We start from the raw sequence: 57,671 nt of genomic DNA on the forward strand, positions 1-57,671 counted from the left end.
GAAAATCAGCGAGCTGGAGCGGGTGACCGGTAAAACCCTCGTCCATCGCACCACCCGCAGCGTGAGCCTCAGCGACGACGGACTGCGGCTGGTGGCGGAGCTCAACGAGCCGTTTGGTCAGCTGCGGGATATTTTCACCGGCGCCTGCGATGAGGGCGGGCCGCTGAGGGGAACGCTGCGCCTGACCGCGCCGGTGGCCTTTTCCCGCCAGCAGCTGGTCCCGGTAATCGCGCCGTTTTTGCATCAGCATCCCCAGCTGCATCTGCAGCTTGAGGTCACCGACCGGCTGGTCTCTCTGGCCAGCGAAGGGTTCGATCTCGCCATCCGCCACTGTCGACGCGAGGCGCTTCCGGATACCCACGTCGCCTGGCCGCTGTGTCACACCGCGACGCTTACCGTCGCGTCCGCCGACTATATTCGCCGCCATGGCCGCCCGGAGACCCCCGAAGATCTGCGCCACCACCAATGCCTGACCTATCCCCGTGGGCCACAGCGCCCGCAGTGGACGTTCGCCTCCCGTCAGTCGCCCGATGCTCGGGTGACCATCAACGTGCAGGGGCCATTCGCCACCAATAACAGCGAGTCGCTACGTGATGCGGTGCTGGCGGGGCTTGGGGTGGCGCTGTTGCCGGATTTCAGCGCCCGGGAGGCCATTGGCCGCGGGCTGGTGCAGGAGCTGCTGCCGGCGTGGCAGCCAGTAGAGGTGTTTGCCGATCGGCTGTACGTCATCCGGCCCTATACCCCGCGCGTGTCGCGCGCGGTGGAAACCTTCAGCCGCTACCTGAAAGCGACCTTCAGCGAGACGCGTCCAGCTCCTGCGCCAGCGCCTCGCTAAAGCGGGGCAGCAGATGGCGCTCGCCGGGAAGCAGCTGCGCGAGAGTAACGGTCTTGTCAGCGCAATAGACCCGCTCGCTGCCGAGCTGCGCTTCGAAGGCGTTCGCCGCCTGATGCGCCGCGCTCAGATCGGCGTCAATAAGGATCACCGCATGGGCCAGCACCACGTGGCCGCCGCCCGCCGCCAGCGGCCGCCAGTACTGGGCGGTACCGACAATCTTGCGCGCCTCCGCGCATTCTCCGCAGGCAAGATTATACCGTCCATCGCAAAAGGAACCGCTCACCGCCCGGGGGTGGCTGGCAACGCCGAAGCGCGCGAGGGTGCGCTGCAGCACAGCGCACAGCGAATGATAGATCGGTTCGGCGGCTTCGCCGAGCGGCTGCTGCACCGGCCAGGCGAGGCTAAGGTTGATAATGCCCGGCCCCTGGGGCACCAGACCGCCGCCGGAGCGGCGAAGCCATACCGGCCAGCCGCGCGCGGCAAAATGCGCGCTGACCGCCGGCAGATCCGTAAACTGACGATAGCTCCCCGGCACCACCAATCCCTGCGGCGCCTGCCAGAGCTGGGCGACGGCCTCGCCGGCGCTGGCTTTAGCAAACAGCGGCTGTTCGGCCTGGGTGGGATCCTCGCAAAACTGCAGCGCCAGCGAGGAGGGGGAAAAACGGCGAGGCCAGCAGTCGGCCAGGGTTAACTGAGACATGCATTCTCCTTACCGGAGGGCGCGGGTTACGCCCTCCGCTGGTGGGTCAGTCGACGGGGGGCTTTTTCATCAGCAGCGCGGTGAGCGCTGACAGCAGGCATCCTGCGGTCAGATAGAGGGCCACGCTGTGCCACGATCCGCCGGAGAAGGTGACCAGCGCCGCGGCAATAAACGGGGTAAAGCCGCCGCCGACCACGCTCGCCACCTGGTAGCCGACGCCGGCGCCGCTATAGCGATAGCTGGCGCCGAACAGCTCGGTAAACATCGGCTGCTGGACGCAGACCACCATATCATGGGCGATATTGGCCAGCATCAGGGCGAAGAACAGGATCCAGAAAACGGACTGACTCTCCAGCGCCATAAAGAACGGGAAACCGCTCAAAGTGCCGATCAGCGCCCCGGTGATATAGATCCGCCGACGGCCAAAGCGGTCTGCCAGCCAGGCGAAACAGGGGATAGTCAGGCAGCTAAGACCGCCCACCAGCAGGCCAATGTTGAGAAACAGCTCGCGCGGCAGGCCGAGGTTTTGCGTGGAGTAGTTGAGGGCGAAGGCGGTGACGATATACATCGTCAGCAGTTCACACAGCCGCAGGGCGATAATCAGTAAAAACGCTCCCGGATGGCGAAGCAGCGCTTCCACTACCGGTAGCCGCTTTTTCATCTGCGGCGCGTTGTCCAGGCTCTGCTGCGCTTCAAACTCCTGCGATTCCGCCATGCCGTTGCGGATCCACAGCGCAATAAGGACCAACACCACGCTGAACAGGAACGGTAAGCGCCAGCCCCAGCTGAGGAACTGCTGGTCGCTGGTCAGGCTGCTAATCAGCGATACCAGCCCGGTAGAGAGCAGGAGGCCGACGCCGTAGCCCACCTGCACCCCGCTGCTGTAAAAGGCTTTTTTCCCCTGTGGGGCATTCTCCACCGAGAGCAGCGCCGCGCCGCCCCATTCGCCGCCGACGGCGAATCCCTGAACCGCTCGCAGGAACACCAGCAGCACCGGCGCCCACCAGCCGATCTGGTTGAACGAGGGGAGCAGGCCGATGCAGGCAGTGGCGATACCCATCATCCAGACGGTCATCATCAGCATCCGTTTCCGCCCGAGGCGATCGCCGAAGTGGCCAAAAATAATTCCGCCGAGCGGGCGAAAAAGAAACCCAACGCCGAAGGTGGCAAAGGCGGCAAGCGTTCCCATCGCCGGGCCGATTTGCGGGAAAAATTCGCGGTTGAACACCAGCGCGGCGGTAATGCCATAGAGAAGAAAATCGTACCAGTCGACCACCGCGCCGGCAAAACTACCCCAGGCCGCCCGCCGGGCCCGATGTAGTGAATCTGGCGCCTCGCCGGGCTGCACGCTTATTGTTGAATCCATACCCTGTCCTGTCAGTCACGTACTTCATTGTTATTGGAATGAGACGCTTTTACCGTTGCGTCTGCTCTGAGACTACCGCGCAGCGGCCGTGGAGGAAAGTAGTTTGCCTGCTAAGCGGGGGAGATGGCGCAAAAAAGAATCGATGGGAAAGGCGGTCGAAATCACACCCTGGACTTAACATTCTGGCAATTTGCCATCCAGCTTATACTTTTTATTAAATCAACGGATAACAAAGATGGACACCTTTTAAGAATCGATGTAAATGGTTTACACTTAACGTGTCTCCCTCTCTGGAATGGTGAGTAAAATGCGTCTACTTCTTGCAGTTTTATTTTGTTCTGTCATGTTGCCTTCTGCTTATGCTGAAAAACTGCCTGCGCCGACAGGAAAACCTGTACTGACCATTTCCGGAAAAATCGGAAATATGAATGTCGGCGACAAGGCCGTTTTTGATCTCGCAATGCTGGAAAAACTGGGGATGAAGACGGTAGAAACCACCACCCCCTGGTACACCGGCAAGGTTCGTTTTGACGGCATTCCCCTTAATAAACTCATGGATTTAGTCGGCGCGAAAGGTACATCGGCCCGTGTGCTGGCGCTGAACGACTACACCACCATTATCCCGATTGATGATTTTTATAAATTCCCGGTCATTATGGCGTTAAAAATGAACGGTCAATATATGCGCATTCGTGATAAAGGCCCGTTATTTATTGTCTACCCTTACGACAGCAGTGCTGAATTACAGAACCAGATCTATTATTCCCGATCGGCCTGGCAAGTTTCAAAGATGATTATAGAATAAGGGTTGGATCTTGAATCGAATACTCACGGCTATTATTTTGTCGTTATTTGTTGTCACCGGATATATTACTTATCTGGTGCATGAGCGACAAAGTGAGTTGCAAAAATTTACCCGCTATACGGACTCGTGGTCAATGTCGCAAATGGTGTCGGAATATATGCGGCTGGAGTCTCGTCTGGCGGGAATGGCGATTGGGGCCGAAGGGGCGGACCACGATGAGGTGCGCCTGCGTCTTGAGATCATGATGAGCCAGATCGAGCTTCTGCAAGAGGGCGATCTGGGTAAATTTATCAATAAAAGCGAGCAGCGGAAGACGGTGGTTGCGACGCTGATTCGTAATCTTCATCTGCTCGATAAACAAGTTGATACCATGACGCCGGAGCAGGTCAGACAGATCCTGCCGGTGTTAAGCGAGCTTGATGGTCCGCTGACCTCAATGGCCGCCGCCACCCTGACGCAAGATATCAATATCGTTAATATCACCCATGATAAAATCCAGCATCTCTATTATATCTACTCGGTGATCTCCATTCTGCTGATCGCCATGTGTATAACTCTCGGTCTGCTGATGCTCCGACAGAATAATAATCTGCGTCGCGCCCATGTTCGTATGAAAACGCTGGCCAACGATCTGCAGGCCTCGAAAGAGAAGCTGCAGGTGCAGAACCGCCGGCTGCAGTACGATGCCTACCATGATTCGCTGACCGGTATGCCCAACCGTCTCTCTTTCTGGCAGCGGCTGCAGGAGATCGTCAACCAGGTGCGTCCGTATAAGGGATGCGCCGTGGTGATGCTTTTCGACCTCGACAGCTTTAAGGATGTGAACGATACCCTTGGCCATGATGCTGGCGATAAGCTGCTGCAGGATCTGGCCAGTCGCCTCTCTTTTTTCCGCAAAACCTCCGAGACGCTGTATCGCCTTGGCGGTGATGAGTTTGCGATGCTCTCCTACGATCTCACTGAGGAGATGGCCCTTGAGCGGGCCAATGTTATCCGGGAGAAGATCAGCCAGCCCTATCAGATCTACGATGCGCAGATTAATATCGACGCCTGCATTGGGATCGTGATCTCTGACGGTGAAAGTCGTACCGATTATCTGTACAAGTGCGCCGACCTCGCGCTGTATGAGGCGAAAAAAGAGGGTAGCGGCCATGTGCAAATCTTCCGGCCGGGGATGCTGCAGCGCCTGCAGGAGAACAAATCGTTTGAAGACGATCTGCTGCAGGCCCTAAGTCTACTATCAGCCGATCGCCGATACCGTCACGCGCGAAATCTACGGCTATGAAGCGCTGGTTCGTTGGTTCCATCCGGTGCGCGGCGCCGTGCCGCCGACGGTGTTTATTCCGGTGGCAGAGAAAATCGGTCTTATTAATGCCCTTGGCGAATGGGTGCTGAAAACCGCCTGTGCCGAAGCGGCCAGCTGGGCGACGCCGCTGAAGGTCTCGGTCAACGTTTCACCAATTCAGTTGATGAATACATCGCTGACCGACACCATTATCGAGGTGCTGCATCAGACCGGCCTCGATCCGCGACGTCTTGATCTGGAGATCACCGAGTCGGACGTATTCAATGAGAACACCCGTTCGCTGGAAATTCTCAGCCAGCTGCGCGAGCAGGGCATTCAGATCTCCATCGATGACTTTGGTACCGGCTATTCTTCCCTGTCCCGTTTAAGCTACTTCCCGTTCGATAAAATTAAAATCGACCGCTCGTTTGTCATCAATATTCCGGAACAAAAAGACGATCTGGATATCGTCCGCCTGATTATCAGCATGGGAAAGAGCCTGCATATGCGCATTGTGGCGGAAGGTGTAGAGACCGAAGAGCAGTTGGCTTCGCTGCAGGCGCTGGGCTGTGACCTGGTTCAGGGATATTTAATCGGCAAACCGAGTCCGCTGCGCTAACAAATTTTTAACGTGTCTACTTTTATTCTCCCGGGCGATTTCAGGATCCTGAAATCGCCTTTTTTATTTTCTCTTAGCGCTAATCCCTGCGAGGTATAAAAAGGAGTAGGCGTAAAATTCCACAACAAAATAATATCCTTAACGTTTAAAAGGGGTATATGATATGCATCATATAGGCTATTTCTGAACGTCGCGTTTGAGACGGTAAAGTGAGGCACAATTATGCAGCGAATCATTATTCCCACCCATTACGTTCACACCCGCAGCACGCCGCTGTGGACCAAAGAGACCGCCCCGGCCTCTATCTGGCGCCGCCATCTGGATGCCGGCACCCGGCAGGGCGTCTACCCTCGTCTCTCGGTGATGCAGGGGGCGATCCGCTATCTCGGCTATGCCGATGAAACCAGCCCCGAGCCCGTTGAAACCCTGACTATTGAAGCCGGCCAGTTTGGCGTCTTTCCGCCGGAGAAGTGGCACTGTATTGAGGCCCTCTCAGAGGACACGGTTTTTAATGTCGACTTTTATGTTGATCCAAAAATTCTCATCGAGGGATAACAAGAGATGACCAGTGAAAATAAAGGTTATACCTTAGCGCTAGAGAATGGCCGACTTCACCAGAAGCAGGAAAAAATATTTCTCAAACCAATGGTGTTGTATATTCCACAGCAGGCGGTGGAGGCCGTTAATGACCTGCTGAGCAAGTTGCCGGACGACAGGGAAGAGGGGGAGTTTCTGTTGACGGTCACCAATAACAATAACGGCGTCTCGGTTGATAAAACCTTTTCCTCGCTGGCGGCGCTGCGCGACCCGCTCACCGCCGCTGATACGGTGAAGGATCTGATCAATATCGTTCGCGGCTACGAGTCCGATGAAGAGACCAACGTTTGCGGCTGGTAAGCCCGCTACTCTTCCGCCGGATGGCGACCGTCACCTAATGCCATCTGGCCGACCAGCCACTCCCGCAGATTGATAATATCCGCCCGCTGCGCCGCAGCCTCGGTGGTGACCAGGTAGTAGCGGGCGCCAGGCAATGCGTTGCTGAACGGCGCGGATAATACGCCGCGCTGCAGCAGATCCCGCGCCAGCAGTTCGCTGGCGATCACCACTCCCTGACCGGCCACCGCCGCCTGCAGGGCATGGGTCTCATCGCTAAAGGTTAACCCCGCATCAATATTCAGCTTCGGCGGTCCATAGCGCCGACGCCAGTTCTCCCAGCTCGGCGAATCAGCTGGCACGCGCCGGTTGGCAACGTGAAACAGCGTCACCCGCTGCAGATCTTCAGGCCGGCTGAGGCCCAGAGTCGGGCTGGCGACCACGATAAAGCGATCCTCATACAGCAGCGTGCAGTACAGGTCCGGCTCCGGCGTTTCACGATAGCGAATCGCGGCGTCTACCGTGCCCAGATGCAGATCCACTCGTTCGACGCTGGTGTGTAGCCGCAGGTCGATAGCCGGAAAGCGGGCGGTGAAATCCGCCAGCCGCGGCACCAGCCAGTGGGTGAGAAAATTGGAGGTGGTGGTGACGGTTAAGGATGGCGGCTGACGGGCATGAGCGATCTGGACGACGGCCTGTTCCAGGGCGCTAAAGGCGCGTTGGGTGGCGGCGTAAAGGATCTCGCCATCAGCGGTCAGACTGACGCCCTGCGCGCTGCGTTCGCAGACCCGGCACTCCAGCACCGACTCCAGCAGTTTAATCTGATGGCTGACCGCCGTCGCGCTGACGCCGAGCGCCTCGGCGGCCTGTTTAAAACTGCGGTGGCGGGCGACGGCATGAAAAGCGCGTAGCGCCCCCAGCGGCGGCAGACGGGGTGGTCTCATGGCTGAGTTTTTCTCATCTATGGCTGAAAACTATGCGTTTGTGTAAGGCAATATAGTGGCGATAGGCTACGGGCATGTAAAGACAATGACATGAATTAAATTCATGCAGCTTCGCCTGTCAGGAGTCAACTATGCACGTTGTAAGCCGCTACACCGCCGCGGAAGCCGCGGCAACGATCGACCCCCGCGGCCGCGCTATCGCCCTTAGCGTGGTCATCGCCGCCGGGGCCTTGCTGTTAATCATGCCCCCGGTTATCGGGGTGACCGGCACGCTGAGTCTGCTGACGGCGCTGATTGCGGCCTTTGGCGTCGGGTGGGGATTCACTCGCGGACAATCCTGGCTTTATCGCTCACCCCTGGCGGCGACGCGCTGGGCCTTTCTGCTGTCAGCGGCCGGCTGGCTGCTGGCGCTGGTGGCCTGGTATGGCGGGCAGGACTGGCCGGCACTGCTGCCGGGCGTGGCGTGCGGTGGGGCGGGAGCGGCTGTCGCCTGGCGCATTGCGGCGGGTAGGACGGCGCTGCCGGGGATGCGGGTCAGCGGCGCCACGGTGCTGAGCGTAGCTATCGCCATCGCGGCGACGCTGCTGACCTGGCATACTGCGGGAGGAGGACGCCATGGCGTCTGCTTTGCCTTCGCCGTGCTGCTTGACTGGGCGCTGCTCGGCGCGCTGATGGTGCGGATCCGCCAGCAGGAGAGTGCGGCCTGATACCAGACGCGGTCTGGTCCAGGATCGGCGAATCAAGCGAGACAGGGTAAGTTGTCCCGCCCGGCGTTAAATATCTTCTACACTGTTACAGGCATCACATTCCTGTGCGGTCGGCACTCCTGCCGGCCGCCGTCGGCGTTCAGCCCAGGCACGGGCCTGCGGGCTGGTTATCCTGAAAGAGGAGTCTGTAATATGGCATTTGTCACCACCCAAGACGGCGTCAACATTTACTTTAAAGACTGGGGACCAAAGGAAGCTCAGCCGATTGTCTTTCATCACGGCTGGCCGTTAAGCGCTGACGACTGGGATAACCAGATGTTATTTTTCCTTGCCGAAGGGTTCCGGGACATCGCTATCGATCGTCGGGGTCATGGCCGCTCCGATCAGGTTAGCGAGGGGCACGATATGGACCATTACGCGGCGGACGTTTCGGCGGTGGTGGAACATCTGGATCTGCACAATGCGGTCCACGTCGGGCACTCCACCGGCGGCGGCCAGGTCGCACGCTACGTCGCCCGCTATGGTCAGCCGCAGGGGCGGGTGGCGAAGGCGGTGTTAATTAGCGCCGTCCCGCCGCTAATGGTGAAAACCGAGCAGAATCCGGGCGGGACGCCGATCGAGGTGTTTGACGGTTTCCGCAAAGCGCTGGCGGCGAACCGCGCCCAGTTCTATCTCGACGTCGCCTCTGGCCCGTTCTATGGCTTCAATCGTGATGGAGCAGAGATATCCCAGGGGACGATCCAGAACTGGTGGCGACAGGGGATGATCGGCAGCGCCAAAGCCCATTATGAAGGCATTAAGGCGTTTTCAGAGACCGACCAGACGGAAGACCTTAAGTCGATCACTTTGCCGGTGCTGGTGATGCAGGGAGATGACGACCAGGTGGTCCCCTATAAAAATGCGGCCATCCTGCAGGACAAGCTTCTGCCGAACAGCCAGCTGAAAATTTATCCTGGCTTCCCGCACGGGATGCATACCTCCCACGCCGATACTATCAACGCCGATCTGCTGGCGTTTATCCGCGCCTGATCTGCCCTCTTTGCCGGGCAGAGTGCCGTTAATGGCATTCCGCCAGCGCCCTGGGCGCCAGTCGCCTGGGGCGCGCCGGTTGACGTGCAGAGGAAATCTGCTTAACTCATGGGGTACCTGACGACTATTTTCCCCTCGCAGGATAAAACGCCGGGTTTCTCTGCGGAAACCCGGCGGAATTCTGCGCAAGAGACAAGTGAGAGACAATGAAATTAGCCGGACTTCATCCCGACGAGCAGCGTCGCCTGCAATCGCTACGCTCTTCCGGGCTGTTGAATAGCGGAAAAGAAGAACGCTTCGATCGCCTGACCAGGCTTGCCCGTTCGCTGTATAACCTGCCGGTGGCGTCCATCAGTCTGGTGGGGGAAGATCTCCTGCATATCAAGTCCTGTGCCGGTCTCGATGTGGACACGGTGCCGAGAGATATTTCATTTTGCGCCCATACCATTCTGCAAACCGACCCGCTTATCGTCAACGACATGCAGCAGGACGAGCGCTTTCACGATAACCCGCTGGTCATTGAGGCGCCGTTTATCCGCTTTTACGCCGGGTATCCGGTGCAACTGCCGGATGGCGCGACCGTCGGGTCGTTCTGCCTGATGGATCACCAGCCGCGATCGTTTTCCGCCCATGAAATGCAGATCTTAAGCGATCTGGCGGCGATCGTGGAGGATGAGTTCAAGGTGCTGGATGCGGCAACCTCGGATGAGCTGACGGGACTGTTTAATCGCCGGGGATTCCTCACCCTGGCAGAGTATGCCCTGCTGACGGCCCAGCGCCGCCATGAGCCGGTGAGCCTGGCGTTTGTCGACCTCGATCGCTTCAAGCACATCAATGATACCTGGGGGCATGAAGAGGGCGATCGCGCGCTGATCGCCATCGCCGACTTGATGAAAGCGGCCTTCCGCGAGTCCGATATCCTCGCGAGGCAGGGTGGGGACGAATTTATCATTCTGTTCGCCAATACCAGCCGCCACGATGCCGCGACGGCGATGGAGACGCTCAGCCACAACGTGGCGCGTTTCAACCAGCAGGCGGCCAATCCCTGGCAGCTGGCGTTCTCCTGGGGCTGCGTCGAATACGATCCCGCCAGCCATCCCAGTCTCAACGCGCTGGTGGCCACCGCTGACCGCCTGATGTACCAGGCGAAGCAGAAGCAGGGACGCGAGCGCCGTTAATCCTTTGCGGCGGTGGCACTCAACAGGTACTGCTGCGCCTGCTGCCGCTTCTGCGCATAGCTGCTGAGCAGCGCCTGCTGCGATTTCCCTTCGTTATCGTAAAACAGGCCGCCTTCGTCGGCGATAAAGCGATAATGCTGTTCCAGCTGGTTTATCACCCAGTCAATGCGTTGCAGGGTGAGTAAGGTACAGGACTGACCATGCAGGTCGTCTTCAATATCCAGCACATGTGAGCGAAAGGCCTCTACGGCAAACAGCCGGCTCAGCGCGGCAGGGTCCGCCAGCGCCGACTCCCAGCGCGCCGTCAACTGCTGAAAGTGAGCCAGCACCAGCGGGTCAGCGCGCCGGGCGCGAAGCCAGACGAGCTTCCGGCGGTAGCTTTCGACCGCCAGCCGCTTCATCTCGCGATATTGCGCCAGCTGCTGTTCGGCGTCAGGGATCCTGGTCATCAGCCAGCTAAAAAAGAAGCGAGTCTCAAAACGTTCGACAAAGTGGAACAGCGGGTCGGCCAGACCATTGCTGTTGAATTCTCTCAGCGGGTCGAAGGGATACATATAGCCAAAATCGAACAGCCATAACTGCTCCTGCCGGTCCACCAGCAGATTCCCGCTACAGAGATCCCACTCCATCAGCCCCTGTTCTTCGCAGGCTTCCAGAGTAGTAAATAGCTGGGCGATCAGCGGCGGGGTCAACTGATGTATCGGCTCGCCATCGATCCAGGGGGAGAGCAGGATGCCGAGGCGATAATCGGCATACAGCGTTGGGACGATGTGGGTGAAGCGCGGCGCGGTGACCGGGTCATCCTTCAGCTGTTGCAATGCCTGCCGACGCTGTACCTCATTTAAAAACGACAGCTGGCCGTTGAGGTTGGCAACGCCGGCGACGGCGCGACGTTTCTTTAAATTGTACTCCTTGCCGGCGATGCGCAGACGATAAACCTCGCCGGTCAGGCCTGAGCCGTATACCTGCACCACATAGGGGGAATCGGGGCCCAGTGCGGCGAGGGTCTCCGGCGGCAGCGGGCAGTGGCTGACGTTGCCGACGATAAGAGGTTCCCCGCTGCGATCGAACGCCTGCTGTTGCTGTTGTCTGAGGTTCATGATGCCTCCGGGTAAAACGTTAGACAGAGTGGATAATCCACGCTATCTCACCCGCAAACGGTAGTGAATTCATCCTACTGGCAGGCGCTTTTTCAGGCTGAGCTGGGGTGCGTTCACGGAGGACACGCGGGGCGTAGGGCGGCGGTAGGGAACGGCGCAGTAAGTCTCGGCGGGTTCTGGCTGTTGTAGGCATCGTTTAACAAGCTGACCCGGCTACCTGTCGTGGTTCCCGTCATCTGTGGCGGACACTTTGCGCGTACAGCAGTTTCACGGTTTCACTGGAGGAGGCGGGGACCAAAACAACAGGCGTTATTCGTTGCGACCAGCCCAGCACTATCGATATGGCGGCCCGGAACGGCAAACGTCTGGAGCGCATACCTGACGCCGTTGTCAATGAGGTGCTTGCCTGGCTGGATGCGATTCTGCGTTAAGGCCAGAGACGCAGAAAAGCAAAAAGCCTGCTCGAAAGCAGGCTTTTTAAATATGGCTCCTCTGACTGGACTCGAACCAGTGACATACGGATTAACAGTCCGCCGTTCTACCGACTGAACTACAGAGGAATCGTGTGGAGTCGTATCTTAGCGGCGAAAAAACTTTTGTCAAACATCAATTCGCCTGTTCAGGTGCAACTGCCGCTTCCATCGACAATTTGTTGTCATTTCCGACAATTATTACGGAAAATACTTTGCAGGATATCCATTTCTCAATCATCATTTGAAATGTTGTTTCAACATCTCTCACTAAGGTCTCTCTTGAACGTCACCTCCGCCGTACGCCAGGCTGTCGAACGGACATCCTGGTTTAAAAAACGTCAGCGTTATCGTGTGCTGTACTGGCGCGAAATCAGCCCTCTCGCTGTGCCCATTCTGCTGGAAAATGCCTGTGTGCTGCTGATGGGGGTGTTGAGCACCTTCCTTGTCAGCTGGCTGGGAAAAGAGGCCATGGCCGGTGTGGGGCTGGCCGATAGCTTTAACATGGTCATCATGTCCTTCTTTGCCGCCATCGACCTGGGCACCACGGTGGTGGTGGCCTTTAGCCTCGGCAAGCGCGATCGGCGGCGGGCGAGGGCGGCCGCGCGCCAGTCGCTGGCCATTATGACCCTGTTTTCCATTTTGCTGGCGGGGGTGATCCATGCCTTTGGCCAGGAGATTATTGATTTTGTCGCCGGCGATGCCACCGCCCAGGTCAAGGACCTGGCGCTGACCTATCTGGAACTGACGGCGCTGAGCTACCCGGCGGCGGCGATTGCGCTGATCGGCAGCGGGGCGCTGCGCGGCGCCGGCACCACCAAAATCCCGCTGCTGATCAACGGCGGGATGAATATCCTCAATATCTTAATCAGCAGCGTGCTCATCTACGGCATCTTCTCCTGGCCGGGGCTGGGGTTTGTCGGCGCCGGGCTTGGGCTGACCATTGCCCGCTATATTGGCGCGATAGCCACGATCTGGGTGCTGATGGTGGGCCTCAATCCGGCGCTGCGGCTGTCGCTGAAGGGTTACTTCAAACCCTTTAACTTCGCCATTATCTGGGAGGTGATGGGGATCGGCATCCCGGCCAGTATCGAATCGGTCCTGTTCAATGGCGGCAAGCTGCTGACCCAGATGTTTGTCGCCGGGATGGGCACCAACGTTATCGCCGGCAACTTTATCGCCTTTTCGGTGGCCTCGCTAATTAACCTGCCGGGCAACGCCCTCGGCTCGGCCTCGACGATCATTACCGGCAAGCGGCTGGGAAAAGGGCAGATTGGTCAGGCTGAATTCCAGGCCTGGCACGTATTTTGGCTGTCGACGATCATTCTGACGCTGATCGCCTGGGGCAGCGCCCCCTTCGCCGGCTTTATCGCCTCGTTCTACACCCATGAAGAAGATGTAAAAGAAGTGGTTAAACAGCTGCTGTGGCTCAACGCCCTGTTTATGCCGATCTGGTCGCTGTCGTGGACTTTACCCTGCGCTTTTAAAGGCGCCCGTGACGTACGCTACACCATGTGGGTGTCGATGCTCGGCATGTGGGGCTGCCGGGTGGTGGCGGGCTATACCCTGGGCATCGTGCTGGGGATGGGGGTGATTGGCGTCTGGTTAGGGATGGTGCTCGACTGGGCGGTGCGCGGCGTGCTGTTTTATTTCCGAATGGTGAGCGGCCGCTGGCTGTGGAAATATCCGCGCGTGAAGGCTTCATCGGAGGAAAGCTGAGCCGTTTGCGAGGCTAAACGCCATTTTTTGCGCAAAGTGAAGAATAATTCGGCAAACGATTCATTTTATTGAAAACAGGCTTTGACAGCGCCGGGCGTCATCGATAATATGCGCCCCGTTCACACGATTCCTCTGTAGTTCAGTCGGTAGAACGGCGGACTGTTAATCCGTATGTCACTGGTTCGAGTCCAGTCAGAGGAGCCAAATTTAAGAAGCCTGCTTTCGAGCAGGCTTTTTGCTTTTCTGTCTACCACCTTTCTTCCGTGGACAAACACCGCCGGGTCGTTTGTTTCGCTTATCCGGACGCTGACGCTCCCTGGCGGGTAACGTCAGCGTTTATCTCACGATTCCCACGTCATCGACGATTAACGGAACGGCGGCTCGTTGAAGGTGCGCAGCTTACGCGAGTGCATGTGATCTCCCTCGGCGCGCAGCAGGTCAATCGCCCGGATGCCTATCTGCAGATGCTCGGAGATAGCGCCCTCGTAAAAGCGGTTAGCCTGGCCGGGGAGCTTGATTTCACCGTGCAGCGGCTTGTCCGAGACGCAGAGCAGCGTGCCGTAGGGGACGCGGAAGCGATAGCCCTGGGCGGCGATGGTCGCGCTCTCCATATCGATAGCTACCGCGCGGCTGAGATTAAAGCGCAGCGCCGAAGCGGAATAGCGCAGCTCCCAGTTACGGTCGTCGGTGGTGACCACCGTCCCGGTACGCAGCCGCTGCTTAACCTCTTCGCCGGGCATCCCGCTCACCTGCTTGGTGGCGTCGTAGAGGGCGCGCTGCACTTCGGCAATGCTGGGGATCGGAATATCTGGCGGCAGCACCGCATCCAGTACATGATCGTCACGCAGATAGGCGTGGGCCAGCACATAGTCGCCGATGGCCTGGCTTTCGCGCAGGCCGCCGCAGTGGCCGATCATTAACCAGACGTCCGGCCGCAGTACCGCGAGATGATCGCAGATGGTTTTGGCGTTAGCCGGGCCGACGCCAATGTTAATCAGGGTGATCCCTTTGCCGTCGTGGGTGATCAGATGCCAGGCCGGCATCTGGTGCTTCTTCCACGCCAGATCGGAAATGGCCTGTTCCGGCGCTTCGGTCTCGGCGGTGATCCAGATCCCGCCGGCGCAGGAGAGAGCGATATAGGGGCTGTCGGGATCGAGGATCTGGCTGCAGCCCCAGCTGACGAACTCATCCACGTAGCGGGTATAGTTGGTGAACAGCACGTAGGGCTGGAAGTGTTCCGCCGGCGTGCCGGTGTAGTGACGCAGACGCGCCAGCGAAAAATCGACGCGGCGGGCGTCAAAGTGCGACAGCGGATAGAACTCGGTGGGATGGAACAGGCCATCCGCGGTCTCATCGCCAATTTGTGACAGCTCGGTGGTAGGGAAATAGCGCGTCAGACCGGCGCTCATCGAGCGGTCGAGTGTCAGGGTGGAACCATCGATCACGTAAGGATAGGGGATCTCATGCTGCGACAGCTCGACGCTGATATGCGCGCCATAGTCCTGGTACAGCAGGGTCAGCTGTTCCAGCAAATAGTTGCGGAACAGTTTCGGATTCGTAATGGTGGTGGTATAGCAACCGGCATGGGTGAAACGTCCCCAGGCGCGCGTTTTGAGGGCTTTATGATCGGCGCCGTCCCAGGAGACCGACAGCTGCGGATAGACAAAAAGACCTTCCGCGCGGGCTTCGGTATCGGGGAGCGTATTATGGTCGATATAGTCGCCGATGGCTTTGCGTAACGCCGTGACCGAGGCTTCATAGCGCGCTTCCAGCTCGGCAAGCGCTTGTTCCGGGGTCAGACTGGCGGCCTTGATATTCATGATTCGCTCCTTGTTTCAGGTCTGCTGACATTCCCGATAGTATGTCACAGCGGGAAAAGGGCGAAGGAGAATTTATCTGTCAAATGCGACGATACTCAGACCATAACCAGTAAAGGGAGCGGGCTCGTGTTATTTGCCGGCGTTTGTCCAACGCTCGCTGCTATAATGAGTGGCGTTGCGGATCTTCAAAGTTTGCGTCGGATTATTATTCAGACAATAGCGCGCATCGGCCAGCGGAGTGAGTTTATCCTCTTCCCGCAGGCGGAGGCGACAGGCTTCAATCTCTGCGATCATCTCCAGCGCACCGCTCTGAAGCACGACGCGGCAGAGGCTGGCCGAAGCCGCGTCCTGTACTTTTTTTACCCACCACTCCATCTGTTTTTTATCCTCTCATAGCGACATGTGCGTCGATAATTCATGTTTCTTAAAAATCTGACAATAAGATTATCCCCTTGGTTTATGCAGTGTTTAAAAATACGCAACCGATTGTTGATCTGTGCGCTAGGTTTTTTTATGCCGGGGGGCAATGATCTGCCGGGTTTAATTTGCAGGAAGCGATGACTATGCTGAAAAGCAGTCCGTGAGAATAGCCTGTCAGGAAGAGGGCTGATAAGTCCGGCTACGCAATAAATATAAGAGAGAGCGTCATGAAGCATCTATTTCGACACTGGCGAACGTCCGGCGCCGTTATCGGCTCACTGCTGAAAAAAGGGAGCATTGCGGTACTGGCGCTGCTGGTGGTCTTTCTCGCCGGGCGGATCTATGAGTCCCAGCGCGGCCCGGCCCTGCATCGCTGGCATACCTGGAGTGGCAACGAGATGTCGGCCGAAGAGATCGACCAGGCGACCTTTGCCCAGTATCTGGCGCGGGAGAAGACGATTTTCGCCGATCTCCAGCGTGAGGTGACAGAGGCTTTGCCGGAGGAAGATAAAACCCCGGTCAACCGCTTTTATCGTCACAGCCGGGTCTGGCCGGGGCAGTTTAAGCAGGACTGGAACCGTTCTTTTGTGCTGATGCCGCTGGGCAAGCCGCGCGGCGGCGTGGTGCTCCTCCATGGCCTGACCGATTCGCCCTACAGCGTTCGCTATCTGGCGCAACTCTGGCAGCAGCGGGGTTATGTGGCGGTGGTGCCGCGTTTGCCGGGACATGGCACCGCGCCGGGGGCGTTAACGGCGGTTGACTGGGAGACCTGGCTGGCGGCGACGCGTCTGGCGGTACGCGAAGCGACCCGCCTTGCCGGGGCGGACGTGCCGCTGGATCTGGTCGGCTACTCTAACGGCGGCGCGCTGGCGCTCAAGTATGCCCTCGATAGCCTGGAGGATAGCCACCTGCGTCAGCCGCAGCAGATTATTCTGCTGTCGCCGATGATCGGCGTGACCGCATTTGCCCGTTTCGCCGGCCTCGCCGGGCTACCGTCCGTCTTCCCGGCGTTCGCCCGTGCGGCCTGGCTGAACGTGGCGCCTGAGTTTAATCCGTTCAAGTACAACTCCTTTCCGGTCAAGGCGGCGAGACAATCGTGGTTATTGAGCCAGGCGCTGCAGCAGCAGATTATCCGCGCGGCCCGGCAGGGCGAGCTGAAAGCGCTGCCGCCGATCCTCACCTTTCAGTCGGTGATGGATTCCACGGTCAGCACCCGCGCGGTGGTGGAGTCCCTGTATCGCTATCTGCCGGATAACGGCAGCGAGCTGGTGGTGTTCGATATTAACCAGGCGGCGGATCTCCGGGTCCTGTTTCGCCCTGCGCTCTATGCGGCGGTGAATACGCTGCTGCCCCCGGCGCCGCGGACCTATACCACCACGGTGGTGACCAACGCGACGGCGCACACGCTGCAGACCGTCGCCCGGACCACGCTGGCCCAGGAACGGGAAGAGCATCGTTATCCTTTACACCTGGCCTGGCCGGCGGATATGTACTCTTTGTCGCATGTGGCGGTGCCGTTTCCCCTGAGCGACTCGCTGTATGGTCGCGAGCCGGACGAGAAGAACCGCTACGGCATTAGCCTGGGCACCATTTCACTGCGCGGAGAGACCGGGACGCTGAGCGTGGGGCTGGAGACGTTAATGCGCGTCACCTCCAATCCATTCTTTCCATGGATGATGACGCGCGTCGATGAGCGCATCGCCTGCGGCGAACAGGCGGCGGTGGCGGCCTGCCTGAAAGCGCAGGCCAGAGCAGAGGCGTTAAAACAGGATCAGGTGCAGAACGGTACGCAGCAGGATACCGACGATCGCCGCGGGAGCCACGAAGCGGAACAGGCGGACAAACCGTGAGCTGATGCCAAGAAAAATGCCGATACCGGGAAGATCAAAGGTCTGGATCAGTAGACCTGCCGAGGCGTTGACCTGGTCCACGGTGACTTTGCCCTGCTGGATCAGCTCGGAAATGACGCCAAAGTAGGCGGTGCCCCCGGCAACGCACTTCACCAGCGCCGGCAGCACAAAGTTCTGGGGGATGTGCAGCCAGCTGAGAAGCGGCTTCAGCAGCTGCTGCAGCAGGTCGATAGCCCCGGCGCCCTGCAGCAGCCCGACGATGGTTAACGACAGGATCAGCATTGGCACCGCGCCGAGCGCCAGGCGGATGGCGTCGGAGCCGGCGCTATTAATCACGGCCAGAATTCCCTGGCTGTTCTGCTCGGCATTCGGCAGCGCTTCCGCGCGGGGGTTCTCGGCGACCGATAAGCGCCGTCCGGTGACGTGCCAGGCGACGGCGGCCGCGCACAGGCCGCCGACCACCGAGATAACGATCGAGGCCAGCCAGTGCAGACCAAAAGGGGTAAGAGGATAGAAGACGTTGCCTTGCCCCATGGCGAACACCATGGCCAGCGTGGCGGCCATTTGTCGGTCCGAGACGCCGCGTTTATCCATAATCGACAGCGTGGCGAGCGGGGCGGCAAAGCTGACAAAGTTAATCTGGATCAGGGCGAAGGCGCTCATCCCGGTTAAGCCGAAGGGCTTCAGCAGCGGGGCCACCCAGCGAACAATCACATCGAGGATACCGCGGACCTCAAGGTATTTCATGATGATCAGCATGATCACCATGATCGGCAACAGCGTATACAGCGCGACGTCAACGGACGACTTGCCCGCCGCCATAATGATGCTTATGACATCCATTTACTTTTTTTACCACTCGCAGAGCTATTCGTTCGCGTCATCATAATCCCGTGGGGAAGGAAATGATATGCCTTGATCCCTCTCGGGATCCGGCGCCGCACGGGCGCCGGGAGAAGAGGATTACTGACCGATATTGACCAGCGTCCGACCATGAATATTATTGCTGAGGAAATCTGCGGCATACGCTGGCGCCTGCTCCAGCGTGATTTCAGTGGCCGCCTGCTGGTAGTAGCTCTCCGGCAGAAGCTGGGCCAGACGCTGCCAGACGGCGTCGCGTTCAGCGGTCGGCACCATCACCGAATCCACCCCCTGCAGACGCACATTGCGCAGAATAAACGGCATCACGGTGGTCGGCAGATCGAAGCCCCCGGCCAGACCGCAGGCGGCGACGCAGCCGCGATATTGCGTTTGCGCCAGCACTTTGGCCAACACCGGGCCGCCAACGGTATCCACCGCGCCCGCCCACAGTTGTTTCTCCAGCGGACGGGTCTCCGCGAAGTCGCTGCGCGGCAGGATCGTATCGGCGCCCAGCTGGCGAAGGTAATCGTGTGTCGATTCCCGGCCCGATACGGCCGTCACCCGGTAGCCAAGGGCTTTCAGCAACACCACGGCGGTGCTGCCGACCCCGCCGCTGGCGCCGGTGACCAGGATATCCCCGCTGTCAGGGGTGACGCCCGCACTAACGAGAGCATCAACGCATAGCATCGCGGTAAAGCCGGCGGTGCCGATGATCATTGCCTGGCGCGCGCTGAGCGTCTCCGGCAGAGCAACCAGCCAGTCGCCTTTAACGCAGGCTTCGGTGGCCAGGCCACCCCAGTGGTTTTCGCCCACGTCCCAGCCGGTGAGGATCACGGCCTGGCCGGGAACAAAGCGCGGATCGCGGCTTTCTTTCACCTGACCGGCAAAATCAATGCCCGGCACCATCGGAAATTGACGGATAATTTTTCCTTTGCCGGTGATCGCCAGGGCGTCTTTATAATTGAGACTCGACCAGTCGATGGCGACCCGGACGTCGCCTTCGGCAAGAGCGGGCAGGTCGATATCTTTGACGGTGGCGACGGTGCGGTTGTCGATCTGGTCCAGAACTAATGCTTTCATGACAGAGTATTCCTCGTCGGAAGGGGGTTATCGGCGCTAGCGCCGTCCTGTGCAGGTGTTTTTGTTGTCATACTGTGCGCAAAAAAATCCCAGTACTGGTTAAGCGGTGCGGCAGACTGGACCAGCCTGGCGCGCATCACCGCGCCTTCCCAGCCGATCCAGAACACCTGGGCCAGCGCCTGCGGTGAGGCGTCGCTGGCGATGGCCCCGGCTGCCTGCGCTTCGCGCAGGCAGCGCGCCACGCGCGACTCCCATGCCGCCAGGATAGCCATCAACCGTTGGGGAAACGTCTCGGGTAACAACGGGGCTTCCTGCAGCAGGTTGCCCACCAGGCAGCCGCGGCGAAACTGGAATTTCTCCATTCCCTGACCGGCATGACGCACAAAGGCCGCCATTCGTTCCAGCGGCGGCACGGCGTCGTCCAGCAGGAATTTATCTAATTTATGCGCAAAGAAGTCGCCATAGGCGGCAAGCACGGCGAGGCCAAAAGCCTCTTTGCTTTTAAAGCAATGATAAAACGACCCCTTTGGCACGGCGATATTCTTGATCACCGCATCAATACCCGCCGCGAGATAGCCCGTTTCGGTCAGCACTTCAAGGCCTGAGCGAATCAGCGCCTGACGCGTATCGTCAAACTGGCGATCGACCTTGGGTGGACGGCCGCGGCGGGGCTTCAGGACGGTGGAGGTATTGGGATTCATGATTTAGACCGTGTGGTTTAATTGTTTGTCAGGGTACGCCCAATTCAGGGGGAGGGCAAGCATTGCGCGTAGCGTAAGGCTGGCTGTCCAATCATCCTGAAATGGGGGGGCGTTAAGAATTATTTATCGCAAATACGTGGTTCGCACTGCCGGCGGGGGCACGAAATATAACTCTGCCGGGTATATTAGACTGGTCATTAATATCCATATTCACAATGCATAATACGAATTAATAATATTGGGAATATATAAACAGCGGAGGGCTGGAGCGGTTGAGTGGTTTTGTCCATGTGAAGAGGCTAATTTGCGAAGTCCCCGGTCGACAGTCCTGTGAGGACTTCTCCCCGGAATGCCGGCCGGCGATGATTTGCAGACGATAGCGGATTGACAAACGCGGCTTGATAAAAGACATTGTCACCCCTGATCCGGCACCGGTTGCCACCTCAGTTTAAATATTATCGCCGGCAGACAATGACGTCTGTCTTAAATTATCGGTGACTGGGTAAATAATCTGTTACCGAAACAACACCTGCGAAAAAGGATTAACAGCCTGATGTACAGAATGAATATTGCCGTCAGAGGAGGGGATGAATGTCGCTAATTGCTATCGTGCTGGTCTTTATCATGGCCATCGTGGTGACCGTGTTCCTGTCCCATCTTCTGCCCGTTAAAGTGCCGCTACCGCTGATCCAAATCGCCGCGGGCGCCGCGCTGGCCGCCAGTGGCTTTCAGGTCGATTTTGACCCGCATATTTTTTTACTGCTGTTTATCCCGCCGCTGCTGTTCCTCGATGGCTGGCGCATCCCCAAAGACGCTTTTTTCCGCGATATGAAGCCGATTTTATCGCTGGCGATAGGCCTGGTGATGGTGACTATTCTCGGTATTGGCCTGTTTATTCACTGGCTGATCCCGGCTATCACCGTGGCGGCAGGGTTCGCTCTCGCGGCTATTCTGTCGCCTACCGATCCGGTGGCGGTATCGGCAATGACCGCCAGCTCGCCGCTTCCCTCAAGGATGGCGCATATTCTCGAAGGGGAGTCGCTGTTAAATGATGCTTCAGGGCTCGTCGCCTTTAATTTCGCCATCGCCGCGGTGCTGACCGGCAGCTTCTCCCCGGGAGACGCGGTGGTGAAATTTTTCCTGATGGCCTTCGGGGGCATCCTCAGTGGCCTCGTGGTGGTGTGGGTCACCGGCAAATGTAATAACTTTCTGGTTCGGCGCACCCGCGAGGAGCCAGCCATCCAGATCCTGATCAGCCTGCTTATCCCTTTCGCCGCCTACCTGCTGGCCGAGGCGTTCCATGTCTCGGGCATTCTTGCCGCCGTCGCCGCCGGCATTGCGATGCATTATGAGCAGCTGTCGGGGCCCCGGCTTCCGGCGACGCGCATGAAAAGCAGCGCGGTATGGTCCATGCTGCAGACCACCCTCAACGGGATGATCTTTCTGATGCTGGGCGAGCAGCTGCCGCGCATGCTCAGGACGCTGCCGGCGGTAGCCAGCCAGGCCGGCGTCTCTTCGCCCTGGTATCTGCTGCTGTACGCCGTGGCCATCACCCTGGCGCTCGGTCTGATGCGCTTCGCCTGGGTATGGCTGTCGATGAAGCTGACAATTTTTCGCCGTAAACGTCGGGGCAAGGCCATCACCGTCCGTCCACGATTCAGTATCCTCGCCGTCATGGCGCTGGCGGGAGTGAAGGGCTCTGTGACCCTCGCCGGTATTCTGACGCTGCCGGTGGTGCTGGCCGATGGTTCGCCGTTCCCGGGCCGTGAACTACTGATCTTTCTTTCGATGGCGGTGATCCTGATGTCGCTGGTGGTGGCGGCTATCGGTCTGCCGTTTATGACCCGTTATCTTGCCGATGATCTACCGCATGACACCGGTAAGGACGACATTGGCGCCGTGATGACCGAGGTGGCCATTAACCGTCTTAACGCGCTACTGGACGAGCCGGTGGAGGATCCCAGTGAGCAGGCCCTGCGGGCCGATGCCGGCAATATGCTGCTCGAAACCTATCAGCGGCGGCTTCACTATAACGACAATGACGAGGGGCAGGATGTCGGGCTGGAGCTGGCTAAGCGCGCCAGGCTGGAGAAATATATGCAACGAGAGGTCATTATCGCCCAGCGTCAGGAGCTGTTCCGGCTGCGCCGCGCCCATAACATCAGCGATATCACTTTTTATGAGGTGCTGCGGGAGATAGATCTGAAGGAAGAGAGTTTACGCTAAAGCCGCAATCGCCGGAGGGTGGCCATTCGCCTTCCGGCAGAAGTACCGGCGCTGAAAAGCAAAAAGCCTGCTCGAAAGCAGGCTTTTTTAAATTTGGCTCCTCTGACTGGACTCGAACCAGTGACATACGGATTAACAGTCCGCCGTTCTACCGACTGAACTACAGAGGAATCGTGTGAACGGGGCGCATATTAACGATGCCATCCGGCCTTGTCAAAGCCTGATTCAAAGAATTGCGTTCGACTGCTGACAATTTCAGCAATCGCCACCCATGCGCTGTTTTTTTCACCATGTTGCACCGTTGTAGTGCGAATGTACCCCTAATGGGGCATACCACAATCTGCTTACCGGGCAAATAAAAACCGAATTGCTATCACTATCCCTTATAACACTGCCTGTGGCGGGCGACAGCCGAGGAAATGCAAAGCTGGCAAGCAAATTGCAAAAGCCAGTGCATCATACTCCCAGCGTTGACGCTGGCGTTCCTTACAGGAGGCAAAATGAACTTAAGACGACTGAAATATTTTGTGAAAATCGTCGATATCGGCAGTCTGACCCAGGCCGCTGAAGTCTTGCATATCGCCCAACCGGCCCTCAGCCAACAGGTCGCGACCCTGGAAGGTGAAATGGACCAGCAGTTGCTGATACGCACCAAGCGAGGGGTCACGCCAACGGAAGCCGGTAAAATTCTCTACACCCATGCGCGCACTATCCTGCGCCAGTGCGAGCAGGCGCAGCTGGCGGTCAATAATGTCGGCCAGACGCTGCGTGGTCAGGTGTCGATCGGCCTGGCGCCGGGCACCGCGGCCTCCGCCATTACCATGCCGTTGCTGCAAACGGTGCGCAATGAGTTGCCCGAGGTGATGGTCTATCTGCAGGAGAGCAGCGGCACAGCGCTGAATGACAAGCTGCTGGCGGGCCAGCTGGATATGGCGGTGCTCTATGAGCGTTCGCCGGTGGCAGGCATCGTCAGCCAGCCGCTGCTGAAAGAAGACCTTTACCTGGTCGGCACCCGCGACTGCCCGGGGCAGAGCGTGGATCTCACGGCGGTGGCGGAGATGAACCTGTTCCTGCCCCGCGATTACAGCGCAGTGCGGGCGCGGGTCACCGAGGCATTCACCCTGCGTCGTCTATCGGCGAAAATTATCGGCGAGATCGAATCCATTACCACCCTGACCGCGGCCATCGCCAGCGGCATGGGGGCGACGGTGTTACCGGAATCCGCTGCCCGTTCCCTGTGCGGGGCGGCGAACGGCTGGATGGCGCGGATCAGCACGCCTTCAATGAGCCTGTCGCTGTCGCTGAACATGTCGGCTCGCGGCAGTCTGTCGCCGCAGGCGCAGGCGGTGAAAGAGATCCTGCTGTCTCTGGTGAGCCGCCCATCGCTGGAAAACCGTGAACTGCAGCTGGTCAGTTAGGGTATATTCTCTTAAGGAATAAGTTGCTGGTTTTTATTATTTGTTACCTGGGACAACAGACTTTAACAATAGCAGATACGTTAAGTCCATTGGCCCGGAGGAAAGGGTGAACTTCCAGCAGCTGAAAATTATCCGTGAGGCGGCCCGTCAGGATTACAACCTGACGGAAGTCGCGAATATGCTCTATACCTCGCAGTCAGGCGTCAGTCGCCATATCCGGGAACTGGAAGAGGAGCTGGGGATTGAGATCTTTATCCGCCGCGGCAAACGCCTGTTAGGCATGACCGAGCCGGGTAAAGCGCTGTTATCGATTGCCGAGCGGATCCTCAATGAAGCCAGTAACGTTCGGCGGCTGGCGGATCTCTTCACTAACGATGCGTCAGGCGTCTTAACTATCGCCACCACCCATACTCAGGCGCGCTACAGCCTGCCGCCGGTCATTAAAGCTTTCCGCGAGCTGTTCTCAGATGTTCGCGTCGAGCTGGTGCAGGGTACCCCGCAGGAAATCGAAGCGCTGCTGCATAACGGCGGAGCGGATATCGGCATCGCCAGCGAGCGCCTGAGCAACGATCCGACGCTGGCGGCTTTCCCCTGGTTCCGCTGGCATCACAGCCTGCTGGTGCCGAAGGAGCATCCTTTGACGCAGGTTTCTCCCCTGACGCTGGAGGCGATCGCCCGCTGGCCGTTAATCACCTACCGCCAGGGGATCACTGGCCGTTCGCGCATTGATGAGGCGTTCAACCGCAAGGGGTTGATGCCGGATATCGTGCTGAGCGCGCAGGATTCCGATGTGATCAAGACCTATGTGGAGCTGGGGCTGGGCGTCGGGCTGGTCGCCGAGCAGTCCGGTGATGCCCGGGAAGCGGACACCTTTACGCGTCTTGATACCCGCCATCTGTTCGATGCCAATACCGTGTGGTTGGGACTGAAGCGGGGCCAGCTGCAGCGGAATTACGTTTGGCGCTTTATCGAATTGTGCAATGCCGGACTGTCGCTGGATGAGATTAAGCGTCAGGCGATGGAGCCGGAAGAGGCCGCAATCGACTATCAGATTTAAGTCATTGTGGGTCAGCGGATCGAGGCGAGGAAATAACGCTATAATTCACACACGAGAGTCGCGACTGAGGAAGGGAAAATGACGATGCGGCGTGTGAAATTACTCTGTACGGCGCTGATGCTGCTTGCCAGCCACGGCGCGCTGGCCGTCAGCTATCCGCTGCCGCCGGAGGGGAGCCGTTTGGTGGGCAGCGCATTTACCATTGCCGTTCCGGAGAATAACACCCAGCCGCTGGAAAGTTTTGCCGCCCAGTACGGCCAGGGGTTAAGCAATATGCTGGAAGCCAACCCCGGGGTCGATGTCTATTTGCCGCACTCCGGTTCGACGCTGACTATTCCGCAACAGCTGATCCTGCCTGACACCGTGCGGGAGGGGATCGTCATCAACGTCGCCGAGATGCGTCTCTATTATTACCCGCCGCTGGGCAATAGCGTGGAAGTCCTGCCAATCGGCATTGGTCAGGCCGGACGCGAAACGCCGCGTAACTGGGTGACGGCAGTAGAGCGTAAGCAGGAAGGCCCCACCTGGGTGCCAACCGCCAATACCCGCCGCGAGTATGCGAAAGAGGGCAAAACGCTGCCGGCGATGGTGCCCCCCGGGCCCGATAATCCGATGGGGCTGTATGCGATCTACATCGGCAGGCTCTACGCCATCCACGGTACCAATGCCAACTTTGGTATCGGGCTGCGCGTCAGCCAGGGATGCATCCGCCTGCGCAATGACGATATTAAATTCCTGTTTGATAACGTGCCGGTTGGGACGCGGGTTCAGCTGATCGATCAGCCGGTGAAGTACAGCGTGGAGCCGGACGGCAGTCACTGGCTGGAGGTGCACGAGCCGCTGTCGCGCAACCGCGCGGAGTTTGAATCCGACAGAAAAGTCCCCTTGCCGATGACCTCGGCGCTGCGCGACTTTACCCAGGGGCCGGGAGTGAGCCCTGCCCAGGTCGAGCAGACCCTGCAGCGCCGCTCCGGCATGCCGGTGAATATCAGCGCCACAGCGGCGCAGGGAAGTTTGTAGCGGGTCGTTTAGTCTGATTAACGGCTATTGTAAGAAGGCTCTTTTGCTGACGATGCATTCAACGTTGTTGGGAATAAGGATCGGGAAACCGATCCTTAACTTATCAACAGTGGCTGTGATGGCGTTTTAATGAGGGCGCCAGGAGATGCTCAGGAGGGGATGATAAAGTCTGCAAATATATCTATGGACTTAATATTGTTACTGAGGATTTTTTTTGGGCTGCCATTGTCCATGAAAGCGAAGATCCCCTTTATAATAGCCATTATCCAGAATATAAGACGGATGAGTTCTGCTGAATCCCTATTGTCAAAACACGCCTGACCACAGTCACTACCGCTGAACCCCATCGCCGCTGATAAGCGAATCAGGGGATGGCGTCACTGATTGTTGGCAATGGGGACATGCTGCAGCATCACTTCAACGATCCAGTCAATAAAAACGCGCAGCTTGGCGTTGACATGGCGGTTCGGTGGAAACGCCAGGTACAGAGGCATTGGGCTAATCCGCCATTGTGTAAATAATGGAATCAAAGCGCCAACGGCCTGATGCGCTGCCGCCATATAGTTGGGCAGCGCAATCACGCCTAAGCCAACTAACCCAGCTTCGAGGTAAGCATTGCCATCATCCACGGCAAGTACGTAGTTGCCCGTGATTTCAATACGTTCATTCTCACTGCACAGTACCAAAGGATCAATCTTACTGGTGCGTGAGGACAAGAATCCCACTATGCAATGGTCAGTATTTTGCAGCTCGCGCGGGTGTGCGGGAGCGCCAAGGCGTTCCACATAGCTGGGGGCGACGTAGACGCCGATTTGCAAATCGCCGACATGGCGTGCGATTAGGGACTGGTCGGTGATTTGACCTCCGCGCAGAACGCAATCCACGTTGTCGCCGATCAGATCCACTACCCGGTCGCTCACACCCATGTCGATCTGGATATCAGGGTAGCGGGCGTGGAAAGCCGGTAGCGCCGGCACCAGAATAAGGCGGGCCAGCGGACTCGGTACATCCACCCGTAGCCGTCCCCTGGGCGTCATCGCCGCACTGGACAGGCTGTTTTCAGCATCCTCCATGTCTGCTACGCAGCGGCAGACCCAGCGGTTACCGCCGGATCGAAAGTCTGTAGCCATAAGGTTGGAAGCAGCATCGCTGATTTTCACCTGCGGGGATCACATACGGAACGTTGGACGATACCTACGGTACGATGCTGCTTATACCCGCTGGCGGAGAGATGTCAGAAGCGACGGTGTTGCCGATCTTTTTTGGAACCGCGCATTATTGCCTTACACCCAGGTATGGTCCGGCACGGTTAAACCGCCTTTATTTAAGCCTTTGCGGGAGCGTGGGCTCACGGCCGTTCAGCTTGCCTCATAGCAAGAAAATAGCACCTACACCAGGATAAGATTGCATGTTTGGGGAGCGGAGAGGATCACGAAAAGCAAAAATCCCGCTCAGGTTTCCCTGAGCGGGATTTTTAAATTTGGCTCCTCTGACTGGGATCGCCTTTGCCAGTAAGTGGCTAATAAGTAAGCTAAACCAGAGTTATCTTCCTGTCAAGACCACCAGAATGACCACCAATAGGAGCTGGCTACATAAATTTGGTTTGAGCTTCCCTACTGCATGTGGTGATAGTTACTATAGTGTCCCTACGTGGGAAGCGCTGATCCTCCCCCCTAGTGGAACTGTGTCTAAAGAGCGATAACAGTCCGCTCAGGGCGTGAAGCGGAAGTTGCTAAATCAGTCTATGTTAATCAACGAGGAGCTGGTAGATAAGATTGACACTAAAAATTATGGTGATGGTTCCATCAATAACGTGTTTGTTATCTGGACTTTATCATTAAAATCCTCTACAAAATCCGAGTGTTTTAAATTTCTAGGCTTCGTACATCTACAATCTGTACTCGTTGAAATTCCTTCATCTCCAGAGAAGTACTACAAGTTACGTATCCATCAAGAACGTGTTATGGAAGGTATGATGCCTGAAGAACCAAAAGCCATAGTTATAGAAGATACTGAGTGGGGGTGTATCCACTCGCAGTATCACTACCAAGATAAAGATCCTGCGATAATAACATGTATCGTAAACGTAAATAATACTGACTTAATAGCTACAGAGCTTGTGAACTCAGTGTTGAATACATCCTGGATTTCTTCTCTCGATGCTGGTACACAGCGATCATATAAAGTTACCGCGAAAGAAACGACTGATCCTACCCTCGTAATATGGACACTGCTCTAAGCGAGGTTCTGGTTTTCAAATTGTTCCGGAGTGAGACCGCCACACCAACTGTGCCGTCGCCAGCGACTGTAATCACATTCGATATAATTAAACACCGTTGCCCGCATTATTTCCCGGCTGATAAAGTGTTCTCCATGGAGACATTCCACTTTCAGTGAATGAAAGAAGCTTTCCACGCAGGCATTATCGTAGCAGCAGTGTAAATAGACCCATTTTAGTTCCATACACTTTTTGAGATCCCGGCCAAATAATGGCGCTGTCGGTATTCCTCCGGTGTCATATTATTCAGCGATTCATGCGGGCGTTCACAGTTATATTCTGATAACCATTTTTCCGTGATTTCCCGTACTTCATTCAGCGTTCTGAACAGATAAAAATCGAGTATTTCTGTTCGGTATGTCCGGTTAAAGCGCTCAATGAAAGCGTTCTGCGTCGGCTTACCCGGCTGGATAAACTCCAGTTTTATTGCATGTTTCTCTGCCCATTCAGCCAGTGCCAAGGAGATAAATTCCGGGCCGTTATCCAGACGAAGCATGGCCGGATAGCCACGGTTTGCCGCGATCCTGTCGAGTACACGGACCACTCGCTGAGCTGGCAGATTCAGATCGATTTCAATCGACAATGCCTCACGGTTAAAATCATCAACGACATTGAACGTGCGAAAACGACGGCCACAGACTAGGGCATCATGCATAAAATCGACAGACCAGCTCTGGTTCAGCGCTTCCGGCGTGGCCAGTGGCAAGGGATTACGCACCGGCAACCGTTGTTTGCCCTTACGACGAAAATTCAGCTTCAGCAGACAGTAAATGCGATGGATCCTTTTGTGATTTCACAGGTGTCCCTGCCGCCTCAGAACCTGAAAAAGTTTCGGAAAACCATATCGAGGATACCGCTCTGCCACCGCCTGCAACGCAACAATAACGGGTTCGTCACGTGTGGTATCCGGACGATAATGATAAACCGTTCTGCTCAGGTTCAGACTCCGGCAGGCCTGACGGATACTGAGTCCGAACGTCGTTATCAGATGAGTAACCAGCTCACGCTTAAAGGCTGGTTTTAAAGCTTTTTTTCGATAACGTCTTTCAGCGCCCGGTTCTCCAGACTCAGGTCGGCAAACATTTGTTTTAGACGGCGGTTCTCGTCCTCAAGATCCTTGATTTTCTTAATATCAGAAGCCTCCATGCCGCCGTATTTGGACTTCCAGTTGTAATAGGTGGCTTCAGAGATTCCGGCCTCGCGACAGACATCTTTAACAGTTCGTCCGGCTTCAACCGACTTAATCACGGCGATGATCTGATGCTCAGTAAAACGGGCTTTACGCATAGCGCTCTCCTTCGTTGGCAGATTGATTATGCCGGATGATCTCTAAATGTGAATGGCACGATTATGCGGGATACTTACACCACCGACGGAATATGAAAATCAATATTATCGACGGCTCAGAAGTGTCTAGATTATCCGTGGCGATTCAATTCTGCCCATTTGACGAATGAATTAGCTGATAGTCGTGGTGATAAAGTTGGGACTGCATAGGAAATAGTTCAATAGTTATTTTAGGGGTGATGAGTGGAGAGGCTAATGCGAGAAATGAGTTACATATTTTCCATTGAGAGAAATAAACAGGTGAACCTCTATATTTTGAAGTTAGTTTTTTATTTGTTAAATGAAATTCAATACAATCCAGTCCTAAAGATAGGCCTTTACCTCGATATTTGATGTAAGCTTCTTTGAGCGTCCACATTTTCCAAAAAAGTAATTGACCTTCATAACGAGGAAGTGAATCTATGTTAGTAGCTTCCTGTGGAGTAAAAAAATGCTGACTGATATTCAGATAAGAGTTGTCTAAATCTCTTATTTGTTCAATATCGACACCAAGCTCGCAGTGAGAACTAATAGCAACGGCTACTGTATCTATAGTATGGGAAAGGTTAAAAAAAATCTTTTTTGCCAACTGAGGAAAAACTATAAATGGTTTGCCATATTTGCACGTACTAAATTGCCATGATTGTAATGAGACATCAGGTTGAAATCTTTTTAGTGCTGTTTTGAGCAGGATACGGCTTAAAATATAGAGTTCTTTATCACTCACAAAATGAAACTGATCATAGCGTTTTATTTCTTCCTCATTGAGATAGTGAAGGAAGTTATCTCTACTGGTTTGATGAAAAAAACTAGTGTGTCCAATTAATATATCAATCCTCATTTAGATAATCTCATTTCTGTTAGCAATGTGTATAGCGTGATTCGTATTCCGAGCTTGTATTTTATGTTTGATGTTTTTCACATGAAACTTTACTGTGTTTATTGATATGTTAAGATTATGTGATATTTGAGAGTACTCATCACCTTGTGCCAGCATGCGCAATACTTGTCTTTCACGCAGAGATAACGGGTTTTTTTCTTTGAACTTATCCATGTTTCCCCCCATCCTGAATGGTATCTGTGTATCTGTGTATCTGTGTATCTGTGTATCTGTGTATCTGTGTATCTGTGTATCTGTGTATCTGTGTATCTGTGTATCTGTTGTTTTGGCAGTATTTAAGAGGAATTTACGATACAACGGTTTTTATGTAAATGGGAATTACGCATTATTTTCTATGTGGTGGCTGTATCAATTCATACCCGCTACATCATGTATGTACTGCATGACTTACATGTTTTTGCTTACAGACAGAATCTAATTCATTGAAGAAAAACATGTAATCAGAATATAAGGATTTTTTTGGGGTATTCCTGTAAGTGATAAAATGCAATATGATTATATGAATACGCAATAAAAAACTATACTTGCGGATAGGTGTGCCATTTAGAATAATCATGTTAAATAATCTATAAATCCGATAATAAGGTGATGGTTATGGATAATACCTCTGGAGATTTTCCATGTAATAAGATGGACACACGTAAGCAGTTACCGCTAACACCAAGTCAACAGGGGTTTTTATTCCATTCCTTAAAGGATAAGAAAAGGAGTAACTACCATGAGCATTTTACATGCATTTTTTCTCAGCATGTAGATAGCGCCCACTTCAAGTGGGCGCTGGAAACGTTATTTCGAAAGCATGAGTGTTTTCGCACTGATTATAACTGGGAGATTGATGAGCGCCCTTGTCAGGTGGTGAAGACCGATGTGTTGCCGGATATATATGTGTTAGACTGTGAGCAAGAGGAAATACGTTTTCTACTAGCTAATGATGACATTATCATTCCTGTCCCGCAGGATGACGGTATTGATGCTATAATTCCTCAACTGCTACAGGCTGATTTAAAATACCCATTTTCCTTGAAAACGATCCCAGTCCGGGCCTACCTTATTCAGTCAACGAAAGAAAGTGCTTTTATACTATCATACCATCATATTGTGATGGATGGCTGGAGCTTATCCCTTTTCATTAAACAGTTGCTCCAACTCTATGGAGCGGCTGTGGTCAGTGGTGTGAGGGATGATAGCGCCATTATCCCCTCATCTCTGAAACCCCTTGTAGACACACTGTCGGCCCGACGTCACACCTTTCAGCACGAATATTGGGCTGCATATCTTCGGGAGGGAACACCAACTTGTATCGTGCCGCTGTCACAATATCACACAGATACTGAAGCCGAGAACAATTCTTACGTTAATCAAACAAATCATGTGGAGATCAATTTTTCTCCGGATGTGTGTCAGAAAATACAGACGCTATGCAGCGATTATCGTATCACCCCCGCAGTAATCTTCTATGTGGCTTGGGGCATCCTGCTACAACGTTGGTGCTATGCTGACGATGTGTTATTCGGCGCGACAATATCAGGGCGAAATATACCAATTGATGGTATAGAAGAAACACTAGGGCTATTTATTAACACGTTGCCGCTGCGTCTGCGTGATGATGGGGCGACACTGTTGCAACACTTACAACGTATGCACCAAACACTAATAGCTCACTACAGCAATGAACATGATGCCTTAGCCAGCATACAACGGTTGGTACATAAAGAAGGTCATGCTGGTGATCTTTTTAATACCTTAGTGGTGTTGGAGAATTATCCCGTTGATATGACATTATTGTCATGCGCGTCGCCCGTGGCAATTCGCCATCTCAGTGTACATGAACAAACGCACTATCCGCTGACCTTGACCATCACTCAACAGAAGGGATTCCGTTTCAGTATTGCATATGCCCTTAACTACCTGACCAACAACATGGCGCAAGCGTTGCTGATGCACCTGAGTTATCTGCTTGAACAACTGGTGGACAATCCGCAGCGCCCCATTGCTGCGTTGGTAAACTTGTCCCCATGCCAGCAGGCGCAGGTACTTCAACCCTATCTGGAACGCATGGCATGCCGGGATTGGGATAGTCAATCCAACGTCATCGAACAATTTCATCAAGTTGCTGCGACTTCGCCAGCACAGGTCGCAGTGGTTGATGAATTGTGCGCGTTGACCTATTCGGAGTTGGCAGCACAAGCTGAGCAGCTCGCGGCTTATTTGGTACAGCAGGGTGTTATGGTTGGCGATACTGTAGGCATAATTAGCGAACGCCGGGTAAACACCGTGGTTGCCATCATCGCCATCATGTTGATCGGGGCTGCTTATGTGCCCATCAGCCCCGACTACCCAGTGGGTAGGATGCAGGAAATTATTGATGACAGCGGCTTGGCGCTGTTGCTGGTACATGGCAAACCGCTAGATGCATTAAACGTTGCGCAGAGTGACCTCTGTGCATTTCCCGTCGCGCCCTCGGTGGTATTTCCGGTTATCACACCAGATTCTCGCGCTTATGTGATTTATTCATCGGGGTCGACGGGTAAGCCAAAAGGTATCGCGGTGGCGCACCGCGGTTTATTGCGCCTGATACAAGGCGACAGCCCGCTGAAGGTGGAGAGCGGTGAGACAACGCTGCTGACCTGCCCATTTGAGTTTGATGTTTCGGTGTTTGAGATGTGGTCTACCTTGCTCAACCACGGCAAACTAGTATTACTCAGCAAACAGGCATTACTTGATATCGATCACATTCGCCGCACGATCGCTGATGAACAGGTGGCGCGCGCCTGGTTTACCTCATCCTTGTTTAACTCCTATGTGGCAGAAGGTGCCGATTTCTTCGGTATGTTACAACACATTACGGTGGGCGGCGAAGCAGTATCTGCGTGGCATGTCAACGACGTGATGCAAAAATACCCGCATCTGGTGGTGACAAACGGTTATGGGCCGACGGAAAACACTATTTTTACCACCGCATACCGTTTCAACGGGTTGCAACCCGCCCGAGTCCCGATAGGATACGCGGTACCGGGCACCTCGCTCTACATTACCGATCTCCATGGGCATTTGTTGCCTATCGGTGCCACCGGTGAACTAGCAGCGGGTGGAGTGGGGGTCGCCATCGGCTATCAGAACAACCCGGCGCTAAGTGCGACGGTTTTTGTCCCTGATCCTTTTATTCCCGGCGGTATGATGTACAAAACTGGCGATTATGCCCGGTTGCTGGATGATGGCTGTGTTGACTGTTTTGGGCGTAAAGACGGTCAAATTAAGATCAATGGACAACGAATTGAAACCGGAGAGATCGAGCAGCGCCTGCTGGAGTGCTCCGGCATTATCGAGGCGGTAGTGGTTCCTTACCGCGTACGTGAAACGCTGCATATTGCGGCAGTGGTCTGCGTCAATGATAGCTATGATGAGGTGGAAGTTCGAGGGCAATTGGCTGACAGATTGCCGCCATTCGCTATTCCGGAATCCTTGGTGGTGGTGACGGAGATTGCAAAAAGCCATAGTGGCAAGGCCGACTTGACGCAGTTGCGGTATCTCCTGCCCGCAACTCAGTGCAACGCCGTGTCCACCACGATATCAGAGGTGCATAGTGACATGGAACATGCGCTGCATGCTATCTGGCAACGCGTACTTGATAGACAAGACATTGATAGCAATGCCTCCTTTTTCGCCCTCGGTGGCACCTCATTGGGTACCATCAGGGTTAAAGGGGATATTAAGCGGCAACTTGGCTTGGAGATTGATATTACCGATCTCTTTAAGTACCCAACGCTCACGGCGTTAGCACATTTTCTCGATACTGCCGTATCGCCGGAGGATGCAATTCCAACGCGTGCTGTTGTCTACAGCGACATGCCGGTGGCGATTGTCGGTATGGCGGGACGTTTCCCCGGTGCGGCGAATATTGCAGCGTTGTGGACGCTGGTTGTAGGAGGGGAATCGGGATTAACACTGTTCAGTGATGAAGAGTTGCGCGCGCATGGTGTGACACCTGACACGCTTAAACAAGCGAATTATATAAAAACCAAAGGGATTGTTGATGATCACGAATGGTTTGATGCGGATTTCTTTGGTTATACTCCCAACGAGGCGGAATGTATGGATCCGCAAATTCGCTTATTGCATCAGTGCTGCTGGCAAACTCTGGAACACGCTGGGTGCGATCCTGCCACCTTTACTGGTGCGATTGGCATTTATGCCGGACTGCTGACATCCCCCCACTGGCTTAATGCGGTAATGCAAGACACTACCGACTCTACCGCCCTGTACAAGGCCAGTATCCTGAATATCCATTCCGTCACAGCATTGATTGCCCATGCGCTTAACCTCACCGGCCCTGCCGTGACGCTTGACACCGCCTGCTCCACTTCGGCAGTGGCTATCCACCAGGCCTGCATCGCACTACGTAACCGGGATTGCGATGCGGCATTGGCGGGCGGCGTTTCTATCGAGATGCCTGCGTACCGGGGCTATGAATATCATGAAGGCATGATCAATGCGCGAGATGGTGTCTGTCGTCCTTTCGATAGCCAAGCCTCTGGCACAGTCACCGGTGATGGCTTAGGAATGCTGCTGCTAAAACGTCTGGACGACGCGCTGGCGGATCGGGACTGCATCTATGGTGTGATCAAAGGTTCGGCGGTCAATAATGATGGCAATAACAAAATCGGCTATACCGCGCCGAGTGTGATCGGGCAATCAACGGTAATCCGCACCAGTTTGCGCCGTGCCGGTTTTGATAGCGACAGTATCGGATTGGTGGAAGCGCACGGCACCGGTACGGTGCTGGGTGATCCTATTGAGTTACGTGCGCTTAATGAGGTGTTTGGCCCAACACCTGTTCCGTTTTGTGTGGTTTCAGCGCTGAAAAGTAATATTGGCCACCTCAACTCCGCTGCGGGAGTGGCGGGCGTCATCAAAACAACGCTCGCCCTGCATCATCAAGTGTTGCCACCAACAGCGCACTTTCGCCAACTCAATCCTGCTATAGATCTATCGCGTTCTGCATTGTACGTTAACCAGCAAGTCCAACCGTGGCCGTCGACGCGTCCTCGTCGTGCACTGGTGAGCTCCTTCGGCATCGGCGGCACCAATGCCAGCATCGCACTAGAAGCACATCAACATGAGGACGATCCTTCAGCGACGGGGGTACGCGACAGCTATCTGTTGTTGTTCTCCGCTAAAACACCCGCTGCGTTAGAGTTGCGCGTGGCCTCCACACTGGAATATGTCAAGCATGGAGTAGGGGTGCGCCTGCCGGATGTGGCTTATACATTGCAAACTGGACGCACAGCCTTTGACCATCGGCGGGCTTATTTGGTGAGTCGTGGGTCGAAAATCGATCTCTCCTGTGCCACGATATTGCAAGCGGAAATCTTCAATGGTCAGCGCACGACAGCGGAGATCTGCTTCATGTTTCCTGGTCAAGGTAGCCAATATCACGGCATGGCCAGCGCGCTCTATGCTCATCAACCCATGTTTCGCCAGCACATGGATCGCTGCTTTGCTGCATTCCAACGCTATTCGACGGTCGATCTCAAGGCGTTGTTGTTTGACGATGAGGATACGCGGGATATTGATCAAACGCAGTTCACACAACCGGCGTTGTTCTGTGTCGAATACAGCCTAGCGCGCACCTTGATTGATCTGGGGATTACGCCGGACAGTATGATCGGGCACAGTCTGGGCGAGTATGTTGCGGCCTGTATTGCTGGCGTATTTACTCTTGAGGATGCGCTGCACGTCATTGAGGCGCGCGGACGTTTGATGCAGTCCATGCGTCCCGGTAGCATGATGGCGGTCTACCTTAGTCGCGAACAGTTGACCCCATGGCTAGCTGCAGAACGGGGTATTGAACTGGCGGCTAATAATAGCGCGCATTTTTGCGTAGTCGCGGGCGAGCAGGCGGCCATTTCCCGTTTGAGCACACGCTTAGTCGAGGGCGGGATACAGCACAGGCGCCTGAAAACCTCTCACGCATTCCACTCGGCCATGATGACGCCGATGCTGCACGATTTTGCACAGTTGCTGGGGCAAATCCCGATGCACGCGCCGCACAAGCGCTTTATATCTAATGTAAGCGGTACATGGATTACTGAGGAGCAAGCTACCTCGCCGGATTACTGGGTGCAGCAAGTGCGCAACGCGGTGCTGTTTAGCGAAGGTGCGGCGCAACTGTTGGTACAACCCACGCTGTTTATCGAATGTGGGCCGGGTAATACGCTCTCTACCTTTATTCAAGGACATAACCAATACAGCGATCAGCCGACCCTGTTGACGCTACGCAAAGCCAACGCGGCGATCGATGATGAGCACATGTTGCATCGTACGCTGGCGGCGCTGTGGGTCAGGGGGGAGAATATTGATTGGAGACGCTTTAACCAGACGGCACTCGGCAAGCACATTCCATTGCCGGATTACCCCTTCGAACAGACTTATTACTATCGCTATGGTGCTGCACTTTCCGGTTATCGCCAGTATCCAAATCCTCTGCGCCGTCCGCAAGATGAGTGGCTCCAGCGTGTGCTGTGGCGGATGCACGACACATCCTTGCGGGAGGCGTTCTATGCGCCGGGCGAATTGATCATCATTATTAGTGCTGACGGCGACAAGTTACAGCAGACGCTGATGAGTAGTGGTGTCGACAGCATCACAATGCCGCTGCCGATATCGTCAGAGGACGACGTGTGGGATAATGACCGTATTCTGATGCATTTCCACGACATCTGCGCACTTTTAGCACACAAAACCTACCGACAGTTACATTGCTTGTATGCTCCCGGTGCGGAGGCAGGATCATCGTTGACACAGTCGCTCTCGGGACTTTATCGTGTTGCTCGCTGGTGTATGCACAGCACCACGCCGCTGGCGTCCTTAACAGTATTGACCCATGGTGCGTTTCGCGTACAGGAAGAGGATAATCCCGAACCGACGCTGGCAGCGTTGTCGGGCGCAGTAAACGTGTTTGCCCAAGAGCTGCACCCGACCGAAGTACGATTGATCGATATCGATGCGCAGAGCAGTGATGAGAATCTGAACTTGCTAACCCAGCGTCTGGCCCCGAAACAAGAAACGGTAATGGCGCTCAGGCAGGGGATGCTCTACCTGCGACGCTTTATCCCGACACGGCTGTTGGCGCACTTACCCCCTCAAACAGGGTGTATACCGGGCAACGTACTGTGGATTATCGGCGGTGAAAAGGGGATTGGCCGCATGATCGGCGAAGCGCTTGCTCAGCGTGAGGGAGTCCGTGTGGTACTGAGCAGCCGCACAGGTTATCACCATGAAGCGGTGCAGCAGGACGCATTAGACGTTATCCACTGCGACGTGACGCAGGCGGAGGCGGTTAGAGCTTGTCTGGCAACTCTGCTCGAACGCTATGGACGGTTGGATGGCGTGATTTTTGCTGCCGACGCTACCACCACATTGACACTGCATCAATTGAGCGAATCTGCGCTACGCGACACGCTAACGGTGAAAGAACGGGGTACTGCTAATGTGCTGCATGCGTTAGCGCAACGGAATCTGCTGGATGAGCGTCTGCTACTGCTGTTCTGTAACTCGTTGGCTGCCGTGAATGCGGAGATTGGCCAGACAGGCTATGCTACCGCCAGCGCCTATTTGGATGCACTGGCACAGCAACTGCGTACCCGCTACAAGGTGAATGCGCTCAGTATCGGGTTGGATGCATTGCGTGAGCAGGGCATGTTGTTGGATGCTATAAACGGCAGTGAATACGATGTCTTGCGTGGACTGCGCCCTTTGATGACGGGAACGTTGCTACAGGCTTATAAACAACAAGGGGCTGACGCCAGCTACTACGCGCGATTATCCCCCGAGTCCGATTGGCTGCTGGATGAGCACCGGATATCCGGTATCGCCACGCTGCCGGGAACCGGCTATCTGGCGCTGGCGTATGAAGCTCTGCGCCATTACTTTGTGCAAGACCAAATCTGCATTGATGAATTGGTCTTTTTGGCACCGTTGACTGTGATGGACAACTGCAGTGTTGACGTTTTTGTTGACATTTCACCTAACGGGCAAGGAGTTAGTGTCGAGGTGAAATCAATGACGGAGCGCTTTAGTGGCACGTTAACAACCCATGCCAGAGGCAGGGCGACGCGTCTGATGGTAGACGATAATGTTGTGTGCGATCTCACGGGGCTGATGCGCGAGATGCACACTATCACTCCTCCAACAAAGGAATTATCGAGCACGCATTTCCACTATGGGCCGCGCTGGCACAGCGTACAACAACTGTATGGCAATACCGCCCAGACTCAGGTTTTCGCAACGCTGGCCCTGCCCACCGTTGCCGCTAATGATACGATCGCACTGCACCCTGCGCTGTTGGACATCGCCAGCAGTGTTGTCGAACAACTGCCTGGTTTTCATACTGATTCGGTACCTTTCCTTTATCAGGATTTACGCCTGTACCGCCCGTTGCCGAACACCTTACATGTGGCGCTGACTGTCAATCGGCACGATGAGGAGGGTGACAGCTACGCTTTCACCCTCTACGACATGGCAGGCGAGATGGTTGCCCGCTGTGCGGCAATGGTGAAGCACAAGGTACAGCTCCACATACAAGATGTCGATGACGACACGCGACTGCGCGTGCCCAGTGCCGATAACTACCAACTGCGGCTGGCCGCTGAGGGGGAGGGGGCAGGAAAGCTAGCGTTGTGCCCTACGCCGCGCTTAGCGCTGGGGGATTCACAAGTAGAGATTGAGGTACTGGCCACCGGACTGAACTTTAAGGATGTGCTGTTCACCACGGGATTGCTCCGGCAGCAGCCGGGTGAGGCTCCGCTGCAATTGGGACTGGAGTGCGCCGGACGCATTACTCGCGTGGGTAAAAATGTCACTGAATTTGCCCCGGGAGAGGATGTTATGGCGGTGCTAAACGGTGGTTTTGTCCAGTACGCACGGGTAGAAAGCGATTGCGTAGTGAGAAAACCAGCCCATTGTCGCATCGAACAGGCGGCTGCGCTGCCTATCGCATACCTCACCGCCTATTACGCACTGGTGGTGCGCGCTAATTTGCAACCCGGAGAACGAGTATTGATCCATAGTGCGGCGGGGGGCGTTGGCTTGGCTGCGCTACATATTGCCAAACGCTGCGGAGCACAGATCTTCGCCACAGCAGGTAGCGAGCAGAAACGCGATTACTTGCTTTCGCTAGGCGTACATGCCGTAGCTGATTCACACGACGAACAGTTCGCTGCCACTCTGCTGACCGCATCGGACGGACAGGGGATGGATGTGATCCTTAACTCCCTCACAGGCCGTCTGCTTGACGCTAGCCTCGCGCTGCTGGCACCGCTGGGCCGTTTTCTTGAGCTGGGCAGCAAGGACATTGTGGAAGACAAAGCGCTACCGATGCGTTTCTTCGCCCAAGGCGGCACCTTTATTCCGATTAATTTTCACGCGGCGCATGGTGCGTTTAGTCGCTACCTGCAACAGATTGTCGCTTGGATAGATGATAACACGCTACCGCTCCTTCCATGCAAATCCGTACCATTGCCCGAGGTTGCACGCGCCTTCGCCTCCCTGACCACGCCGCAGCATATTGGCAAGGTGGTGGTAACGCATCGCACTGCGGCAGGCATGGACCGGCTGAACGCCATGATAGCAGAAAGGCGCCTCGGCGGCTATGCGCTCAGCATGAGCAATGCCGAGGTGATGCGCCAATTGTGGCCGATACTGAACACTCGCAGTCCGTGGGCGCAACTGCTGCTCTCACCTCGGGCGATCGATAGATTAGCGCGGGGCAACCGGGTGGATCGCGGTGTACCGTCTGCCGCTAACGATACGATTACTCAGCAGACAGTGAAAAAGCGGCCCCGTCCGGAAATTGGCGTGCCTTACAGCCCCGCGACACGTGAAGTGGAACGCGTGCTCTGCCAAATCCTGGAAGAGTATCTGGGTCTGGATAGAGTAGGCATTGACGACAACTATGCCGAATTAGGGGCAACCTCACTCGATATGGTGCAACTGAGTGGGCAAATGGCGTGTCACTATCCGCAAGTGAGCGTGGTGTCGCTGTACAACCACGCCACCGTGCGCCAGCTGGCGACGTTTTGCCAGCCCCCGGAGGGCGAGTCAAATGCGCCATCACCACAGCCTGCAGTACAGACGAATACGCGCGCGAATCAGATAGCAAAACGTGCTTTGCAAATTGCGAAAAATACTGCGCGCAGTCACACGTCTTTGCATTAATCCGGGCGCCTCCTCGCCCTGAAGAAAGGTAATGAAGTTTATGGAATACGCAAGCGAAATGAACGGCATGGAAATCGCCATTATTGGTATGGCGGTCCGTTTCCCGCAGTCCCGGACGTTACACGAATTCTGGCATAACATCGTTCAGGGTAAAGAGTGCGTCACCTTCTTTAGCGAGGAGGAGTTGCTGGCCGAAGGCGTCGAACAGAGTACTCTGGACAACCCGGCCTATGTACGGGCCAAGCCCTATATCGAGGGCATATGCGACTTTGATGCTGCATTTTTCGGTTACAGTCACAAAGAGGCGCAGACTCTGGATCCGAAATCCCGCGTATTACATGAAGTTGCCTACCATGCGCTGGAAGATGCAGGCTATGCCCAACGTACCAGCGATCTGATCACCGGGGTATTCGTGGGGGCGTCAGAAGATGTGGATTGGCTACGGCGTTCGCTGTCACAGATTGGCGGCGATGCGCTGAATCGTTTTGAGTCTGGCATCTATGGTCATAAGGATCTGCTCGCACATCTCATTGCCTACAGTCTCAATCTCAACGGTCCGGTGTATAGTCTCTACACCAGTTGTTCGACTTCTCTGAGTGCAACGCATATCGCTTGCCGCAGCTTGTTGTTTGGCGAATGTGATCTGGCGTTGGCGGGTGGAATTACTATCGATTTACCGCAGAAGTCAGGCTACTTCTGTCAACAGGGCATGATCCACTCCACCGATGGCCACTGCCGTCCTTTTGACAGTCAGGCTTCTGGCACCCTGTTTGGCGATGGCGCGGGTGTGGTTGTGCTTCGGCGTTTGGAAGATGCTCTGGCAGCGGGCGATCGCATCTATGCGGTGATCCGGGGTAGCGCGGTCAACAATGACGGTAAACAAAAAATCGGTTTTGTCGCGCCTGGTCATGAGGGACAGAAGGCGGTCATTTGTGCGGCCTGTCATCTGGCAGAAGTAAGCCCAGAAAGCATCGGCTACGTTGAAACCCACGGTACCGGCACCCGTATTGGCGATCCTATCGAGTTCGCTGCGTTGACGGAGGCGTTCGATACTTCACACCGCCAATACTGTGCACTAGGGGCTGTAAAGGCGAATATTGGCCACACCCACGCGGCGGCGGGCGTGGCTGGGTTAATCAAGACGGCGCTGGTACTTCATCACCGGACCATTCCGCCGCTCGCCAACTATCAAATGCCTAACTCGAAGCTGGATCTGGCGCATTCACCGTTTTATATCCCGATACAGCCGCAGGAGTGGCCCGCATCGCGGATGCCGCCCCGCGCTGGCGTCAGTTCTTTTGGCATTGGCGGTACTAATGTGCATATGATTTTGGAAGGGCTGAATCCTGCGGTGCGCGATGACCATGACCAAGTGCGAGCACCGGTGTTTATCCCTCTCTCCGCGCCGTCTTTCGAGCAGTTGGATGAGCTGACGCAACAGCTTACCCCGTTGCTGGCTACCCTTGATGCGTCAACGCTAGCCTACACACAACAAGTGGCGCGCCCCGTGTTTGATTGCCGCCGAGTGATACAAGTGGAAAACGATGGTACGCAAGCGATGCTGGCATCGCTGGATAACCTAATGCCCGACGCTCCTTGGGGCCTACACTGTCCAGATCTACGTACTACGAACGATGGCACTTACGCACAGTGGCTGGCGCATTCGGCACATTATCAACGCGAAGCGACTGCTCTGACGGCATTACTCGACGGCATGAATATTCCCCCCGCTTATTGCCACGCTGAAACGTGGGCGGCACAAGCGAGCAGTAGCCTGCTAATCAGAGGCTGCCAGACTATCGCCGCGCTAAAAACCTGGATGAACCTGCTACCGACATTAACACTGCTGTCGGGTGCTGGAACAGGCCTTTTGCCTGCCGCTGCAGCCAGTGGCATGATTGCGACGCAAGACGTGTTGCATTTGCTGTGGGAAATGGAGCAAAAGGCGCTTCATCTCTGGCTTCCTGAGCGCCATGAACCTATCCCCGGCTACGTGCTGGCTTGGCAAGGAAATCCCATCACCGATGCACAGCGTAATGACAGAGGGTTTTGGAGTGAAGCGCTGTTGGCAGATACCCGAGAACTGGGGGAGGGCGTTCACAGTATCAACTGGGTTAGGCTGCCGCCGGAAATAAGAGAAGACGTTGATGTATTGCGCTACGTGGCGCAACTGTGGTGTGCAGGTATCAATGTGGATTGGGCCGTGTGGTACGGCACTCCGCTGCCGCAACGCGGGAGCGCATCAGCATATCCCTTCGCACACAACCACTACCCATTGCCTGGACGGGTAATGGGTAGTGTGGAGACCCAACCCGAAGCAGGACCCGAAACGCACCACCCTTATCAGGCACGTCCCGTGTTAAGCGTACCTTTCGTAGCCGCACACTCGCGGGGTATGCAGTATATCACAGGTCTGATGGAACTGTTGCTGGAAATATCGCCGGTCGGGGTGGACGACGACTTTTTTGAATTAGGCGGGCATTCGCTGCTGGTGACGCAATTGACCTCCCGTTTAGAACGCGATTTCAACGTACATATCGATCTTTTGACCCTGATGGAAAACCCCAATCCGCGCAATATCTACGCGCATATCGCGGCGCAACTGGGGGGCGAAGACAACCTCGAAATAGCCTGTCAGTAAAGGAGCTCAATGATGAACGTGGCGGTAATAGGTGCAGGAGTAATGGGAACTGGCGTCGCTCATAACATGGCGCAATACGGCATATCAACTAACGTTGTGGATATTTCTCAATCTCAGTTGGATAAATGCCGACAGATGATCGAAGCGAACTTACGCTTATATAATTATCACCCGCAGCATAAAAAAAAGACGCATAGCACAGCGGAGATAATGGAAAATATCCGTTTCACAACTGAGTTGGACGACATTGTAGAATGTGATTTGGTGATTGAGAATATTACTGAGGATATAGAGAAAAAAAATGCACTATACACACGGATGAATACGATCTGCGGCGCGTCGACAGTGTTTGGTGTTAATACGTCCGCCATATCTATCACTGCTTTGTCAAAATTAATGCGACATCCGGAGAATGTAGTTGGCGTCCATTTTATGAACCCGGTACCGCTGATGCACACCGTCGAATTAATCCGTGGTGTACATACTGCAGAGCGTACACTGAACATATTTCACCACTTATTTGCTCAGTTGAATAAAACCGGCATCGTGGTCAATGATTCTCCGGGCTTTGTCACTAATCGTGCCATGATGATTTTTGTTAACGAAGCCATATTTATGGTGCAGGAGCAGATCGCCCGTGCTGAGGATATCGATACGTTGTTTAAAACCTGCTTCGGGCACAAGATGGGGCCACTACAAACCGCCGATTTGATTGGCTTGGATACGATTTTGCAATCGTTGCAGGTGCTATATGAGAGTTTTAATGATGATAAGTATCGCCCCAGCTTTTTATTAAAGAAAATGGTCGATGCAGGGTATTTGGGCGTGAAATCAGGGCAGGGGTTTTATCGCTATCAACAGACGTACGCCGAGCAGTGATTCTGGGTTAACCAGATAGGGATATGAATATGAAAAAGCAAGATATGAAAGCCGCCATTCGGGAATTTCTTTCACGCTCATTACGTGGGCATACGTTGAACGATGATGACGATATTTTTTCTCTCGGGCTTGTCCATTCGTTATTTACTGTGCAAATCATACTGTTTATAGAAAAAAATTTTCAGGTTGAGCTGGAAGTGAGTGAGTTGAAAACAGAACAGATTGCTACCGTCAATAAAATAGTGGAGCTCATTCAGCAACAAACAGGCCTGGAGTAAACTATGTGCACTGAAAATTATGAGCTGGTTCAGCAAGAGGCAGTCCTGTTTGCCAAACAACATCTCGCCCTGGCTGCACAGAATATTGAACGTCAGCAGTTTATTGTGCCAGACATTATTTCTTGCGTGGCGCAGGCCGGGTACTTAGGTGCGTCAATCCCCCAAAAATATGGCGGACGAGGTTACGATTCTTATCAACTGTGCGCTTTGCATGAAGTGATGGCTGGGGTTCACGGTTCGTTAGAAAATCTCATAACAGTGACTGGCATGGTCAGCACGCTGCTGCAACGCGTGGGCAGCGCAGCGCAAAAAGCCCATTATTTGCCAAAGCTGGCAACGGGGGAATTGATCGGCGCGATTGCCCTCACAGAGCCGAATATCGGCAGTGACTTAGTGAACGTGGAAACAGAATTACAGCAGGATGGCGACGGTTGGCGGCTGAACGGGAAAAAGAAATGGATCACGCTAGGGCAGATTGCTGATTTTTTTATTGTTTTAATCCACTGTGGTAATCAATTAGCGACAGTGCTTATCGATCGCAATACCGACGGCTTTACTATCACTCCACTCAACGACATGTTGGGGTTACGCGGCAATATGTTGGCAGAGCTGCATTTTAATGACTGCCGCCTGAAGGAGGATGCATTGCTCGGTCCGCTCACCCCTGGGGTACCGCTGGCGGTGAATTTTGCGCTCAATGAAGGGCGGTTCACCACCGCTTGTGGCAGCCTAGGATTATGTCGGGCCGCTGTGGATGTGGCAGCGCGCTACATCCGCCAGCGTAAACAGTTCAAGCGGCGGTTATTTTCTCATGGCATTGTTCAGCACTTGTTTGCCACAATGCTGACCCAAACGCGCAGTGCGCAACTAATGTGCTTCAGCGCGGCGGAATACCGCGAAACGCTGCACCCGGCCATGATAAACCAAATCCTGATGGCGAAGTATGTCGCTTCCAAAGCTGCGGTGGACGTGGCCGGGAAGGCGGTGCAACTGCTCGGTGCGAATGGTTGCCATGCCGATTATGCCGTCGAACGTTACTACCGCGACGCCAAAATCATGGAAATCATCGAAGGGACATCGCAAATTCATGAGATCCAAATTGCGATGAATTACATGATGGGGAGTGAAGCATGACGAAGGATGTCGCACTGATGTTCCCTGGCTCCGGTTCGCAATATGTAGGCATGGCACGGTGGCTGTATGAGCGTTATCCGCAGGTGCGTACTCTGTTTGATGAAGCTAGCCAGATCACGGAACGGGACATGGCAGCGCTGTGCCTGTCGGGTACTTTGGTACAACTTGCTGAGCCGACGGCAATGGCGCTGGCTATCTATACCACCAGCGTGGCCCACTTTGTCGCGTGGCAGCAGTTTTTGGCGCAAACCGGTGTCCATGTCAACCTACGTTATATGTTGGGTCATAGTTTGGGCGAATATGCTGCGCTGACCTGTAGTGGTGCGCTGAGCTTTTCCCAAGCACTGGCGCTGGTGGCGATGCGTAGCCGTTTAGCCAGTGAGATCGCCAGCGAAATGGACGCGAGTACCACTATCATCAAGCAAGGGAATCAGGCACTGGTGGCAGCGGCGTGCGAGGTGGCGGAGCGTGAAACCCGACAGCAGGTCGGTATTGCCTGCTTCAATTCGCCGCAACAGTTTATGTTATCCGGACAAAACTTGGCCATTATCGCCGCCGAGCAATACCTGCTGGATCATGATCGCCAAGTCGAAGTAGTGCCGCTGATTGGTGGTGTTCCTTACCACAGCCCACTATTGAAACCTTGCGGACAGCAATTGCGCAAGGCGCTGGATCGCTGCGAATGGCGACGTCCGTGCTGCCCAGTGATCTCCAATGTCAACGCTCAACCCTATCCCGATACGGTCACGCCAGTCCAGTGGCTAGAACAACAGCTCTCTCAGCCAGTGCAGTGGCAGCGCTCTCTCACCTACCTGACAGGACACTTGTCACCGATCGCGATAGAGATCGGTCCGCAAAGTGTGCTGAAAAACCTGCTGCTGGAGAATCGCTATCCAGCACCAGTTTACGCATTTGACAATCGTCATGATCGTGCGCAACTAGCATTGGTGCTGGGGGATAACATGGCGGTGAAGACCGATCCGGAAGCCGTGCGCCGCCAACGCATCACGCTGCTCACTAACGCCCTGACAGCCACACGCCATCACCGCGCCGCCGATGTGGCTGCCAGTGCGCAATTGAAAGAATTGCTCAGTCGTTTTTTTGAGCGCATCCAGCAGATTGAGCAGCGCGGCACATCCAGCGAAGAGGACATTGCTTTTTTGCATGAGCTTCTTGAACAGGGATTTCAACTCAAAGGCAGTAGTCAGGCAGAAATCGACGCCTGCCACGCGCGGTTGGCTTCCGACAACGGCGGACAGGCGTAACCCGTCACGCCATTCTACGTACTTATCTCGCTTTGAAGGCCAGAGTTATGGAACAGCAAGGGATTATGAGACAGTTGCCCACCGACGACCAAACGATAGTCGACTATTTGTATCGTATCGCCGGAGAATATGGGGAAAAAACCGCTGTATTGATGGGGGACGCGGCGCTGAGCTATCACGATCTTAATGCACGCTCTAACCAACTGGCGCATTATCTGCGTGGGCTGGGGATCGGCGAGGATCGTGTGGTAGCTATCCGCCTGCCGCGCGGCATGGCAATGCTGATTGCCATTTTCGCTATTGTAAAAGCTGGTGGTGCCTATTTACCGCTGGCGTACAATGCACCGCGCAGCCGCATTGAAAATATACTGAGCAACAGCGGCGCTGTTTGTCTGATCGGTACTGACGATGGTGATCGCTGGCCGATTCCTCGCGTCGAAATCGACAGCGCGGCGGTCAGTGCCATGCCAACGACGGATCTGCGTTACCGACCACATGCGCGGCAACTGGCGTATATTATTTACACCTCCGGTTCCACCGGTGTCCCTAAAGGGGTGGCGACGGAACATGCAGCGCTGCTAAACCGAATTGTCTGGATGCAGAACGCTTATCCTATCAGTTCTCAGGACGTGCTGTTCCAGAAGACGGTGTACACCTTTGACGTCTCTGTCTGGGAGATGTTCTGGTGGGCGATGTACGGCGCATCTGTAGTGCTGTTACCGTCCGGACTGGAGAGCGATCCGCGAACCTTGGCTCGACTGATTCAGCGTCACCGCGTGTCGGTTGTGCACTTTGTCCCTTCGATGCTGAACCTGTTTGTCGAGTATCTGGAGATGAAACAGGATCCTCGTTTGACCGCCTCATTGCGATCAGTGTTTTCCAGCGGTGAGAAACTCACGGTCCACAGTGTGGCTCGCTTTTATCAATCGGTGGCGCAGGGTGATCTTATAAATCTCTATGGCCCGACCGAAGCAGCAATCGATGTCAGTCATCACCGCTGCCTGCGCGGGTACGACTACGACGATATCCCTATCGGTCAAGCGATTGACGGTTGCCGACTCTATGTGCTGGATGACCATGGTAATCCGGTAGCAGACGGCGAAGAGGGCGAACTGTATCTCGCTGGTATCGGGCTGGCACGTGGCTATCTCAACAACGTGGCGTTAACTGATCGCTGTTTTACTGTACATCCAACTTTGCGCCATTTAGGGAAACCGGAGCGGCTGTATAAAACTGGAGATCTGGTGTGGCGCGACGGGGAAAGCCAACAAATTCATTACATTGGCCGTAATGATTTTCAGATTAAAATTAGAGGGTTGCGCGTTGAATTGGGAGAAATCGAAGCCCATGCGATGCGTTTCCCGGGGGTACAGCAGGCAGTCGTGGTGGCGGATCAGGATGATCCCGATAATCAGTTGATTTACGCTTTTGTCGTCAGTAGCGTGCCGCTCAATTTGGCGGCCTTAATGGACGCACTGTCCAAAAACTTGCCTGCCTACATGCTGCCGAACCGTTTGTTGGCAATGTCAGAGTTACCACTCTCCGACAATGGCAAGTGCTGTCGTAAAACGTTGCTCGACTTGGCGCGGGCGTACTCAGCCAGTCGCGTCGATTTACGTGAAACTCCCGCCGTGCGCTACCTACCGTTGTCATCGGCTCAATCGTCGATGTGGTTTATGCAACAATTGGCGCCGCATACTGCACTATACAATAACCCCACCGCCTTGCTGCTTGAAGGAGAACTGGATCGCACGCGGATGGACGGCGCGATTCGTCAATTGATGAGTCGGCATACTCTGTTACGTGCTATGGCGGAAACCCACAATGGACAACCAGTATTGGCGGTGCCTCAGTGCGTATCGTCGCAGGCGTTGCTGACCATAGTGCCACTCCCCTCGGTGAGTGATGATAACGCGCTACAGGCGATGATCAACCAGCGTGCGGCACACCCCATGCCCTTAACGTCAGGCACACCGCTGTGCCGGTTTGAACTGTTGACGATCGATGACGATCGTAGCGTATTGTTGATTCATCTGCACCACATCATCAGTGATGGCTGGTCGAAAGGCGTTTTGTTACGCGAATTGCAGGCCGCATATAACGGTGAATCGCTGACGCCAGAACCGTTGTTGGAGTATGCCGACTACATGGAGTACCAAGAAGAGTGGCGTCAGAGTGACGCCTATCAGGACGCGATGCGTTACTGGCAAAATACCCTGGCGGGGACGTTGCCGATTCTTGATATCCCCACCGATCAACCGCGTCAGAAGGTGGCACGTTACCAAGGCGCGTTTGTTGCCTTCGCATTGTCTGCCAACACATGCGAGCGAGTGTTGGCGGCGGCGCGTGCGCAGCGCGTGTCGTTGTATAACTATCTGCTGACCGCCTTCGTCCTCCTGCTGCATCGTAATGCGCGTCAACAGGAATACATCGTTGGTATGCCGATTGCTGCGCGGCTGACGAAAGAACAGGAGCATATGATCGCGCCGCTGGTCAACGTACTACCGCTGCGCTTACCTCTTGACGAAGCGGCATCGTTTTCCGAGTTAGTACAGACGATCAGAGGTATTCTGTTTGCCGCTTTCAGGCACCAGCGTCTCGAATTTACCGACATAGTGCGCGCAGTGAATGTGGATCGCAGCGCCGGACATTTCCCAATATATCAGTGCATGTTCCAACTCGACAATATGCCTCTGGCGAGCCCGACACTAAACGGTGTCAACGTTACACCATTATTGTTGGATACCAGTGCATCTCAGGTGGATATTTCGCTAAGTATGCAGCATATCGATGGGCGCATCACCGGCACTTTCGAATACGACGCTGGGTTATACAGTGCGGATCGTATTCAGCACCTGGTGGCGCAGTGGAGAGAACTGCTAGATGAGGCCAGCAGCCAACCCACGCAGTTAGTCCGCGATTTGATTCGTTTCACCCCTCGAGAGCACGCTTGGCTGGCGCGGCACAACGCCACTGAAGTTGCTCTGCCGCCCGTAGATAACCTGCTGGCGCTAGTGTTACCGCACTGCCAGCAGCGCCCTACACAGGTGGCTTTGCGCCACGCTGACGACGCCATGACCTATGGCGAATTGCAACAGGCCACGATGCAGATGTGTACTTGGCTGCGTGCGCAAGGCGTAAAACGCGGAGAATCTGTCGCACTGCAACTGCCTTTTTGTTTCGAATTGATTATCGCACAATTGGCGATCCTCTCTTTGGGGGCGAGCTATGTGCCGCTGGATGGTAACGCGCCAGCGGCCCGCAATGCCCTGATCTTGGCGCAGGCAACGCCGTGCATGCTGCTGATGGCGCAACCGCTGGAATCCCCTCATGGGCTGACGATACCTTGGGTGCTAGTGCCTGACTGGCGTAGCCTGCTGACAGAAATACCGAACCTGCCAGTTAGTGTTGCGCCAGATGCTTTAGATTGCGATGCGGTAGTGATCTTTACCTCCGGTACTACCGGGCAACCCAAAGGCGTCCGACTCAGCCAACGTAATCTGGTCAACTTAACCGCATCCTTTATATCCAGCTATCAAGTGACGCATCAGGATGTTCTGCTACCCATTACCTCAGTCGCGTCTGCTAGCTTTGTCGGGGAGGTACTGCCGCTGCTCGCCGCTGGCGGTACCTTAGTATTGGCGCAAAAAGCGCAGAGTTTGGATAGTGATGCGCTCATTGCGCTGCTGGCATCTCAGCGGGTGACTATCCTGAGCACCACCCCATCGCTTTCTGCCAGCCTCTCTGTGCTGGCTCAGTCGATGGGATCGCTGCGCTTGTTTCTGTGCGGTGGTGAAGCGTTAGAGTATGAGCAGATAGCGCCGCTTCTGCCGCACATGGCAGTGGTTAACGGTTATGGCCTGACCGAAAGCGGTATCTGCTCGACCTACTTTCCTGTCGCAAAGCGTAGGGAGCAAGAAACGGGAGCATTGCCCATTGGCCGCCCGATTCAGAACACCCAAGCTTATGTGGTGGATGCATATAATCGTTTGGTACCGCCAGGTGCCTGTGGAGAACTCTGTTTCTCTGGTCTGGGCATTTCGCCCGGCTACCTTGATGCACGACAGGATCCCGAGCGCTTTGTCGAGTTGCCGGAATACCCTGGCGTTCGGGTGCTGAAAACTGGCGATCGTGCTCGTTGGGCAACCGACGGGATGTTGTTCTATCTCGGCAGACAAGATCGCCAAGTGCAGATCCGTGGATACCGAGTTGAACTGGGCGACATCGAAAGCCTACTGAAACAGCATCCGGATATTGCTGATGCGTGGGTCGATGTGCGACGCAATGCGGCGGCAACGCCGCTACTAGTGGCCTTCTATTGCAGCGTCAACGGCGTTGCGCTGGATGCTCAGCAATTGCGCGTATGGCTCAGCCTGCGGCTTCCGTTGCATATGCTGCCGTTGCTCTACGTGCCGCTGAGCGCCATGCCGCTAGGTGTAAACGGCAAAATCGATCCCCAGTGCCTGCCGCTGGTCGATCTGCGGCAGTTGGAAGGGCCGGGCGAGTATGTCCCTCCGGCAACCGAACTGGAACAGCGTCTGGCGGAGATCTGGCAGCAGTTGCTTGGCCTGGAGCGTGTCGGCACCACCACAAATTTCTTCGATCTCGGTGGACACTCACTTCTGCTAGTACAGATGCAGCAATACATCGGGCAGCAGTGCGGTCAGCACGTGGCGTTGGTTGACCTGCTGCGCTTCACTACCATCAAACGCTTGGCGGAATTTCTGCTGGCCCCGGACGCAGCGCAAGGGACCACAAGAGATCAGACACAACTGCGTGCGGCGAAGCAGCGTTTGGCCTTTGGTCACACGCGCTGGGCAGCCACAACCGACAGTCATCACTGATTCCACTGAATGAAACGCGTGATAAACCTGAATATAGGGGGAAAGCAACATGGCAGAGAATGATTTTGGTATAGCTATCATTGGGATGGCGGGGCGTTTCCCTCAAGCCGATACGGTACAGGCGTTTTGGGAAAATCTTCTGGCAAGCCGAGAGTGCATTTCCTTTTACAGCGATGAGGAACTGCTGGCGATGGGAATCAGCCCTGAATTTGTTCAGCACCCAGATTACGTCAAGGCCAAAGGGGAGGTAGCTGACATCGATAAATTTGATGCTGCTTTCTTCGGTATCGCACCCCGAGAGGCGGAGCTGATGGATCCTCAGCACCGTGTCCTGTTGGAAACCGCGTGGGCAGCCTTCGAAGATGCGGGCTATGTGGCTGCCGATTATCCGGGGGATGTGGGTATTTTTGCTGGCAAAAGCATGGATTCCTATTTGATGCTGAACTTGATGCCGCACTTTAAACGCGTTTTCTCTTCTGGCAGTTTGCAGGCGGCCATTGGTAACGACAAAGACAGTATCACTACTACCATCGCCTATCACCTCAACCTGCGCGGCCCGGCGATCACGGTGCAGACTTCCTCATCGACATCCTTGGTGGCGGTGTGCGTGGCATGCCAAAGTCTGTTGACTTGGCAGTGTGACATGGCGATTGCTGGCGGAGTAACGCTGGGGCCACCAGCAAAAACCGGCTACTTGTCGCAGGAAGGTGGGATCACCGCCGCCGATGGCCACTGTCGGGCGTTTTCCGATAACAGCAGCGGATTTGTGCCCGGCACCGGCGCGGGGCTGGTGGTGTTAAAGCGTGTTGATGAAGCGCTGCGTGATGGCGATAACATCTATGCGGTCATCAAAGGATTTGCCGTCAACAACGACGGTTCGGAGAAGATCAGTTATACCGCGCCGAGCGTGGATGCCCAAGCGCGCGCCATTGCTCAGGCACAGCGGTTGGCAGGTTTGACACCGCAGGATATCACTTATGTGGAAGCCCACGGTACCGGTACGCGTTTGGGCGATCCGGTTGAGTTTTCTGCGCTAAGCCAAGCCTTTGCGGGCGTGTCACAAAAGCAGTACTGTGCGCTGGGGTCGGTAAAAACCAATATCGGCCATTTGGATACGGCAGCGGGCGTCGCAGGGTTGATAAAAACCGCGCTGGCAGTGCAGCAGGGAATAATTCCCGCAACATTGCACTTTGAACGGCCCAATGCACAGATCGATCTGACCAATAGTCCGTTTTACATCAACACTACCTGTCAACCGTGGCAACCGGAAAGCGGCATCCGTCGCGCGGGCGTCACCTCGCTTGGCATGGGCGGCACCAATGCCCATGTTGTGCTGGAACAAGCGCCAGCCGTTGACTTGCAAGCGCGAGCGCCTGTACCTGCCTACAGTATTTTGCCGTTTTCTGCCAAGACCGACAGTGCCTTATCCTCGGGGCTGGCGCGTTTTGCCGATTTTCTGCAACATGAATCGCTGCCGGATAGGCGGGATCTGGCGTGGACACTCTCACAGGGACGTAAAGCCTTCGCACATCGCGCCGCGCTCGTAACCAGAGATCTACATGCTGCCGGGACGCTGTTGCAGCAGGCCGCGACAGCGCCGTTTGCTCGTGGTGTAGCGCAGACACAGCTCGGGCTGGGGCTGTTGTTTTCCGGGCAGGGTAGCCAATATCAGCGCATGGGCCATCAGCTCTATCAGGTTTGGCCGGCCTACGCCGATGCCTTCGACCGTTGCGCGACGTTACTCGAGCGTGAATACCAACTGGATATCCGCCATGAGTTGTTCAGAGCAGAAGTCTCGTTAGCCCAAGGCGAACGCCTTGCGCAAACCTGCCTCACACAACCGCTGCTGTTCAGCGTCGAGTATGCCTTAGCCCAATTGTGGCTCAGTTGGGGAATCACGCCAACGGTAATGATTGGTCATTCGCTGGGCGAATGGGTGGCAGCGACGTTGGCAGGCGTGTTCTCTTTAGAGGATGCGTTGCGCTTGGTGGCGCGTCGAGCAGAGCTGATGCATCAGGCACCAAGCGGTGCCATGTTGATGGTGGCGCTGCCCGAAGCACAGATTCGCGCACTGATTACCGCCCCGCTGGCGATTGCCGCTGTTAACGCCCCTGACTATTCGGTTATCGCCGGGCCTACGCCGGAGATCCTCGCCGTCAGCCAGCGTCTGACGGAGCAGAACATCATCAACAAACGATTGCATACCTCTCATGCCTTCCACTCTAGCATGATGCAAGATGCGGCGCAGGCGCTACGTCAGGCATTTGAGAATGTACGACTGAACCCGCCGACGCTCACCATCATCTCTACCGTAACCGGCGCGCACGTCAGTGCCGACACTCTCACCACACCGGACTACTGGATTGAACAGATGCTGATGCCTGTGCAGTTCTCCGCTGCACTGCAAGAGGCGCAAGCTACATTTGATGTCGATTTTCTGGAAATCGGGCCAGGTGCCACCCTGACCCAGCTGACCAACGGTCATGCATTAGGTGATCGTCTCGCGTTCAGCTCGCTGCCAGCAGGTGCCCGCAGCAGCGATGAGCACAAACATATCTTAGATACCGTGGCAGCGCTTTGGGTGCGAGGGCATAACATCGATTTGTCTGCGTTTGCAGGTGAGCAACCGCGCCGTGTCTCTCTACCGACCTACGCCTTTGACAAAATCCGTTACTGGGTCGACAGTCCAGAAGAACAGAGGAGCGCCGTAACGCCGGTGGCGGACGCGGGAAGTGTCATCCCTAGCGAACCGTCGGTGCGCCGTCAGCCGCGTCCGGCGTTTTCGGTGCCTTACGCGGCTCCAGAGAGCAAAACGCAGTGCGGCTTAGTGGCGATTTGTGAAGCATTGCTGGGAATTGACGGCTTGGGCATTGACGACAACTTCTTCGAAGCTGGCGGACATTCATTGATGCTGGGCATGTTGCTGGCGCAGGTACAGGAACGGTTCGCCGTCACTCTTTCCTTTTTCGACGTGATGGAGGATGCCAGCGTGCGCGCGTTAGCGCAGTTGGTCGAGCAGGAGCAGCAGGATGATGGGGGGGCCGCACTTGCCGTGCTAGTTAACGACATGATTAATGAGTGACGTTGGCAAAAGTATTTAACACAGCGAAAAGGAAAGGACGGTCATGACGATACATCATGCCGCATTGGCGCGAATGTTACCGGCGGAAAAAAAGGAAAAGCTATTACGACAGTTGGCGCAATCAGGCGTGTCGCCCAGCCGCATTCCCATCATCAAAGCGGATCCGGCGCAGGCAATCCCGCTGTCGTTTAATCAGGAGCGGTTGTGGTTTTTGCAAAAATACGACAGTACCGCCACTAACTACAACCTGTATGTGGTGTATCGTTTGCATGGCGTGGTGGATATGCCGATGCTCACGGAGGCATTGCGCCATGTGCAAGCACGCCACGCCATCTTGCGTACCCGTATCATAGTACGTAACGATCGGCCTTGCCAGGTGATAGATGATGCGTCTTCGTTAGTTCTCGATACGGTCACGCTGGCAGCGCAGGCCCCAACTTCAGCGCTAGATGCGGTAATTCAGCAGGTGATAAACACCCGGTTCGATCTGGCACGCGGTCCTCTGTGGGGGGTAACTCAGATTATTCAACCCGATCAAGGTTGTCATTTGGTGTTTTGCGCGCACCATATCATCATCGACGGTATCTCGTTACGGCTATTGTTCGATGAGTTACAGCAGCAGTATGCTCGATTGCATGCTGGTAATGAAACGTCGCTGCCTCCGCCGCCGCTGCAATATGCCGATTATGCCTTCTGGCAGCGCGAATGGTTCCAGGATACCTTGCTGGCGAACGAACTTGCCTACTGGCGTGCGCGTTTGCAAGACGCGCCTCTACTGTCGACATTTCCATCGCTGCACCCGCGCCCGGCACAACCCTCTACACATGGTTCCCGGTTCAGCATCACCCTGGATGAAACATTAAGCCTCGCGTTGAAACACGTAGCCCGCACGCAGGAAACAACGCCGTTCGTGCTGATGCTGACTGCCTTCCAACTGGTGCTGATGCGTTACGCTCAGCAACAGCGATTGGTGATAGGCATGCCAGTATCGGGGCGCATTCGCCCGGAATTGCAGAGTAGCATTGGTTATTATGCCAGCACTGCGGTTATCTACACCGATTTTAACGGGGTTGAGGTAGGGCGCGAGGCGCTCCAGCGTGTGAAGGCCAGCGTGAAAGAGACGCAGGGGCGCCAGCAACTGCCGTTTGAAAACTTGGTGAATATGCTGGATCTCCCTCGCAGCCTTTCCCATTCGCCGTTGTTCCAGATCCTCTATATCTACCATAACCACGTGACCCCACGCGCTTTTACCTTGGCTGGTGCGTATTGGGAGCAGGTGACGTATCACAATCAGACCGTCAAATACGACATGACAGTCGAGGTGTTCCAAAACGACGCCACGTTCGACGTCTCCTTTGAGTACGATTTGGGGTTATACGATGCTGATGTGGTGAAGCAGATTGCCGAGGCGCTGCGTCAGCACTGCTTATCGTTGACATCATCACTGGAGACCCCGATAAGGGCGATCCCTCTGCATGCACCGGAGACCGCAACGCCGCGGCGTGATCCGCTCAACGCCACTAACGTCCCGTGGCTCGGGCCGCAGGATGTGCTGCGTATCATTGAACAGCGCTGTGTGCAGCACCCAAAGCAACTGGCAATACAGCAGCATGACGGCACACTGACCTACGCTGAGCTCTGGGCGCGTGTGCAGTTCATCGCGATGCGTTTTCGAGCGCATGGCATACAACCGGGCGATCGTATTGGCGTGCTGTTGCCACGTCACAGGGATGTGATTGCAACCATGTTGGCGACGTGGTTTGTGGGGGCGTGCTACGTGCCGTTCGATATTCATCAGCCTGCCGCGCGTTTGCAACGCCTTATGCAACGCGCGCGTTTGGTCTGTCTGGTGGTCCGTCAGCCGGGAGAGTGGGGTGAAATTGTACAACTGTCGTTGCCGGAATTGATGCAGGACATGTCGAATACGATCCGGTATTCTACACCTTGCGCGCTGTTGCCGGATATGCAGGCCTACCTGTTGTTTACCTCCGGCAGTACCGGTGAACCTAAAGGCGTGTGCGTTGTTCACCGCGGGTTGCTGAACTTGTTGTTGGATATGCAGCGTACCTTTGCGGTTGGCCCGCAAGACCGGCTGCTCTCGGTGACGACGCCAACATTTGATATCTCATTCTTGGAGTATCTGTTGCCGCTGATCTCCGGTGCGAGTCTCTATCTGACAGAGGCGGAACGCGCCGCAGACAGCTTCCGTATGATTCCGCTGATTGCCGACTATCGACCAACGCTGATGCAGGCGACGCCCTCGTTCTGGCACGGGCTGTTGATGGCGGGTTGGCGTGGCGACCCGGAACTATGTGTGCTGGCAGGCGGTGAAGCGCTGCCAACGAAAGTGGCGGAAGAACTGTTGCGCTGTTGTGGTTCACTGTGGAACCTCTACGGTCCCACCGAAACAACCATTTGGTCGCTGAAATCGCAGATAACCCAAGCGGAAAACATCACCCTCGGCGCTCCCATTGCCAATACCCGTATATACATTCTGGACAATGAGGGCCATCCAGTGCCGCAAGGCGTTGACGGCGAGCTTTACATCGCCGGGGATGGTGTGGCGCAAGGGTATGATGGGCAGCCTGAGTTGAACGCACAGTTCTTCTTGTCAGAACCAGGGGTCCCCGGTGGCAGGATGTTCCGCACTGGCGATCTGGTCAGGAGTGATGCGCAGGGGCAGTTGTTTTTTGTTGGGCGCAAAGATAGCCAGATCAAACTGCGCGGTTATCGTATTGAGTTAGG

36 protein-coding genes, 3 tRNA genes and 5 pseudogenes (2 of these 44 running past the window's edge) are annotated in these 57,671 nt (G+C 55.3%); 27 read left to right on the forward strand and 17 right to left on the reverse strand.

The features are described 5' to 3' along the window. A protein-coding gene (locus DR88_RS04690; protein WP_004148986.1) for a LysR family transcriptional regulator crosses the window boundary here: on the forward strand, positions 1-835 show its 3' portion. It extends 122 nt beyond the left edge of the window; only the last 835 of its 957 coding nucleotides appear in the window; the start codon falls outside the window, past its left edge; its stop codon occupies positions 833-835. Here DR88_RS04690 and DR88_RS04685 read toward each other — a convergent pair. Both DR88_RS04685 and shiA read right to left on the reverse strand, forming a co-directional pair. After that, complete coding sequence (locus DR88_RS04685; protein WP_025862166.1) at positions 795-1,535, reverse strand: lipoate--protein ligase family protein; 741 nt, start codon at positions 1,533-1,535, stop codon at positions 795-797. The genes DR88_RS04690 and DR88_RS04685 overlap by 41 nt on opposite strands. A 46-nt stretch (positions 1,536-1,581) precedes the next feature. Further along, positions 1,582-2,901 carry a shikimate transporter gene (shiA, locus tag DR88_RS04680; protein ID WP_004148985.1) on the reverse strand — a complete coding sequence of 440 codons (1,320 nt, stop codon included), beginning with the start codon at positions 2,899-2,901 and terminating at the stop codon, positions 1,582-1,584. A 307-nt stretch (positions 2,902-3,208) separates the two neighbouring features. Between shiA and DR88_RS0126580 the strand changes: the two genes are divergently transcribed. The 4 genes and pseudogenes from DR88_RS0126580 (at position 3,209) to DR88_RS04670 (ending at position 6,507) form a co-directional block, all read left to right on the forward strand. Next, a complete protein-coding gene (locus tag DR88_RS0126580) occupies positions 3,209-3,706 on the forward strand; it encodes a putative pterin-binding protein (RefSeq protein ID WP_017879892.1) in 498 nt (165 codons plus the stop codon). A 10-nt stretch (positions 3,707-3,716) separates the two neighbouring features. Then, a pseudogene (locus DR88_RS0126585) lies at positions 3,717-5,610 on the forward strand (putative bifunctional diguanylate cyclase/phosphodiesterase). A 222-nt stretch (positions 5,611-5,832) separates the two neighbouring features. Then, positions 5,833-6,165, forward strand: coding sequence for a TehB family protein (locus DR88_RS04675; RefSeq protein WP_002911866.1), 333 nt, complete (start codon positions 5,833-5,835; stop codon positions 6,163-6,165). Between the two features lie 6 nt (positions 6,166-6,171). Beyond that, a complete protein-coding gene (locus DR88_RS04670; protein WP_004148980.1) occupies positions 6,172-6,507 on the forward strand; it encodes a DUF1869 domain-containing protein in 336 nt (111 codons plus the stop codon). A gap of 5 nt (positions 6,508-6,512) precedes the next feature. Here the strand turns inward: DR88_RS04670 and DR88_RS04665 are convergent, their stop codons facing one another. After that, entirely contained in the window at positions 6,513-7,427 is a 915-nt protein-coding gene (locus DR88_RS04665) for a LysR substrate-binding domain-containing protein (RefSeq protein ID WP_004148979.1), read from the reverse strand. Between the two features lie 131 nt (positions 7,428-7,558). On the opposite strand from DR88_RS04665, the gene DR88_RS04660 reads away from it, so the two are divergent. The 3 genes from DR88_RS04660 to DR88_RS04650 all read left to right on the forward strand — a co-directional run bounded on the left by DR88_RS04660 (position 7,559) and on the right by DR88_RS04650 (position 10,341). After that, entirely contained in the window at positions 7,559-8,134 is a 576-nt protein-coding gene (locus DR88_RS04660; RefSeq protein WP_004175291.1) for a hypothetical protein, read from the forward strand. A 192-nt stretch (positions 8,135-8,326) separates the two neighbouring features. After that, a complete protein-coding gene (locus DR88_RS04655) occupies positions 8,327-9,163 on the forward strand; it encodes an alpha/beta fold hydrolase (protein ID WP_025861905.1) in 837 nt (278 codons plus the stop codon). Between the two features lie 206 nt (positions 9,164-9,369). Next, a complete protein-coding gene (locus DR88_RS04650; protein ID WP_002911798.1) occupies positions 9,370-10,341 on the forward strand; it encodes a sensor domain-containing diguanylate cyclase in 972 nt (323 codons plus the stop codon). Here the strand turns inward: DR88_RS04650 and DR88_RS04645 are convergent. After that, positions 10,338-11,441, reverse strand: a complete 1,104-nt coding sequence (locus DR88_RS04645) for an AarF/UbiB family protein (RefSeq protein WP_004148977.1) — start codon at positions 11,439-11,441, stop codon at positions 10,338-10,340. The genes DR88_RS04650 and DR88_RS04645 overlap by 4 nt on opposite strands. 189 nt (positions 11,442-11,630) lie before the next feature. On the opposite strand from DR88_RS04645, the pseudogene DR88_RS0126595 reads away from it, so the two are divergent. Further along, a pseudogene (locus tag DR88_RS0126595) lies at positions 11,631-11,872 on the forward strand (type II toxin-antitoxin system PemK/MazF family toxin); the annotation flags it as partial. A gap of 53 nt (positions 11,873-11,925) precedes the next feature. On the opposite strand, the gene DR88_RS04640 reads toward DR88_RS0126595, so the two are convergent. After that, positions 11,926-12,001, reverse strand: a tRNA-Asn gene (locus DR88_RS04640). A gap of 5 nt (positions 12,002-12,006) precedes the next feature. Between DR88_RS04640 and DR88_RS31790 the strand changes: the two genes are divergently transcribed. The 3 genes from DR88_RS31790 to DR88_RS04630 all read left to right on the forward strand — a co-directional run bounded on the left by DR88_RS31790 (position 12,007) and on the right by DR88_RS04630 (position 13,834). Next, complete coding sequence (locus DR88_RS31790) at positions 12,007-12,159, forward strand: DUF5951 family protein (RefSeq protein ID WP_004225945.1); 153 nt, start codon at positions 12,007-12,009, stop codon at positions 12,157-12,159. Positions 12,160-12,193: 34 nt separating this feature from the next. Next, complete coding sequence (locus tag DR88_RS04635; protein ID WP_004151469.1) at positions 12,194-13,630, forward strand: EmmdR/YeeO family multidrug/toxin efflux MATE transporter; 1,437 nt, start codon at positions 12,194-12,196, stop codon at positions 13,628-13,630. Positions 13,631-13,758: 128 nt separating this feature from the next. Further along, positions 13,759-13,834 (forward strand) — tRNA-Asn (locus DR88_RS04630). A gap of 161 nt (positions 13,835-13,995) precedes the next feature. Here the strand turns inward: DR88_RS04630 and DR88_RS04625 are convergent. Beyond that, a complete protein-coding gene (locus DR88_RS04625) occupies positions 13,996-15,450 on the reverse strand; it encodes an AMP nucleosidase (RefSeq protein ID WP_004148975.1) in 1,455 nt (484 codons plus the stop codon). 129 nt (positions 15,451-15,579) lie between these two features. Further along, entirely contained in the window at positions 15,580-15,825 is a 246-nt protein-coding gene (gene pmrD / locus DR88_RS04620) for a signal transduction protein PmrD (RefSeq protein WP_025861906.1), read from the reverse strand. 272 nt (positions 15,826-16,097) lie between these two features. Here pmrD and DR88_RS04615 point away from each other — a divergent pair, with 272 nt between their 5' ends. Continuing rightward, positions 16,098-17,720, forward strand: coding sequence for an alpha/beta hydrolase (locus DR88_RS04615; protein ID WP_004148974.1), 1,623 nt, complete (start codon positions 16,098-16,100; stop codon positions 17,718-17,720). Here DR88_RS04615 and DR88_RS04610 read toward each other — a convergent pair. The 3 genes from DR88_RS04610 to acuR form a co-directional block, all read right to left on the reverse strand. Next, positions 17,631-18,563, reverse strand: coding sequence for a nucleoside recognition domain-containing protein (locus tag DR88_RS04610; protein WP_004184763.1), 933 nt, complete (start codon positions 18,561-18,563; stop codon positions 17,631-17,633). The two genes, DR88_RS04615 and DR88_RS04610, sit on opposite strands and share 90 nt — an antisense overlap. A 120-nt stretch (positions 18,564-18,683) precedes the next feature. Further along, positions 18,684-19,661, reverse strand: a complete 978-nt coding sequence (locus DR88_RS04605) for an MDR family oxidoreductase (RefSeq protein ID WP_004148972.1) — start codon at positions 19,659-19,661, stop codon at positions 18,684-18,686. Continuing rightward, complete coding sequence (acuR, locus tag DR88_RS04600; protein ID WP_004175384.1) at positions 19,658-20,362, reverse strand: acrylate utilization transcriptional regulator AcuR; 705 nt, start codon at positions 20,360-20,362, stop codon at positions 19,658-19,660. Before acuR ends, DR88_RS04605 begins: the two co-directional genes overlap by 4 nt. Positions 20,363-20,953: 591 nt before the next feature. On the opposite strand from acuR, the gene DR88_RS04595 reads away from it, so the two are divergent. After that, positions 20,954-22,588 (forward strand): Na+/H+ antiporter, encoded by a 1,635-nt coding sequence (locus DR88_RS04595; RefSeq protein ID WP_004148971.1) that lies wholly within the window; start codon positions 20,954-20,956, stop codon positions 22,586-22,588. Between the two features lie 94 nt (positions 22,589-22,682). On the opposite strand, the gene DR88_RS04590 is transcribed toward DR88_RS04595, so the two are convergent. Continuing rightward, positions 22,683-22,758 (reverse strand) — tRNA-Asn (locus DR88_RS04590). A 330-nt stretch (positions 22,759-23,088) separates the two neighbouring features. Between DR88_RS04590 and nac the strand changes: the two genes are divergently transcribed. The 3 genes from nac (at position 23,089) to ldtA (ending at position 26,083) form a co-directional block, all read left to right on the forward strand. After that, a complete protein-coding gene (gene nac / locus DR88_RS04585; protein ID WP_002911729.1) occupies positions 23,089-24,006 on the forward strand; it encodes a nitrogen assimilation transcriptional regulator NAC in 918 nt (305 codons plus the stop codon). Between the two features lie 106 nt (positions 24,007-24,112). Continuing rightward, complete coding sequence (cbl, locus tag DR88_RS04580; protein WP_023287797.1) at positions 24,113-25,063, forward strand: HTH-type transcriptional regulator Cbl; 951 nt, start codon at positions 24,113-24,115, stop codon at positions 25,061-25,063. Between the two features lie 78 nt (positions 25,064-25,141). Beyond that, complete coding sequence (gene ldtA / locus DR88_RS04575; protein ID WP_004148968.1) at positions 25,142-26,083, forward strand: L,D-transpeptidase; 942 nt, start codon at positions 25,142-25,144, stop codon at positions 26,081-26,083. A gap of 149 nt (positions 26,084-26,232) precedes the next feature. Here the strand turns inward: ldtA and DR88_RS0126605 are convergent. Continuing rightward, positions 26,233-26,430, reverse strand: a pseudogene (locus DR88_RS0126605) (hypothetical protein); the annotation flags it as partial. A 30-nt stretch (positions 26,431-26,460) separates the two neighbouring features. Next, positions 26,461-27,213, reverse strand: a complete 753-nt coding sequence (locus tag DR88_RS04570) for a LysR substrate-binding domain-containing protein (RefSeq protein WP_223174602.1) — start codon at positions 27,211-27,213, stop codon at positions 26,461-26,463. Between the two features lie 614 nt (positions 27,214-27,827). Between DR88_RS04570 and DR88_RS0126610 the strand changes: the two genes are divergently transcribed. Next, positions 27,828-28,322: a hypothetical protein gene (locus DR88_RS0126610; RefSeq protein WP_025861909.1), complete on the forward strand. Its 495-nt coding sequence runs from the start codon at positions 27,828-27,830 to the stop codon at positions 28,320-28,322. On the opposite strand, the pseudogene DR88_RS28560 reads toward DR88_RS0126610, so the two are convergent. From DR88_RS28560 to clbR, 4 genes and pseudogenes are all read right to left on the reverse strand, one after another. Continuing rightward, positions 28,319-28,519: pseudogene (locus tag DR88_RS28560) on the reverse strand (IS3 family transposase); the annotation flags it as partial. The gene DR88_RS0126610 and the pseudogene DR88_RS28560 overlap by 4 nt on opposite strands. Positions 28,520-28,536: 17 nt before the next feature. Then, a pseudogene (locus DR88_RS29405) lies at positions 28,537-29,648 on the reverse strand (IS3 family transposase). Between the two features lie 145 nt (positions 29,649-29,793). Continuing rightward, positions 29,794-30,528, reverse strand: coding sequence for a colibactin biosynthesis phosphopantetheinyl transferase ClbA (gene clbA / locus DR88_RS28565; protein ID WP_004148960.1), 735 nt, complete (start codon positions 30,526-30,528; stop codon positions 29,794-29,796). Next, the gene (gene clbR / locus DR88_RS0126620; RefSeq protein ID WP_000357141.1) at positions 30,529-30,741 is read right to left on the reverse strand and encodes a colibactin biosynthesis LuxR family transcriptional regulator ClbR; all 213 of its coding nucleotides are present in this window, start codon (positions 30,739-30,741) and stop codon (positions 30,529-30,531) included. Between the two features lie 441 nt (positions 30,742-31,182). Between clbR and clbB the strand changes: the two genes are divergently transcribed. The 9 genes in view from clbB to clbJ are tightly spaced (at most 49 nt apart) and all read left to right on the forward strand, a layout consistent with a single transcriptional unit that may run on beyond the window. Continuing rightward, a complete protein-coding gene (gene clbB / locus DR88_RS04555; protein WP_032443986.1) occupies positions 31,183-40,803 on the forward strand; it encodes a colibactin hybrid non-ribosomal peptide synthetase/type I polyketide synthase ClbB in 9,621 nt (3,206 codons plus the stop codon). A gap of 40 nt (positions 40,804-40,843) precedes the next feature. Beyond that, the gene (gene clbC / locus DR88_RS04550; protein WP_025861912.1) at positions 40,844-43,444 is read left to right on the forward strand and encodes a colibactin polyketide synthase ClbC; all 2,601 of its coding nucleotides are present in this window, start codon (positions 40,844-40,846) and stop codon (positions 43,442-43,444) included. A gap of 9 nt (positions 43,445-43,453) precedes the next feature. Next, a complete protein-coding gene (gene clbD, locus DR88_RS04545; protein ID WP_032443987.1) occupies positions 43,454-44,323 on the forward strand; it encodes a colibactin biosynthesis dehydrogenase ClbD in 870 nt (289 codons plus the stop codon). A gap of 29 nt (positions 44,324-44,352) precedes the next feature. After that, positions 44,353-44,601: a colibactin biosynthesis aminomalonyl-acyl carrier protein ClbE gene (gene clbE / locus DR88_RS04540; RefSeq protein WP_024199148.1), complete on the forward strand. Its 249-nt coding sequence runs from the start codon at positions 44,353-44,355 to the stop codon at positions 44,599-44,601. A 3-nt stretch (positions 44,602-44,604) separates the two neighbouring features. Beyond that, a complete protein-coding gene (gene clbF, locus DR88_RS04535; RefSeq protein ID WP_004148955.1) occupies positions 44,605-45,735 on the forward strand; it encodes a colibactin biosynthesis dehydrogenase ClbF in 1,131 nt (376 codons plus the stop codon). Beyond that, positions 45,732-47,000, forward strand: coding sequence for a colibactin biosynthesis acyltransferase ClbG (gene clbG / locus DR88_RS04530; RefSeq protein WP_004148954.1), 1,269 nt, complete (start codon positions 45,732-45,734; stop codon positions 46,998-47,000). The genes clbF and clbG overlap by 4 nt, the downstream gene beginning before the upstream one ends. A 47-nt stretch (positions 47,001-47,047) precedes the next feature. Next, on the forward strand, positions 47,048-51,844 hold the full coding sequence (gene clbH, locus DR88_RS04525; protein WP_004148953.1) for a colibactin non-ribosomal peptide synthetase ClbH: 4,797 nt from the start codon (positions 47,048-47,050) through the stop codon (positions 51,842-51,844). A 49-nt stretch (positions 51,845-51,893) separates the two neighbouring features. Continuing rightward, positions 51,894-54,926, forward strand: coding sequence for a colibactin polyketide synthase ClbI (gene clbI, locus DR88_RS04520; RefSeq protein ID WP_004148952.1), 3,033 nt, complete (start codon positions 51,894-51,896; stop codon positions 54,924-54,926). 43 nt (positions 54,927-54,969) lie between these two features. Further along, positions 54,970-57,671: the 5' portion of a colibactin non-ribosomal peptide synthetase ClbJ gene (gene clbJ, locus DR88_RS04515; RefSeq protein ID WP_032443988.1), read on the forward strand. Its footprint extends 3,799 nt past the window's final position; only the first 2,702 of its 6,501 coding nucleotides appear in the window; its start codon is at positions 54,970-54,972; the stop codon falls past the right edge of the window.

The organism is Klebsiella pneumoniae, from assembly GCF_000742135.1.
GTDB lineage: Bacteria > Pseudomonadota > Gammaproteobacteria > Enterobacterales > Enterobacteriaceae > Klebsiella > Klebsiella pneumoniae.

What these genes read in the sequence shown, in the direction of transcription:
- nac (WP_002911729.1), top strand. Translation starts at nt 23,089, where the DNA reads ATGAACTTAAGACGACTGAAATATTTTGTGAAAATCGTCGATATCGGC.
- clbG (WP_004148954.1), top strand. Translation starts at nt 45,732, where the DNA reads ATGACGAAGGATGTCGCACTGATGTTCCCTGGCTCCGGTTCGCAATAT.
- pmrD (WP_025861906.1), bottom strand. Translation starts at nt 15,825, where the DNA reads ATGGAGTGGTGGGTAAAAAAAGTACAGGACGCGGCTTCGGCCAGCCTC.
- DR88_RS04665 (WP_004148979.1), bottom strand. Translation starts at nt 7,427, where the DNA reads ATGAGACCACCCCGTCTGCCGCCGCTGGGGGCGCTACGCGCTTTTCAT.
- DR88_RS04570 (WP_223174602.1), bottom strand. Translation starts at nt 27,213, where the DNA reads ATGGCTACAGACTTTCGATCCGGCGGTAACCGCTGGGTCTGCCGCTGC.
- acuR (WP_004175384.1), bottom strand. Translation starts at nt 20,362, where the DNA reads ATGAATCCCAATACCTCCACCGTCCTGAAGCCCCGCCGCGGCCGTCCA.
- DR88_RS04670 (WP_004148980.1), top strand. Translation starts at nt 6,172, where the DNA reads ATGACCAGTGAAAATAAAGGTTATACCTTAGCGCTAGAGAATGGCCGA.
- clbR (WP_000357141.1), bottom strand. Translation starts at nt 30,741, where the DNA reads ATGGATAAGTTCAAAGAAAAAAACCCGTTATCTCTGCGTGAAAGACAA.
- clbA (WP_004148960.1), bottom strand. Translation starts at nt 30,528, where the DNA reads ATGAGGATTGATATATTAATTGGACACACTAGTTTTTTTCATCAAACC.
- clbC (WP_025861912.1), top strand. Translation starts at nt 40,844, where the DNA reads ATGGAATACGCAAGCGAAATGAACGGCATGGAAATCGCCATTATTGGT.
- clbI (WP_004148952.1), top strand. Translation starts at nt 51,894, where the DNA reads ATGGCAGAGAATGATTTTGGTATAGCTATCATTGGGATGGCGGGGCGT.
- clbB (WP_032443986.1), top strand. Translation starts at nt 31,183, where the DNA reads ATGGATAATACCTCTGGAGATTTTCCATGTAATAAGATGGACACACGT.
- shiA (WP_004148985.1), bottom strand. Translation starts at nt 2,901, where the DNA reads ATGGATTCAACAATAAGCGTGCAGCCCGGCGAGGCGCCAGATTCACTA.
- DR88_RS0126580 (WP_017879892.1), top strand. Translation starts at nt 3,209, where the DNA reads ATGCGTCTACTTCTTGCAGTTTTATTTTGTTCTGTCATGTTGCCTTCT.
- DR88_RS04595 (WP_004148971.1), top strand. Translation starts at nt 20,954, where the DNA reads ATGTCGCTAATTGCTATCGTGCTGGTCTTTATCATGGCCATCGTGGTG.
- ldtA (WP_004148968.1), top strand. Translation starts at nt 25,142, where the DNA reads ATGACGATGCGGCGTGTGAAATTACTCTGTACGGCGCTGATGCTGCTT.
- DR88_RS04655 (WP_025861905.1), top strand. Translation starts at nt 8,327, where the DNA reads ATGGCATTTGTCACCACCCAAGACGGCGTCAACATTTACTTTAAAGAC.
- DR88_RS04685 (WP_025862166.1), bottom strand. Translation starts at nt 1,535, where the DNA reads ATGTCTCAGTTAACCCTGGCCGACTGCTGGCCTCGCCGTTTTTCCCCC.
- DR88_RS04645 (WP_004148977.1), bottom strand. Translation starts at nt 11,441, where the DNA reads ATGAACCTCAGACAACAGCAACAGCAGGCGTTCGATCGCAGCGGGGAA.
- clbF (WP_004148955.1), top strand. Translation starts at nt 44,605, where the DNA reads ATGTGCACTGAAAATTATGAGCTGGTTCAGCAAGAGGCAGTCCTGTTT.
- clbD (WP_032443987.1), top strand. Translation starts at nt 43,454, where the DNA reads ATGATGAACGTGGCGGTAATAGGTGCAGGAGTAATGGGAACTGGCGTC.
- clbH (WP_004148953.1), top strand. Translation starts at nt 47,048, where the DNA reads ATGGAACAGCAAGGGATTATGAGACAGTTGCCCACCGACGACCAAACG.
- DR88_RS0126610 (WP_025861909.1), top strand. Translation starts at nt 27,828, where the DNA reads ATGTTAATCAACGAGGAGCTGGTAGATAAGATTGACACTAAAAATTAT.
- DR88_RS04660 (WP_004175291.1), top strand. Translation starts at nt 7,559, where the DNA reads ATGCACGTTGTAAGCCGCTACACCGCCGCGGAAGCCGCGGCAACGATC.
- DR88_RS04675 (WP_002911866.1), top strand. Translation starts at nt 5,833, where the DNA reads ATGCAGCGAATCATTATTCCCACCCATTACGTTCACACCCGCAGCACG.
- clbE (WP_024199148.1), top strand. Translation starts at nt 44,353, where the DNA reads ATGAAAAAGCAAGATATGAAAGCCGCCATTCGGGAATTTCTTTCACGC.
- DR88_RS04605 (WP_004148972.1), bottom strand. Translation starts at nt 19,661, where the DNA reads ATGAAAGCATTAGTTCTGGACCAGATCGACAACCGCACCGTCGCCACC.
- DR88_RS04610 (WP_004184763.1), bottom strand. Translation starts at nt 18,563, where the DNA reads ATGGATGTCATAAGCATCATTATGGCGGCGGGCAAGTCGTCCGTTGAC.
- DR88_RS04650 (WP_002911798.1), top strand. Translation starts at nt 9,370, where the DNA reads ATGAAATTAGCCGGACTTCATCCCGACGAGCAGCGTCGCCTGCAATCG.
- DR88_RS04615 (WP_004148974.1), top strand. Translation starts at nt 16,098, where the DNA reads ATGAAGCATCTATTTCGACACTGGCGAACGTCCGGCGCCGTTATCGGC.
- DR88_RS04625 (WP_004148975.1), bottom strand. Translation starts at nt 15,450, where the DNA reads ATGAATATCAAGGCCGCCAGTCTGACCCCGGAACAAGCGCTTGCCGAG.